At 62.5% G+C, this 57,435-nt stretch carries 53 protein-coding genes (2 of these 53 cut by a window edge); 28 read left to right on the forward strand and 25 right to left on the reverse strand.

Going from position 1 to position 57,435, the window contains the following annotated elements:
• Both ACSQ19_RS16375 and ACSQ19_RS16380 read left to right on the forward strand, forming a co-directional pair.
• A protein-coding gene (locus ACSQ19_RS16375; protein ID WP_046935219.1) for an efflux RND transporter permease subunit crosses the window boundary here: on the forward strand, positions 1-2,325 show its 3' portion. The gene continues 864 nt to the left of window position 1, outside the view; 2,325 of the gene's 3,189 nt are visible here — the last part of the coding sequence; the start codon falls outside the window, past its left edge; it ends in the stop codon at positions 2,323-2,325.
• A 9-nt stretch (positions 2,326-2,334) separates the two neighbouring features.
• On the forward strand, positions 2,335-2,610 hold the full coding sequence (locus ACSQ19_RS16380; RefSeq protein ID WP_046935218.1) for a hypothetical protein: 276 nt from the start codon (positions 2,335-2,337) through the stop codon (positions 2,608-2,610).
• Between the two features lie 281 nt (positions 2,611-2,891).
• On the opposite strand, the gene ACSQ19_RS16385 is transcribed toward ACSQ19_RS16380, so the two are convergent.
• The 3 genes from ACSQ19_RS16385 to ACSQ19_RS16395 are packed head-to-tail and all read right to left on the reverse strand — an operon-like array spanning position 2,892 to position 5,535.
• The gene (locus ACSQ19_RS16385; RefSeq protein WP_435998457.1) at positions 2,892-3,338 is read right to left on the reverse strand and encodes a hypothetical protein; all 447 of its coding nucleotides are present in this window, start codon (positions 3,336-3,338) and stop codon (positions 2,892-2,894) included.
• An 18-nt stretch (positions 3,339-3,356) separates the two neighbouring features.
• Positions 3,357-3,980: a UvrD-helicase domain-containing protein gene (locus tag ACSQ19_RS16390; RefSeq protein ID WP_435998459.1), complete on the reverse strand. Its 624-nt coding sequence runs from the start codon at positions 3,978-3,980 to the stop codon at positions 3,357-3,359.
• Complete coding sequence (locus ACSQ19_RS16395; RefSeq protein ID WP_046932181.1) at positions 3,958-5,535, reverse strand: ATP-dependent nuclease; 1,578 nt, start codon at positions 5,533-5,535, stop codon at positions 3,958-3,960. The genes ACSQ19_RS16390 and ACSQ19_RS16395 overlap by 23 nt, the downstream gene beginning before the upstream one ends.
• 262 nt (positions 5,536-5,797) lie before the next feature.
• On the opposite strand from ACSQ19_RS16395, the gene ACSQ19_RS16400 reads away from it, so the two are divergent.
• Entirely contained in the window at positions 5,798-6,850 is a 1,053-nt protein-coding gene (locus tag ACSQ19_RS16400) for a DNA-binding protein (RefSeq protein ID WP_054668669.1), read from the forward strand.
• Positions 6,851-6,870: 20 nt separating this feature from the next.
• On the opposite strand, the gene ACSQ19_RS16405 is transcribed toward ACSQ19_RS16400, so the two are convergent.
• The gene (locus tag ACSQ19_RS16405) at positions 6,871-7,629 is read right to left on the reverse strand and encodes a hypothetical protein (RefSeq protein ID WP_228903388.1); all 759 of its coding nucleotides are present in this window, start codon (positions 7,627-7,629) and stop codon (positions 6,871-6,873) included.
• Between the two features lie 120 nt (positions 7,630-7,749).
• On the opposite strand from ACSQ19_RS16405, the gene ACSQ19_RS16410 reads away from it, so the two are divergent.
• The 9 genes from ACSQ19_RS16410 (at position 7,750) to ACSQ19_RS16450 (ending at position 16,829) form a co-directional block, all read left to right on the forward strand.
• Positions 7,750-8,100: a helix-turn-helix domain-containing protein gene (locus ACSQ19_RS16410; protein WP_046934799.1), complete on the forward strand. Its 351-nt coding sequence runs from the start codon at positions 7,750-7,752 to the stop codon at positions 8,098-8,100.
• A 176-nt stretch (positions 8,101-8,276) separates the two neighbouring features.
• Positions 8,277-8,696, forward strand: coding sequence for a transcriptional regulator CopL (copL, locus tag ACSQ19_RS16415; RefSeq protein WP_046934798.1), 420 nt, complete (start codon positions 8,277-8,279; stop codon positions 8,694-8,696).
• Between the two features lie 113 nt (positions 8,697-8,809).
• On the forward strand, positions 8,810-10,678 hold the full coding sequence (locus tag ACSQ19_RS16420; RefSeq protein WP_046934797.1) for a copper resistance system multicopper oxidase: 1,869 nt from the start codon (positions 8,810-8,812) through the stop codon (positions 10,676-10,678).
• The gene (locus tag ACSQ19_RS16425; RefSeq protein ID WP_046934796.1) at positions 10,675-11,946 is read left to right on the forward strand and encodes a copper resistance protein B; all 1,272 of its coding nucleotides are present in this window, start codon (positions 10,675-10,677) and stop codon (positions 11,944-11,946) included. Before ACSQ19_RS16420 ends, ACSQ19_RS16425 begins: the two co-directional genes overlap by 4 nt.
• A gap of 12 nt (positions 11,947-11,958) precedes the next feature.
• The gene (locus ACSQ19_RS16430; RefSeq protein ID WP_228903386.1) at positions 11,959-12,807 is read left to right on the forward strand and encodes a c-type cytochrome; all 849 of its coding nucleotides are present in this window, start codon (positions 11,959-11,961) and stop codon (positions 12,805-12,807) included.
• A 70-nt stretch (positions 12,808-12,877) separates the two neighbouring features.
• The gene (locus ACSQ19_RS16435; protein ID WP_080955570.1) at positions 12,878-13,420 is read left to right on the forward strand and encodes a DUF411 domain-containing protein; all 543 of its coding nucleotides are present in this window, start codon (positions 12,878-12,880) and stop codon (positions 13,418-13,420) included.
• A 40-nt stretch (positions 13,421-13,460) separates the two neighbouring features.
• Positions 13,461-15,887 (forward strand): heavy metal translocating P-type ATPase, encoded by a 2,427-nt coding sequence (locus tag ACSQ19_RS16440; RefSeq protein WP_435998464.1) that lies wholly within the window; start codon positions 13,461-13,463, stop codon positions 15,885-15,887.
• A gap of 28 nt (positions 15,888-15,915) precedes the next feature.
• On the forward strand, positions 15,916-16,230 hold the full coding sequence (locus ACSQ19_RS16445) for a hypothetical protein (RefSeq protein WP_327482753.1): 315 nt from the start codon (positions 15,916-15,918) through the stop codon (positions 16,228-16,230).
• A gap of 74 nt (positions 16,231-16,304) precedes the next feature.
• Positions 16,305-16,829: a DUF305 domain-containing protein gene (locus ACSQ19_RS16450; RefSeq protein WP_046934793.1), complete on the forward strand. Its 525-nt coding sequence runs from the start codon at positions 16,305-16,307 to the stop codon at positions 16,827-16,829.
• Positions 16,830-16,904: 75 nt separating this feature from the next.
• Here the strand turns inward: ACSQ19_RS16450 and ACSQ19_RS16455 are convergent, their stop codons facing one another.
• Genes ACSQ19_RS16455 through ACSQ19_RS16465 form a run of 3 tightly spaced genes read right to left on the reverse strand, consistent with a single transcriptional unit; the run spans position 16,905 to position 17,785 of the window.
• Entirely contained in the window at positions 16,905-17,117 is a 213-nt protein-coding gene (locus ACSQ19_RS16455; RefSeq protein ID WP_080955569.1) for a GDCCVxC domain-containing (seleno)protein, read from the reverse strand.
• 1 nt (position 17,118) lies between these two features.
• A complete protein-coding gene (locus ACSQ19_RS16460; protein WP_046934792.1) occupies positions 17,119-17,412 on the reverse strand; it encodes a heavy-metal-associated domain-containing protein in 294 nt (97 codons plus the stop codon).
• A 10-nt stretch (positions 17,413-17,422) separates the two neighbouring features.
• Positions 17,423-17,785: a mercuric transporter MerT family protein gene (locus ACSQ19_RS16465; RefSeq protein ID WP_046934791.1), complete on the reverse strand. Its 363-nt coding sequence runs from the start codon at positions 17,783-17,785 to the stop codon at positions 17,423-17,425.
• Between the two features lie 47 nt (positions 17,786-17,832).
• Here ACSQ19_RS16465 and ACSQ19_RS16470 point away from each other — a divergent pair, with 47 nt between their 5' ends.
• Positions 17,833-18,231, forward strand: a complete 399-nt coding sequence (locus ACSQ19_RS16470; RefSeq protein WP_080955572.1) for a MerR family transcriptional regulator — start codon at positions 17,833-17,835, stop codon at positions 18,229-18,231.
• Positions 18,232-18,233: 2 nt separating this feature from the next.
• On the opposite strand, the gene hutG is transcribed toward ACSQ19_RS16470, so the two are convergent.
• The 4 genes from hutG to hutC are packed head-to-tail and all read right to left on the reverse strand — an operon-like array spanning position 18,234 to position 23,155.
• Positions 18,234-19,199: a formimidoylglutamase gene (hutG, locus tag ACSQ19_RS16475; protein ID WP_046934806.1), complete on the reverse strand. Its 966-nt coding sequence runs from the start codon at positions 19,197-19,199 to the stop codon at positions 18,234-18,236.
• Positions 19,196-20,734: a histidine ammonia-lyase gene (gene hutH, locus ACSQ19_RS16480; protein WP_202924162.1), complete on the reverse strand. Its 1,539-nt coding sequence runs from the start codon at positions 20,732-20,734 to the stop codon at positions 19,196-19,198. Before hutH ends, hutG begins: the two co-directional genes overlap by 4 nt.
• Entirely contained in the window at positions 20,731-22,422 is a 1,692-nt protein-coding gene (gene hutU, locus ACSQ19_RS16485; RefSeq protein WP_414710770.1) for a urocanate hydratase, read from the reverse strand. Before hutU ends, hutH begins: the two co-directional genes overlap by 4 nt.
• A 7-nt stretch (positions 22,423-22,429) precedes the next feature.
• Complete coding sequence (hutC, locus tag ACSQ19_RS16490) at positions 22,430-23,155, reverse strand: histidine utilization repressor (protein WP_046932594.1); 726 nt, start codon at positions 23,153-23,155, stop codon at positions 22,430-22,432.
• 157 nt (positions 23,156-23,312) lie between these two features.
• On the opposite strand from hutC, the gene ACSQ19_RS16495 reads away from it, so the two are divergent.
• The 8 genes from ACSQ19_RS16495 (at position 23,313) to ACSQ19_RS16530 (ending at position 34,735) form a co-directional block, all read left to right on the forward strand.
• Positions 23,313-23,705: a CopL family metal-binding regulatory protein gene (locus tag ACSQ19_RS16495; protein WP_074053011.1), complete on the forward strand. Its 393-nt coding sequence runs from the start codon at positions 23,313-23,315 to the stop codon at positions 23,703-23,705.
• Positions 23,706-23,822: 117 nt separating this feature from the next.
• Positions 23,823-26,543, forward strand: coding sequence for a TonB-dependent receptor (locus ACSQ19_RS16500; RefSeq protein WP_327482754.1), 2,721 nt, complete (start codon positions 23,823-23,825; stop codon positions 26,541-26,543).
• A gap of 50 nt (positions 26,544-26,593) precedes the next feature.
• Positions 26,594-27,301: a PepSY domain-containing protein gene (locus ACSQ19_RS16505; RefSeq protein WP_213605120.1), complete on the forward strand. Its 708-nt coding sequence runs from the start codon at positions 26,594-26,596 to the stop codon at positions 27,299-27,301.
• Entirely contained in the window at positions 27,298-29,124 is a 1,827-nt protein-coding gene (locus ACSQ19_RS16510) for a PepSY domain-containing protein (protein WP_435998472.1), read from the forward strand. The genes ACSQ19_RS16505 and ACSQ19_RS16510 overlap by 4 nt, the downstream gene beginning before the upstream one ends.
• Positions 29,125-29,206: 82 nt before the next feature.
• Entirely contained in the window at positions 29,207-29,803 is a 597-nt protein-coding gene (locus tag ACSQ19_RS16515; protein WP_200909222.1) for an RNA polymerase sigma factor, read from the forward strand.
• Complete coding sequence (locus ACSQ19_RS16520) at positions 29,800-30,741, forward strand: FecR family protein (protein ID WP_327482756.1); 942 nt, start codon at positions 29,800-29,802, stop codon at positions 30,739-30,741. The genes ACSQ19_RS16515 and ACSQ19_RS16520 overlap by 4 nt, the downstream gene beginning before the upstream one ends.
• Positions 30,742-30,839: 98 nt before the next feature.
• Positions 30,840-33,878: a TonB-dependent receptor gene (locus ACSQ19_RS16525; protein ID WP_327482757.1), complete on the forward strand. Its 3,039-nt coding sequence runs from the start codon at positions 30,840-30,842 to the stop codon at positions 33,876-33,878.
• Between the two features lie 26 nt (positions 33,879-33,904).
• Positions 33,905-34,735 carry a DUF4198 domain-containing protein gene (locus ACSQ19_RS16530; RefSeq protein ID WP_435998475.1) on the forward strand — a complete coding sequence of 277 codons (831 nt, stop codon included), beginning with the start codon at positions 33,905-33,907 and terminating at the stop codon, positions 34,733-34,735.
• A gap of 92 nt (positions 34,736-34,827) precedes the next feature.
• Here ACSQ19_RS16530 and ACSQ19_RS16535 read toward each other — a convergent pair whose 3' ends face one another.
• From ACSQ19_RS16535 to ACSQ19_RS16555, 5 genes are all read right to left on the reverse strand, one after another.
• Positions 34,828-37,980: an efflux RND transporter permease subunit gene (locus ACSQ19_RS16535; RefSeq protein ID WP_327482759.1), complete on the reverse strand. Its 3,153-nt coding sequence runs from the start codon at positions 37,978-37,980 to the stop codon at positions 34,828-34,830.
• A complete protein-coding gene (locus ACSQ19_RS16540) occupies positions 37,977-39,491 on the reverse strand; it encodes an efflux RND transporter periplasmic adaptor subunit (RefSeq protein WP_327482760.1) in 1,515 nt (504 codons plus the stop codon). The genes ACSQ19_RS16535 and ACSQ19_RS16540 overlap by 4 nt, the downstream gene beginning before the upstream one ends.
• Entirely contained in the window at positions 39,488-40,792 is a 1,305-nt protein-coding gene (locus tag ACSQ19_RS16545) for a TolC family protein (RefSeq protein WP_327482761.1), read from the reverse strand. Before ACSQ19_RS16545 ends, ACSQ19_RS16540 begins: the two co-directional genes overlap by 4 nt.
• Positions 40,793-40,866: 74 nt before the next feature.
• Positions 40,867-41,262, reverse strand: coding sequence for a hypothetical protein (locus ACSQ19_RS16550; RefSeq protein WP_327482762.1), 396 nt, complete (start codon positions 41,260-41,262; stop codon positions 40,867-40,869).
• A gap of 137 nt (positions 41,263-41,399) precedes the next feature.
• On the reverse strand, positions 41,400-41,660 hold the full coding sequence (locus tag ACSQ19_RS16555; protein WP_327482763.1) for a heavy-metal-associated domain-containing protein: 261 nt from the start codon (positions 41,658-41,660) through the stop codon (positions 41,400-41,402).
• Positions 41,661-41,829: 169 nt separating this feature from the next.
• On the opposite strand from ACSQ19_RS16555, the gene ACSQ19_RS16560 reads away from it, so the two are divergent.
• The 6 genes from ACSQ19_RS16560 to arsH all read left to right on the forward strand — a co-directional run bounded on the left by ACSQ19_RS16560 (position 41,830) and on the right by arsH (position 47,268).
• Complete coding sequence (locus tag ACSQ19_RS16560; protein ID WP_435998479.1) at positions 41,830-44,262, forward strand: heavy metal translocating P-type ATPase; 2,433 nt, start codon at positions 41,830-41,832, stop codon at positions 44,260-44,262.
• On the forward strand, positions 44,262-44,729 hold the full coding sequence (gene cueR / locus ACSQ19_RS16565; RefSeq protein ID WP_327482765.1) for a Cu(I)-responsive transcriptional regulator: 468 nt from the start codon (positions 44,262-44,264) through the stop codon (positions 44,727-44,729). The genes ACSQ19_RS16560 and cueR overlap by 1 nt, the downstream gene beginning before the upstream one ends.
• Positions 44,730-45,066: 337 nt before the next feature.
• Complete coding sequence (locus ACSQ19_RS16570; protein WP_435998482.1) at positions 45,067-45,387, forward strand: ArsR/SmtB family transcription factor; 321 nt, start codon at positions 45,067-45,069, stop codon at positions 45,385-45,387.
• 21 nt (positions 45,388-45,408) lie between these two features.
• Positions 45,409-45,912 (forward strand): arsenate reductase ArsC, encoded by a 504-nt coding sequence (locus ACSQ19_RS16575; protein ID WP_327482767.1) that lies wholly within the window; start codon positions 45,409-45,411, stop codon positions 45,910-45,912.
• Positions 45,909-46,556 (forward strand): MIP/aquaporin family protein, encoded by a 648-nt coding sequence (locus ACSQ19_RS16580; RefSeq protein WP_327482768.1) that lies wholly within the window; start codon positions 45,909-45,911, stop codon positions 46,554-46,556. Before ACSQ19_RS16575 ends, ACSQ19_RS16580 begins: the two co-directional genes overlap by 4 nt.
• A complete protein-coding gene (gene arsH / locus ACSQ19_RS16585; RefSeq protein WP_327482769.1) occupies positions 46,549-47,268 on the forward strand; it encodes an arsenical resistance protein ArsH in 720 nt (239 codons plus the stop codon). Before ACSQ19_RS16580 ends, arsH begins: the two co-directional genes overlap by 8 nt.
• A 78-nt stretch (positions 47,269-47,346) precedes the next feature.
• On the opposite strand, the gene ACSQ19_RS16590 is transcribed toward arsH, so the two are convergent.
• Entirely contained in the window at positions 47,347-47,754 is a 408-nt protein-coding gene (locus ACSQ19_RS16590) for a MerR family transcriptional regulator (protein ID WP_327482770.1), read from the reverse strand.
• A 100-nt stretch (positions 47,755-47,854) separates the two neighbouring features.
• On the opposite strand from ACSQ19_RS16590, the gene ACSQ19_RS16595 reads away from it, so the two are divergent.
• Positions 47,855-48,505, forward strand: coding sequence for a cation transporter (locus ACSQ19_RS16595; protein ID WP_436001008.1), 651 nt, complete (start codon positions 47,855-47,857; stop codon positions 48,503-48,505).
• Here ACSQ19_RS16595 and ACSQ19_RS16600 read toward each other — a convergent pair.
• From ACSQ19_RS16600 to ACSQ19_RS16635, 8 genes are all read right to left on the reverse strand, one after another.
• Positions 48,502-48,867, reverse strand: a complete 366-nt coding sequence (locus ACSQ19_RS16600) for a lipid-A-disaccharide synthase N-terminal domain-containing protein (protein WP_436040791.1) — start codon at positions 48,865-48,867, stop codon at positions 48,502-48,504. The two genes, ACSQ19_RS16595 and ACSQ19_RS16600, sit on opposite strands and share 4 nt — an antisense overlap.
• A gap of 5 nt (positions 48,868-48,872) precedes the next feature.
• Positions 48,873-49,607 carry a glycosyltransferase family 2 protein gene (locus ACSQ19_RS16605; RefSeq protein WP_327484607.1) on the reverse strand — a complete coding sequence of 245 codons (735 nt, stop codon included), beginning with the start codon at positions 49,605-49,607 and terminating at the stop codon, positions 48,873-48,875.
• A 68-nt stretch (positions 49,608-49,675) separates the two neighbouring features.
• Entirely contained in the window at positions 49,676-51,379 is a 1,704-nt protein-coding gene (locus tag ACSQ19_RS16610) for an ArnT family glycosyltransferase (RefSeq protein ID WP_327482772.1), read from the reverse strand.
• A gap of 66 nt (positions 51,380-51,445) precedes the next feature.
• Positions 51,446-52,192, reverse strand: a complete 747-nt coding sequence (locus ACSQ19_RS16615) for a hypothetical protein (RefSeq protein WP_327482773.1) — start codon at positions 52,190-52,192, stop codon at positions 51,446-51,448.
• Between the two features lie 22 nt (positions 52,193-52,214).
• On the reverse strand, positions 52,215-52,586 hold the full coding sequence (locus ACSQ19_RS16620) for a diacylglycerol kinase (protein WP_327482774.1): 372 nt from the start codon (positions 52,584-52,586) through the stop codon (positions 52,215-52,217).
• Positions 52,587-52,694: 108 nt separating this feature from the next.
• The gene (locus ACSQ19_RS16625) at positions 52,695-54,413 is read right to left on the reverse strand and encodes a phosphoethanolamine transferase (protein ID WP_327482775.1); all 1,719 of its coding nucleotides are present in this window, start codon (positions 54,411-54,413) and stop codon (positions 52,695-52,697) included.
• Complete coding sequence (locus ACSQ19_RS16630) at positions 54,406-55,302, reverse strand: cation diffusion facilitator family transporter (RefSeq protein WP_327482776.1); 897 nt, start codon at positions 55,300-55,302, stop codon at positions 54,406-54,408. Before ACSQ19_RS16630 ends, ACSQ19_RS16625 begins: the two co-directional genes overlap by 8 nt.
• Before the next feature lie 81 nt (positions 55,303-55,383).
• On the reverse strand, positions 55,384-57,435 hold the 3' portion of the coding sequence (locus tag ACSQ19_RS16635; RefSeq protein WP_327482777.1) for an efflux RND transporter permease subunit. 1,137 nt of this gene lie beyond the right edge of the window; only the last 2,052 of its 3,189 coding nucleotides appear in the window; its start codon lies off the right edge, out of view; it ends in the stop codon at positions 55,384-55,386.

Below are 57,435 nucleotides of genomic sequence, written 5' to 3' on the forward strand. Positions count from 1 at the left end.
GTGGTCGTCGGTACGGCCTTTATGCTGTTTGGCGCCAACAGTCGCGACGTTTCTCGGGCCGCTGTGGCCAAGCTGGAGGCTGCCAACGCCAGTCTGCCCGAAGGTGTGCACGCCAAGGCGGTGTATGACCGCACGGCGTTGGTAGATCGCACCATAGGGACCGTTGCCAAGAACCTGATCGAAGGCGCGCTTCTGGTGGTGGTGGTGTTGTTCCTGTTACTGGGCAATGTCCGGGCGTCGTTGATCACCGCAGCTGTGATCCCGCTGGCCATGCTGTTCACCATCATCGGCATGGTGCGAGGCAACGTATCGGGCAATCTGATGAGCCTGGGCGCGTTGGACTTCGGGCTTATCGTGGATGGTGCGGTCATCATCATCGAGAACTGCCTGCGTCGTTTCGGCGAGGCGCAGAATGCGCTGGGCAGGCAACTCAACGATCAAGAGCGATATGACCTGACGGCTTCGGCAACGGCGGAAGTCATTCGACCGAGCCTGTTCGGCCTGGGCATTATCGCGGCCGTCTATCTGCCGATCTTTGCCCTCTCCGGCGTCGAGGGGAAGATGTTCCACCCCATGGCCATTACCGTCGTCCTGGCGCTGACCGGCGCGATGATGCTGTCGCTGACGTTCGTGCCAGCGGCCATTGCAACCTTCCTGCGTGGACGCGTGGCCGAGCACGATAACCGACTGATGCGCTGGTCACGAGCTCGCTACACGCCGCTGCTGGATTGGGCGCTACGCCGTCGATTGGCCGTACTGGGCGGCGCCACGGTACTGGTGGTCGCGTGCGGCATCCTGGCCACGCGGCTGGGATCGGAGTTCGTGCCCAGCCTGGATGAGGGCGACATCACGCTGCAGCCGATGCGGATTCCAGGCACGAGTCTGGAGCAATCGGTGGCGATGCAGGAAACATTGGAGAAGCGATTGGCGCAGTTTCCCGAGGTGGCCAACATTTTCTCCAAGATCGGTACCGCCGAGGTAGCCACCGATCCGATGCCCCCCTCGATGGCCGACACGTTCCTCATGCTCAAGCCGCGGGATCAGTGGCCAGATCCCCGCAAGCCCAAGGCAGAGTTGATCGAAGAACTGGAGCAAGCCGCCAAGAAAATCCCCGGTAGCAACTATGAGTTCACCCAGCCCATCCAGATGCGCACGAACGAACTGATCTCCGGCGTCCGCTCGGACGTGGCGATCAAGGTCTATGGCGATGATCTGGATCAGCTCGCACGACTTGCTGGCCGCATCGAGCGGGCAATGCGTGAAGTGCCTGGTGCTGAGGACGTGAAGTCTGAGCAAGTGAGCGGACTGCCGTTGCTCACGGTAACCCCAGACCCGGTAGCGCTGGCACGGTATGGATTGAATCCAGGAGATGTGCAGGAGACGGTGGCCACCGCTATCGGTGGTCAGGTAGCGGGCCAGTTCATTGAAGGCGATCGTCGCTTCGCTCTCGTGGTCCGGCTACCCGAAACATTGCGCTCAGATCCGGCGGTGCTGGCAGACCTGCCGATTCCGTTGCCCGAGGACAATAGTCCCGATGAGTCCAGCCGTGAGGCGACATGGCGTGGCGGTAGCCCTCGGACCGTGCCGTTACGTGAGGTCGCTACCATCCAAGTCGAGCGTGGACCGAACCAGGTGAACCGCGAGAACGGCAAGCGACGCGTGGTCATCACGGCCAATGTGCGCGAACGCGATCTGGGAAGTTTCGTGGGAGATTTGCGCACCAAAATCGGCGAGGAAGTGAAGATGCCGGAAGGCTACTGGGTGGCCTATGGAGGCACGTTCGAGCAATTGATCTCCGCCAGCCAGCGCCTTTCCGTAGTCGTTCCGGTCACCTTGGCTCTCATATTTGCTCTGCTGTTCATGGCCTTTGGGTCGGCAAAGGACGCTGCGATCGTGTTCAGCGGGGTACCGCTGGCGCTGACCGGCGGCGTCATCGCGCTGGCGCTGCGCGGAATTCCGTTGTCCATCTCCGCCGGCGTGGGCTTCATCGCCCTATCGGGCGTGGCGGTGTTGAACGGCTTGGTCATGATTGCCTTCATCCGACGCCTGCGCGAACAAGGCGATCCGCTGGATGAGGCCGTGCGCGATGGTGCGCTCGGCAGGCTGCGTCCGGTGCTGATGACCGCGCTGGTGGCTTCTTTGGGCTTCTTGCCGATGGCTCTCAATGTCGGTGCGGGTTCGGAAGTCCAGCGGCCCCTGGCGACCGTGGTGATCGGTGGCATCTTGTCCTCGACCGCCTTGACCCTGTTTGTATTGCCCGTGCTGTACCGGTGGTTACACCGAGAGCGCGACCGGCCCGTTCTCCCGACCACGGCGCTCGCATGAGGCAGCATCATGCCCAAGCCTGACCTGGAAATTGTGCGTGCGGCGATGTTCGCCGATCCCGGGGTGAAGGCGGTCGACGATCTGCGGTGGATGCCTGCCGCATCCGGGCTGGGCATTCAGGCCACGGTGACAGTGGCCTCATCGGCGGTGGACCTGGCCACAGTGCAGGCCGTCGTGGGCCAGATTCTCGCCACTCAGTTCGGCGTAACAGAACTACACCTGACATTCAACGATCCCGGGCCGGCACCGGCGCAACCGACCCGTGGGCCTATCGAAAAGAGGTAAAGCGGAGGGCGGCATTGCCGCCCTCCGAACCCTCAACCAATCCAACCGAAGGCAAACACCGTTCCCAAGGTCGTGCTGAGCGCTGCTACGCCCCACAACCCAAACGCTGATCCGTCGCAATCGCGTGCAGGTGGCGGCCAGCCTGGGGTCGGCTGGGCACGGAGGAGCGCGTGCTCGCCATAGCAGTGCGCCAGAGAGCGCCAGCAGGCCAAAGGCCAGGCCGAACACCAACGCCTTGTGCAGCCCACCGGGCGCGCCGGCAGCGTGGGAGCAGCACCCGACTAGTCTCGGGACTCATAGACTTGGTGCCCTGGCCAGGCGCAGGCGCCTGCCAGGACAAAGGCCACGCTTTGCCGGGCCCGCGTGAACGCCACGTAGTACTTCGCCGGTGAGGTGATACGGGAGGCGTCAGCGGTGCGCAGGAACTGGGCCAGGGGGCCATTGGGATAGATCAGCACGCGGGAGTATGTCCGTCCCTTGGCTTGTCCAAAGTTGACCGCAGGATAGCCATCGCAGGCTTCCCGCCGGTCGTAACGCAGGACGGTGGGCGCGAACTGCAGTACATATTTTTGCACCAGAGTGGGTGCCACCACATAAATGCCCTCATGCCCGGTCAGCTCGCTATTTCCTGACTCGGTGCGCGGCATCTGCGGATACAGCGCATCGGCCAGATCACACAGCGACTGCGCACAGCGGTGGCTGATCACCCGATGCTGGATCTGACACAAGTTCCGCGCCTGCCAGGCTTAGAAAAGCCCCATCATGGCCACACCACGGTATTGCTGGTGACGCGGAGAATGGTTGGTGGCGTAGGTCGCCTGGCGGGTATCACCCACCAGCGTGATCTCGATGCCGCTGGAGAGCAGGCGCTCGACCAGGTCCAGGTCGTAGCCGGCCAAGTCCTGGACCTCATCGATGTAGAGCTCGTCGTACATGGCCGCCAAACGCTCGATGACACGGCCTTGGGTAATCTCATCGCAGCGCACGGCAAAGTCAGCGGCGCGATCGGAATATATTCGATCGCCGGCCAGATAGTGACGAGCCACCTGACTACGGGGAGCACGATTGTTGGTCCTGCCCTCAACGAAGAGGATGGACTCCACGCGGGGCTGGGCACACAGCGCCGCCTGATAGGGCCGAATGCACTCGCGCAGCAGAAAGCTGTACCAACTGTAGAGCGACACGTGCGCCGGCACGGCGCCAGCCTGCCGTTCAAACGCGCGCCTGATCTCTTCCAGGTTCTCAAGCGTGTAGGTCAGGATGGCGATCCGGCGTTGCGGGCGCGCCAGGGACTGGCGCACCAACATCGTCGTCTTGCCCGAACCGGCCGCCGAGAGCAGTACCTGATTAGGCGATGGCACGCTGGACATAGTCCGGAAACACGATCGAGTGGGGACTATTGAAGATGGCCAACGCTGTATCGGTCTTGTTGCCCTTCATGAACTTCAACAGCGCCGCCTCATCGGCGAACGTTTTATCCAACACCAGATTCAATTGCGCCAGCGTATTTGCCTTGATCAATTGTTGCTCCAGCGAGGGTGCGTCCTCATCGGAGTCATAGTAGATGTAGTTCAGGAAATCAGCGTAGCGTTCCTGCAGCAGGGCTACGTCGCCGTCGTTGTCGGTAACGACAGCGGTTGGGATATCCAGGCGTTGGGCGATCTGCAGAAATCGCTTGAAGGCCAGGGAGTTGACCGAGATCACGTCCACGCCACGGGCCAACGGCGACACGCCGTGGTGATCCTTGAAGGCTCGCTGGACGATCAACTCGTCCGAGGGGCCCTCGACAAGGATCGCCTGCTTGGCCAGGATCAACCGCAGGGTGTCATGACCCGGCAGCTTCATGAAGTAGTCGTGCGTATCGGTCGGCAGTTGGTCCAGTTTTATGTGTCCGCGTGCACTGAAGAGGATCACGTTGTCCACGCCGAGCTTGTTCAACACGAAGCTGCTATGCGTTGCAATGATGACTTGCTGGGCGGTGGACAGAGCTGCGATCTTGTCGATCAGTTGGGTCATACTGGAGAAGGACAGATGATTCTCGGGCTCTTCTACCAGCAGCACGTGCGCAGCACCGGCCGCGCGCATGGCCAGTTTCATTTTGACCGCACTCTGTTCGCCTTTGCCGGCGTGGGTGAAAGGAAGATCGTCCAGGTAGGGAGACAGACTGGCCTCCCACGTCGACCGCGCCGAGGTGTCCACACCCACGGTCAGCGTCTTATTGCTGACATCGCCCGCATTTTCGGCCAGGAACGTGTTGATGGCCGCCACGTCCGTTTCCTGGGAAAAGCTCTGCCGCATGCGGCGATAACTCAGCGACAAGGCCACGCGCTGAGCCGGAGAAAGCACCTGGTCGATGATGCTGCCGATGTAGCGATCCGTGCCTGAAAAGGTCTTGGCACTGGTGGTATCGATTATCGTGGAGTCGAATGGGATGCTGCGGGCGGTGACGCCATTGTTGGCGAAGGAATACCAGCGGACGGTGTAGTACTCCACCGGCAAGCTGCCCCCCTGGTGCTCGCGCAAATAGGCATCGAACTCGGGGCGATAGTCTTCGTTGAGTTCGATCAGCAGCCGAATGCCGGCCATGTCAGCGCCGAGGGAGTTGTTGGTACCCCGCAATGAAGCCAGGGTGGCATCCCGTCCGAGGTAAGCCTCGATCACGATCCGCGGAGGCGAACCAGGCTGTCCATCCCGCAGACGTGCCAGATACTCGTCGACAGCCGGTTGGTGGAACAGGTAGGGGGTGATTTCGTAGGCGATGCCTCGTCCGTGCAATTGGCCGGTCACGACAGCATGAATAGCTTCCAATAGCGTGGACTTGCCGACCTCGTTGTTGCCCACGATCAGGTTCATGTGGGGGTTGAGCGGCAAATCCAGGTGGCCAAACGCCTTGAAGTTCTCGATGACGACTCGTTCGATCGGCATGGTTCATCCCTGTACGACTGCAGCGCGAGCACGGCGCCCGGAGCCATCCGGACACGCCGGCATGGCGTTCATACTAAACCGGGCCAGTGGGGCGGATTTCGTACGGGTGAGACACCCCGGAGGCGGCTGGCGGCCGATCACGCGGGATAATTCAACATTATCCCGCCTGAGCAAAGCCGCCGCCGAACGGCCGCCTGCACTCTTTATTAGTATGTAATTACATGGTATGTAATACATTACGAAATAATTGGAGAACAGCATCATGGCGCGCGCAGGACTCTACAAAGGGGATGTCCAGAAAGCGCGTGACGCGCTGCTGGCCCAAGGCAAGAAGCCTTCCGTGGACGCGGTTCGGGTGGCTCTGGGCAACACGGGCTCCAAGACCACGATCCATCGCTACTTGCGTGAACTGGAAGAGGAGGAGGGCGGCGGTCCGTCACGTGCGGTGGCCGTGAGTGAGGCCTTGCAAGACTTGGTCGCGCGCCTGGCTGCGCGACTTCAAGAGGAGGCAGAAGCGATCCTCACCAGGGAGCGAGAACGCCATGGGGCCGAACTCCAGCGTCAGCAACAAGCGCTTTCCACCGCCCAACAGGAAGCCGCTGCCCTGGGCAGTCAGCTGCAGCGCACTGAGACCAGCTTGACGCAAGAGCAAGCCGCTCACGCCCTACTTCAGCAGAATCTGCGCGACAAGGTCGCGGAAATCGCCCAGTTGAATGAGCGCATCGCCGGCATGACGGTGCGGCTGGCTGATTACGAGGCGCATACGCGTTCTCTGGAGGACAAGCATGCCCACGCCCGGGAAGCGCTCGAGCACTACCGCGCTTCAACCAAAGAGCAGCGCGAGCAAGAGCTTCGCCGTCACGAGCATCAGATCCAAGAGCTGCAAGTAGCCTTACGTCAGGCCAATGAAGCCTTGGGCGCGAAGAATCAGGAGCTGTTGGTGCTTAACCGCGACAATGGCCAATGGCTGGAGCGCCATGGGCGGATTGAGCGTGAGCTTGTCCAGTTGAGGCAGGTCCACGAAGGCCAACACAGCGAGATCGTGGCGTTGCGCCAGACCGCAACGGACCACATGGCACTGCAGGAGCGCTGGAAGACTGACGTCAAGGCCTTGGATGCCCTGCGCAGCGAGCTAGCTCAAGTCCAAGACACCCTTGCGCAGGAGCGTGAGCGCCGCCAGAGCGCTGAAGCCGATGCGTTGCGTGCCAACGCGCGTCTTGAAGCGCTGGAGCCCCTGCTGAATCAACTGACGCCGGCACAAAATACGGTGAAGAGAACCCGGCGCAGCAGTACGCAGGGTGGGGGAGCGGACTAACGAGGCTACTCGTTTGCCTGCTAGCGGCCGGGATAGCGCTCCCCAGTCCAGTACGCCCATTCCATAGGTACGACCCAGTCTACGAACAGCTTGGCTACTGAGGACTCCGGTGCCAGATGGTAGGGCTTGAACATGCCTTGCTGGGGCGAACTGGTCATCAGGTAGCGCAAGCGCTTCTTGACCTCTTGAAAGATGGCCTCGCGCACATGGGCGCTGTCGTGCACGCCAAGACGCATTGCCACCGACGCGCCTTGGCGTACCGCCGCCCAGCAACAATAGCGCCACTGCGCGATCGGCAGACCCCGCGGTCCGGATTGAAACACGAACCCCACATCACGTGCCCAGCCTGGGTCGAAGTGATGTTTGAGCAATTGCTGCTCTAGAAACTGCTCGGTCTCCCAGAGTGCAAGTTCATCCCACAGCTCTAGTTTTGCGTCCGCCAGTTCTACATCGTGTGCCATATCACCGAGTTGGTCTTCCAGCACCGGGAGCAGGTGCCTGCGCTCGTGGGTAGACCAGGCGAAAGCCCATTGCAGATCTTCGATGGGCGTGACCTCGGCATCGGGTCGGATCTGCCATCGATCCGCTGGCCAGGGAACTTGGATCAGGGCCAAGTCTCGCAAGGCGTCCAGCACCAGCAAGGTGGAGCGGCGTGTGGGCGCCACCGGTATGCGTCGTAGCTGCGCGGCCAGCAGCGCGGCAAGGAAAAGGGTGCCACGAAGCCCCAACGCCTCGATGCTGGCGACCCCAGATGGCGTCATTGACGAGGTTCCGGGCATGCGGGTTCCGGGGGTGAGGGAGCGGCGTGGCTCCTGGCGATGGCAGCGCTACCGGGGTCGCCGGTTGCCTCAAAGCTAAGAATATCTTAGTATGCAAGGCAGGGTACATCCGCCATCCTTATGGGGTCTCCATGGGGTGCGCGCGTGACTTTGTCAGTCGACTCAACACCGACCTTCGCTCGACGCCTCAAACAAGCCCGCCTGCACACGGGCTTGTCGCAGAAGGAGTTGGGCATCCGGGCCGGTCTGGATCCTCACGTGGCCAGCCCCCGAATCAACCAGTACGAGCGTGGCAAGCACGAGCCGAAGCTGGAGACCGCTGAGCGGTTGGCTCAAGCGTTGGGGATCCCCGCCGCGTTGCTGTACACCGATGATGATCTGCTGGCCAAGTTGCTCCTACGCTGGGGCTCGCTCAGCAAGCAGCAGAAGCGCGAGCTGGTGAAGCTGATCGAGAGCACATCCGAGAAGTAGGCCGTACGGTCGCTCGCTTTATGGGCAGCACTTCGCTTCAACCCGGCCCTTTGGAGCGCCCCCGGATGGAACACCAGTGGGCGCGGCTAGCGCGACTAACGGGGCGCGGCATCTCAGGCCTGCCTGAGATTTTGTTCACGACCGATACACGCGCGCCTTGTCTAAAGTGATTTACCATGTCGCCCGTGTCAGCCTCCTCACTTCTACTGCGACTGATCCTGATCGCCATGCTCGTGCTTAACGGGGCGTGGTCGGCGTTTGCGTCGGTCAGTATGAATCCGGTGATGGAAGAGCAGGCCAGCGAAGTCGCTGCCGCGGTGCAAGTCGACGAAGACTGCGTCGCCCATCACAGTGCTGAGCATCATCCCGATGCCACATCGATTGAAAAGGCTGGCACTGGGCACGGCGATCATGCCGGCCCCGACTGTTGCAAGTCGTCTGCGTGCCGGTGCGCCTGCGTGCACGCGTGCGCGAGCGCATTGCCTGCGCGCCTGCATGTTTCGGTACAACTGGCCTTGGGCCTGGATGTCATGCCGCTGCCCTTGGGGCATCCGGCGCCTGCCTTGCCTCATCTGATCCGACCACCGATCGGCTAAGCGTCCCTAGGCGCCGCAATGGCGCCGTTGGTGTGGCTTGCATGCCTGTATAGGCCAGCCACCCGCTCTGTACCACCGCCTGCCGGTGGCAACACGACGCTTGGAGCATTTACATGTCGCATGATGATTTTCGTGGTCCACATGGTGGACCGCTGCTGCCTTCGCGGCGGCGATTTGTCCAAGGCTTGGCCTTGGGAGGCGCAGTCGCAGGATTGGGGTTCTGGCCCAAAGCCAGTTGGGCGCTCAAGGGCCCCGGACAAGCCAACGTATTGTCGGGCACCGAGTTTGACCTGACCATCGGCGAGACGCCGATGAACTTCACCGGCAAGACCCGCACCGCGATCACGGTCAACGGGTCCGTTCCGGCGCCGTTGCTGCGGTGGCGGGAAGGCACCACGGTCAACCTGCGTGTCTCCAATGCATTGCCGGCCAACTCCCTCCATGGCACGGATACTTCCATCCATTGGCACGGCATCATTCTGCCGGCCAACATGGACGGCGTGCCGGGCCTGAGCTTTGACGGCATCGGACGTGGTGAGACCTACCACTATAGGTTCACCCTGCATCAGGGCGGAACCTACTGGTACCACAGCCACTCAGGTTTCCAGGAACAAGCTGGGCTTTATGGACCGATCGTGATCGATCCACTGGAGCCAGAGCCTTTCAGCTTCGATCGCGACTACGTCGTGATGCTGAGCGATTGGACAGACCTGGACCCGACGGCCCTGTTCGATCGTTTGAAGAAGATGCCGGGCCATGACAACTACTACAAGCGCACGGTCGGCGATTTCGCGCGCGATGTGAAGCGCAATGGTCTGTCGGCCACGTTGGAAGATCGCAAGATGTGGGGCGTGATGCGAATGACGCCCACGGATCTGTCCGACGTCAACGCCAACACCTACACCTACCTGATGAACGGCACGACCTCTCTGGGCAACTGGACCGGGTTGTTCCGCAGTGGCGAGAAGGTGCGTCTGCGTTTCATCAATGGCTCTGCCATGACGTACTTCGATGTGCGTATTCCGGGGTTGAAGATGACCGTGGTCGCGGCGGATGGCTTGTACGTCCATCCGGTTTCGGTCGACGAGTTCCGCATTGCAGTAGCAGAAACCTTCGATGTGATCGTGGAGCCCTCCGGGCAGGACGCATTCACCATCTTTGCCCAGGACTCCGGTCGCACCGGCTACGTCAGCGGCACGCTCGCCGTGCGCGAAGGACTACGCGCGCCTCTTCCGTCTGTGGATCCCCGGCCGCTGCTGACGATGGCAGACATGGGCATGGATCATGGATCGATGGATATGTCTGGCGGCAGCAAGGGCATGGAAGGCGGCTGTGGTGCAGCCATGGGCATGCCCGGCATGACCCCACCTGCCAGCGGCAATGAGGCCTCGGCCCATGCGGGTCACGCGATGCCCGCCGCCGGCGATGGTGCCATGGCCGGCATGCAGCATGGGGGCATGCAATCACACCCTGCCAGCGAGACCAACAATCCCCTGTTGGACAACCAAGCCATGAGCGTGACTTCGCGCTTGGACGATCCGGGCAATGGCCTGCGCGATAACGGCCGTCATGTACTGACGTATTCCATGCTCAAGAGCACCTTTGAAGACCCTGACGGACGCGACCCCGGTCGCGAGATCGAGCTGCATCTGACCGGACACATGGAGAAATTCTCCTGGGGTTTCAATGGTCAGAAGTTTTCCGATGTCGAGCCGCTACGGCTGAACTACGGCGAGCGCATGCGCATCGTATTGGTCAACGACACGATGATGACCCACCCGATCCATTTGCACGGCATGTGGAGCGATGTGGAAGACGATAGCGGCAACTTCATGGTGCGCAAGCACACGGTGGACATGCCGCCAGGCAGCCGACGTACGTATCGCGTGCGTGCCGATGCGTTGGGCAGCTGGGCGTTCCATTGCCACCTGCTCTATCACATGGAAGCCGGAATGATGCGCACGGTGAGGGTCGACGAATGAACATCAATAGACGCAATACCACCCTGACTGCGCTGACCCTGGCTATCTCGCTGGCCCTGGCCAATGCGGCCAGCGCCCAATCCATGCAGCACGGCTCCATGCCGATGGAGCAGGGCGCGCAGACCCAGGCTCAGGATCACTCTGCACATCAGGCGCCGACATCAAAGCCTGCGCCAGCCCCCAAACCTACAACACCGGCCAAGACCAGCGAAGCGACTATCGATCATGCGGCGATGGGCCATGCCGCGCCGCCGGCTCAAGCAGCCGAGCCTGCCATGCAGGGCATGGACCACTCGCAGATGGGGCACAGCTCGCCCGCGAGTACACCTGCAGCGCCCAAAGCGCAGACGCAGCCGATGCAGGGCATGGATCACAGTCAGATGGCACAGCCCGCTGCGTCCGACGCCTCCAGCACGTCCACGCCTGCGATGCAGGGGATGGACCATTCGCAGATGGGCCACGGTTCGCCCGCATCCGCTACGCCAGAAGCTGGCATGCAATCGATGGAGGGCATGGACCACAGTCAGATGGGACATGGGCCTGTCGCACCAACGCAGCCGCGCACCCCGATTCCTGCGGTGACCGAGGCTGATCGTCAGGCGGCCATCGCGCCCGCACACGCGCATCCGGTGCATGACAATTCGATCAAGAGCTACGTACTGCTCAATCGCCTGGAAGCCTGGGATGCCGATCCGGGCACCGGGCTGGGTTGGGAGGGTCAGGGTTGGATCGGTACGGACCTCAATCGCGTCTGGTTCCGCAGTGAAGGCGAACGCACAGATGGTCAGACCGAGTCGGCTGATCTGGAAGTGCTCTACGGCCGCAGTATCTCCACGTGGTGGGATGTGGTAGCCGGTGTGCGCCATGACTTCAAGCCGGGGGCTTCGCAGAACTTCGCCGCTATCGGCGTACAGGGCTTGGCACCGATGAAGTTCGAAGTATCCGCCACAGCCTATCTCGGCGAAGGCGGCCAGACTGCTGCCAATGTCGAGGCCGAGTACGAACTGCTGCTGACCAATCGGCTGATCCTGCAGCCGCTGGTGGAGGTCACGGCGTATGGCAAGAACGATCCATTGCGCGGAATAGGTTCGGGTCTGAGTACCGCTGAGGCGGGCCTGCGACTTCGTTATGAGTTCACCCGAAAGTTCGCTCCCTACATCGGCGTGGTGTACGAGCGTGCGTTTGGCAATACCGCAGACATGCGACGCGAGCATGGCGAGTCTTTTGAAGACACGCGCTTGGTCATCGGCCTTCGTACCTGGTTCTAAGGGGAACTGACAATGAAATCCAACAAGAAGATGTGGGTATGGCTCGGCGCCGGCGTGGCATTGGTTGCGGTGGTCGCAACCGCCGCGGTCTCTCTGGGCGTGTACAACGTGGCCGCTGATGATCCGCATAGTCGCCCGGTGTATGCGCTACTTGAAACGGCGCGTGAGCGTTCCATTGAGGTGCGCGCCGCCAAGCTTCAGGTACCCACGAACCTGGATGATCCTGAGCGTATCCGCCAGGGTGCGGGCAACTACAACGCTATGTGTGTGACCTGTCATCTTTCGCCAGATGCGGCGGCCACCGAGATGAGCAAGGGTCTGTACCCCGCGCCACCAAACCTAAGCAAGCACCCGGTGGGTCCAGCTGAGGCGTTCTGGGTGATCAAGCACGGCATCAAGGCCAGCGGCATGCCTGCGTGGGGCGGCAGCATGGACGATGAGTTCATCTGGAACATGTCGGCCTTCCTGCAGAAGCTGCCCAAGCTGGACAAGGCCGGCTACCAGGCGTTGGTAGCCAGCAGTGATGGCCATTCACACGGTGGCGGTGAGACCGGCGGGCACTCGCATGGCGAGGAAGCGGGTGCAGATCACCATGGCGGCGGTGATAGCGAAGAGATGGGTGATGGCCATGGCCATGGCCAGGGGCATGAAGCAGGTGGCATGGGCATGGACATGAGCAAGCCTAAGGAAGGCACCACGCATGTGCATGCCGACGGCAAGACGCACGTGCATGCGGCCGAGCCGGCAAAGCAACCTGCGCAGGCCAAGTCCGAGGGCGAGCACGATCAGCACGGCTCCATGCCAGCCAAACCAGCCGAGCCAGCTCCCAAGGCCGATGACGGCCACGATCACCAGCATTGATCCCTTCATGGAGCTGCCCCGGCTCCACGCCCGAGCGCCTCGGCGCTCGGGCATCTCTTAAGGAAGCATGATGAACACTTCACGCAGCTGTCTCTTTCTGCTGGCCACGGCCTTGTCGCTGACCGCATGCGCGCGCCCCGAATCGGCTGTCAATTCAGAGGCGGCATCGGACGCCCAATCTCCGACATCGGCGGCTGCGCAGCAGGTCACTCAACCGCAGCGTCCGTTGCCGTTGGTCAAAGTACATAAGAGTGCGACCTGCGGTTGCTGCCAACTGTGGGTGGAGCATCTGGAGAAAGCAGGTTTTACGGTTGAGGTGCACAACAGCGAAGACCTCAACCCCATCAAGGCGCGCTTGGGCGTGCCCTATGGACGCGGCTCGTGCCATACCGCCGAGATCGATGGCTACATCGTCGAAGGTCATGTGCCGGTGCAGGACATCCTGCGCCTGCTGCGTGAGCGCCCGGTAGGCCGCGGATTAGTGCTACCGGGGATGCCTGCCGGTTCTCCTGGCATGGAGATGCCCGACGGACGTGTTCAACCCTATACGGTGGAATTTGTACTGCCCGATGGCACCACGCAGCCTTACGTCCTGCACGGTCAACGCAGCTGACAGTTTGCTCGCGATCCCTTCTTCCAGCCCAGAGTGATCCATGTCCCCTCATTCCCACGATGAAGCCGGCAAGGCGATGCCGCAGGGTGCCAGCGATGGTCCAGACTCGGTTCGTGATCCGGTATGCGGTATGCAGGTCTCCGCGGCTAGAACGCCGTACCACGCTCTGCATGGCGGAACGAAGTATCACTTCTGCTCAGCCAAATGCCGAGAGCGGTTCATCACCAATCCCGACCGGTATACGGACGATGCTCCCCAGCAAGTCGAAGTGACCGCCCCAGCCGCGGTGGCCCCACCCAGCGATACCCACGCCACGGTCTATACCTGCCCGATGCACCCGCAGATTCGTCAGTCAGGTCCCGGCACCTGTCCGATCTGCGGCATGGCGCTGGAGCCGGAGATGCCCTCGCTGGAGGAGGACGAAAACCCGGAGCTGCGCGATTTCGCCCGACGCTTCTGGTGGACATTGCCTTTGACGTTGATCGTCCTGGTCCTGGCCATGCTGGGACATCGTCTGCCCGGCTTGTCCACGCAGGCGCGCACTTGGATTGAGCTCGTGCTGAGCGCCCCGGTGGTGCTCTGGGCGGGGTGGCCTTTCTTTGAGCGCTGCCTACAGTCCATCGGCAATCGCAGCCCCAACATGTGGACGCTGATCGGCATCGGCGTGGCCGCTGCGTTTGGCTACAGCGTGGTGGCCACCCTGGCGCCGGGCCTGTTTCCGGACTCTTTCCGCGAGCATGGACGGGTAGGGGTCTACTTCGAGGCGGCGGCGGTCATCGTCTCGCTCACGCTGCTCGGCCAGCTGCTGGAACTGCGGGCGCGCTCCAAAACCTCCGCGGCCATCAAGTCCCTGCTGGGGTTGGCGCCCAAGACGGCTCGCCGCGTCAAACCCGATGGGGGCGAAGAGGACGTTGCGTTGGATCACGTGCACGTGGGTGATCTACTTCGCGTACGACCGGGCGAGAAGGTGCCGGTCGATGGGGAAGTCATCGAAGGTCGCACCAGTGTCGATGAGTCGATGCTGACCGGTGAACCCATTCCGGTGGAGAAGACTGTCGGTGATCACGTCATAGGCGCCACGCTCAACGGGACGGGCGCCCTGGTCATCCGGGCGGACAAAGTCGGATCCGGGACAGTACTGGCGCAGATTGTGCAGTTGGTGGCCCAAGCCCAGCGCTCTCGCGCGCCGATGCAGCGTATGGCGGACAAGGTGGCGTACTGGTTCGTCCTGGCCGTGCTGGCCACGGCGGTGCTCACGTTCTTCGGATGGGGCCTGTTTGGACCCGAACCGTCCTGGACCTTTGCCGTCCTCAACGCCGTATCCGTTCTGATCATTGCGTGCCCGTGTGCCTTGGGTTTGGCTACCCCCATGTCGATCATGGTCGCCACCGGCCGCGCTGCACAGGTTGGGGTCCTGTTCCGCGATGCTCAGGCGATCGAACAGCTACGTTTGATCGACACGTTGATTGTGGACAAGACCGGTACCTTGACCGAGGGGCGTCCAGCCTTTCGCGACACGCTCTCCTACGCCGGTTTCGACGCAGATCAGATCCTTCGTTTGGCCGGCAGTCTGGAGCAGGGCAGCGAGCACCCCTTGGCCGAGGCCATCGTGGCTGAAGCCCAGCGACGTGGCTTGAACCTGGTGGCTGCCCAGGATTTTGATTCGCTCACCGGCCAAGGCGTCCGCGGGCGCGTGTCCGATCAGGATGTCGTGCTCGGCAACCAAAGCCTAATGGCGTCGGTTGGCGCCGATGTAGCCCCTTTGCAAAGCAGCGCCGAGCGTCTTCGTAAAGAAGGCGCTAGCGTGATGTTCCTGGCGGTCAATGGGCGGTTGGCCGGCGCAATTGCGGTGGCTGATCCCATCAAAGCCACGACCTTGCCTGCCTTGAACCTGCTGCGTGCTGATGGCCTGCACGTGGTGATGGCCTCCGGTGACGCACAGGCGACGGCCGAGGCCGTGGGGCGCACGCTGGGCATCAACGATGTGCGTGGCGGCGTCAAACCTCAGGACAAGGCCGAACTGGTTCAGCAACTCAAAGCCCAAGGGCGTCGTGTAGCCATGGCCGGTGATGGCATCAACGATGCGCCGGCCCTGGCGGCGGCCGATGTGGGCATCGCGATGGGGACGGGTACGGATGTGGCCATGTCCAGCGCCCAGCTCACCCTGGTCAAGGGTGATTTGAGGCGCATCGTGCAAGCCCGTGCCATCTCGTCTTCGACGGTGGCCAACATGAAGCAGAACCTGGGCTTTGCCTTCGTCTACAACGCCATCGGCGTGCCTATCGCCGCCGGCCTGTTGTACCCCAGCTTCGGCCTTTTGCTCAGTCCGATGATGGCGGCCCTGGCCATGAGCCTGAGCTCGGTGTCGGTGGTCACCAATGCCTTGCGTTTGTCCGGCTCCACCGTTGTCGCCACCTCCCACCCTGACCGCGCCGATGAGCCTGCGCGCGGCCATTCTTGTCACTGATGGCTCATATCCCACAAGGAGTACTGCAATGAAACGTTATGCCTCCCTCTCGATGATGGCCCTGTTCCTGATCTCTGGCGCGGCCTTCGCCGGCGGCCAGACCACCACGCCCACCACCGACCACGGTCAGCACAAGCCGATGGATCACAAGAAGCAGGAGCATGGTCAGCACAAGCCGGCCGCGGCCGATGCCGATTTCACCAAGCTCGATGCCAACAAGGACGGCTCGCTGTCCAAGGAAGAGCTGGCCAAGCACAAGCTGGCGCCCCACTTTGGCATGCTCGATAGCAACAAGGACGGCAAGCTGAGCCCGCAGGAATTCGCTGCCGGCAAGGGTATGTAACTGCTATCTCCCCGGGGGCTGGGTCCTTGGCCCCCGGGATTCGGCGATGTTCTGCTATTCCCACGGAGATCGACATGTCTTCTTCGCACGGTAAGCACGAAAGCACGCACACGCAGCATCTAGGGCAACACGCCTCGCAAGGAAGTCCCGGTCAGACGCATCAGGGGCACTACGGTCGCCTGCTGCTGATGATGGCCCTGTCGTTCTTGGCTATGTACGCCCTGATGTATGCCATGGTCGATCAGTGGGCCAACGTCTATCACAACGTCAACCAGCTCTACATGGCAGGGCTAATGGCTGCGCCGATGCTGTTGATCGAGCTTTGGCTCATGTCCAGCATGTACCCCGATCGTCGGCGTAACCTGATCCTGGCCAGCGTGACCGTGGCGTTCATGCTGTTCTGTTGGTGGGGAATCCGTACGCAGGCCGCGGTGACTGATCGGCAGTTCATCCGCTCTATGATTCCCCATCATGCCGGCGCCATCCTGATGTGCGAAGAAAACCGCCTGAAGGATCCCGAGCTGACCAGACTCTGCCTGGACATCATCACCTCGCAGAAGCAAGAGATCGCCCAGATGAAGCAACTTCTCGCCAATTGATCGCGGTGACGTCTGCTGTCTACTTGCGCCGCTCAAAGACTAGGTAAAACGGTGTCCCCGCCCAGGAGGGGTTAGCTAGGCTGCGCCAGAACAGCAGGAGCTGTGCCGTTGAATAGGCGGGCACGGCACCGTGCCGTAAGAACAGAAAACGCAGCAATCGCCTGTTTTGGGCTGAATCAACTTATTGCAGTTCACGCATTCATAGAAGAACTGACATGAGTCTGTGGACATGGTCTCTGTTGCCCGATGACCGCATACAGGGCAAGTCAAGGTGCTGGCCAGTTGCATGTCAGCCACTTTCCGATCCTGTCTTGATGGTCGCTGGAAAACCGGCGTCAGTGATCGCCTTTGCTATTCTCGCTGAATCCACGATTTTCGCATCAAAAATAACGGTCACTGTTCCAGCCCGTGTGTCTACCTGAGTGGACGTTACCCCAGGCACCTTGTCCAAGGCCTTCTCGATGGTAATGCTGCATGCCGGACACGTCATGTTCTCCACATGCAACATGACCCGTTGAGGTGTGATGGCCCAAGCCGCCGACATCCAGATCGTCATGATCAGACCAAGAAGCATTGCGCGCATAAAGTGCTCCTTACAAGAACCAGCTAATGTAATAGGGAAAGAGTAGCAACAGCACGATCCCGCTGGCGGCCATCCAGAGCCAACGACGGCGGCGCCTTAGTGATGGGGTATCCGTGCAGCCACCGTCATTGCTGCACCGCTGCGCGCCTGAGCGATACTGGGTCCAAAACGCCCAAGCCAAGCAAAGTATGGTGAGCGCGCTCAACCAAGGGCGCCAGACGTCAAAGGCCGTGAGGTTAGCGATCCATGCTCCGCTGATTCCCATTAAGACCAGCACCAGCGGCACCACGCAGCATATTGACGCGCCAACAGCGGCAACCGCCGCGCCCCAAAGAGGTGGCAAAAAGGACTTGGGAGGACGATGCTGACTCATGGCAGTATGTTATTCTCCGTACCATGGTACGGAGTCAAGCAGTGATCATGAGTGCCATGACCATCGGTCGGCTGGCAAAGGCCGCGGATGTACATATCGAGACGATTCGCTATTACCAGCGGCGGGGCTTGCTTCCTGAGCCCGAACGTCCACAACGCGGTGTACGGCGCTATGGTGAGGCTGATGTTAGCCGGCTTAGATTTATCCGACGAGCTCAGGCGGCCGGGTTCCGTCTTGATGAGATAGCTAGTTTGTTGCAGATCGAGGGCAGGGGCGCGTGTGAGCAAACCCGATTGCTGACGGAACAGAAGTTGAGCGAAGTCCGCCAGCGCATTGAAGATTTGCGTTTGTTGGAGACCGGGCTGAAACAATTGGTAGACGAATGCCAAGCCTCCGCGGGTGATGCTTGCCCCGCGCTAGATCGGTTGGCAAGGACAAGTCGGTAGCCTCAAGCCATAGAGTTCAGCTGCCCGCTCCTGTTGAGCGCCGGTCGTACCGCGCTACAGGCGCGGTGGATTAGGCGAGCGGCTATGCGCGCAGTAGCTTGATCTAAGTCCAAGGGCGGACACAGCTCAGCCACATCCATCAACCGCACCTTTCCTGAAGCCAGGATCAAGTCCATCAATGCTTCCACGACCTCTAGGCTCACGCCTCTTGGATTAGGCGCGCTCACACCCGGAGCAGTGGCTTGCGGCAATACATCCAGGCACAGGGTCAGGTAGATTACGTCCACCGCATCACACCAGCGATTCACCACTTCCGCTTGTGCGTGCCAATTCCACGCGTTTAGGGCGTCATCGGTGATGTAGTGGGCGCCCTCACGTTCGGCCGTAGCGAACAAGCGCGGTGTATTGCTGGAGCGACTGACGCCAATGCAGTGGTACTGGAGCGGCGTGGCACTCCTGTGGGCGTGCTCCAATGCTTGAAGGAAGGGCGTGCCGGAACTCGCACACCCCTGCTCGCGTAAATCGAAATGAGCATCGAAGTTGAAAATGCCGATTCGCGATGGTGATGGTCCGAGGTGGCCGCACAGGGCCGCATAGCTGGCATAGCCAATTTCGTGACCTCCGCCTAAGCCGACGACCCAATGCCCGCTATCCAAGAGTTGTTGGGCGCGCTGGGAGTAGTGGGCCTGTGCCAGCTCCAGGGCACGATCCTCGCAGACGATATTGCCTGCGTCGTAAAGAGGGCAGGGTTGTAGCACGGGCAGGTTGGCCAACGTCCTGCGAAGTGCATCGGGCCCTTGTGCAGCACCTGGCCGTCCGGCATTGCGACGAATGCCTTCATCGCTGGCAAAGCCCAGCAGGGCAATGCCAGGAGCGCCAAGATCCGGGTCCGACGCCACCACCTGATGCCAGCGCTGGGTATCGGCCGACAACGGCAGATCCACGCGCCCCGCCCATGCAGGATTCACCTGCCCGTCTCCTGCAATGGCCACTCCAGGAACGGTTGCAGCCCCCCTCGTTGGATGAAGGCCTCGATGGCCTGCATCTCGGGGGCCAGATAGCGGTCCTCGTCGTAGCGGGGTACCAGGGCGCGTACCTGCGCGTGCACCGCTTCCAAAGCCTGCGAAGACTGCAGCGGCCGTCGGAACTCGATGCCTTGGCAGGCGGCAAGCATTTCGATGGCCACGATGCGACGCACGTTATCGGCCACCTCGCGAGACTTGCGCGCGGCGAAGGTCGCCATGCTGACATGGTCCTCCTGGTTGGCCGAGGTCGGCAAAGAATCCACGCTGGCGGGATGGGAGAGGGTTTTGTTTTCGCTGGCCAGTGCAGCGGCGGTCACGTGGGCGATCATGAAACCTGAATTGACGCCCGGGTTGGCCACCAGGAATGCGGGCAGACCTGACAAAGTCGAATCGATCAACAAGGCAATCCGGCGCTCGGCTAAGGCACCGATCTCCGACACTGCCATGGTCAGTTGATCCGCAGCAAAGGCCACGGGCTCGGCGTGGAAGTTGCCACCCGAGATCACTTCGCTGGTATCGGTGAAGACCAGTGGGTTATCAGAGACCGCGTTGGCCTCTGTCCACAACACTTGTGCCACATGTTGCATCACGTCGCGTATGGCCCCCATCACCTGAGGCTGGCACCTGAGACTGTAAGGATCCTGCACACGCGTGTCGTTCTGACGATGCGACTCACGGATCGCGCTACCGGCCAGCAGGCGAAGGTAGTGCTTGGCCACGACAATCTGGCCCGGCTGGCCACGCACGGCATGGATGCGCGGATCGAAGGGCGAGTCAGAGCCGCAGGCGGCATCGACGCTCATCGCGCCGCTCAACACGGCAGCTGAGTAGATCTGCTCTGCCGCGAACAGCGCCATCAATGCAATGCCGGTGGATACCTGCGTGCCGTTGAGCAGGGCCAGCCCCTCCTTGGCCGCCAGCCGGATCGGGGTGATGCCCGCGTGTTCCAGCGCCTGGCTGGCGGGCAGCACCTGTCCGTCAACCCGCACGTGGCCTTCGCCCATGGCTGCCAACGTCAGGTGCGCCAACGGTGCCAGATCGCCGGAGGCGCCTACTGAGCCTTGGGCAGGAATGCAGGGCCAGATCTGTGCGTTGTAGATCGCCACTAGCGTAGCCAGCGTCTGCTCGCGTACGCCCGAGTAGCCTCGGGCCAGAGACGCGATCTTGGTGGCGAAGATCAGTCGTACGCAGGCGTCATCGAGCAGCGGGCCCATGCCAACGGCATGGGAGCGCACCAGGTTGGTCTGCAGTTGCTCCAATTGCTCGCGCGCTATGTGGACCTTGGCCAGCTTGCCAAAGCCGGTGTTGATGCCATAGGCAGGCTCACCGGCCACCACGATGGCCTGGACGGCTTGGGAAGAGGCGCGCACCTGATCCCAACAGGCGGGGTCCAGTGCGATGGGGGCGGCACCTTCGGCGATCTGCCGCAGCTGCGCCAAGGTCACTTGGCCAGGCGTCAAGTTCAGCATGATGCTCACTCCAGGATGGCCGGCAAGATCAACTCATGCTCACGCGCGCACGCCAATGCTTGCTCGTAGCCGGCATCAGCATGGCGCATGACCCCGGTGGCCGGATCGTTCCATAGCACGCGCGCCAGCCGCCGGTCGGCTTGTTCAGTGCCATCGCAGACGATGACTACACCCGAATGCTGCGAAAACCCCATGCCCACGCCGCCTCCGTGATGCAGGCTTACCCACGTGGCGCCGCCACTGGTGGCCAGCAGGGCATTGAGCAGCGGCCAATCCGATACCGCATCGGAACCATCACGCATGCCTTCGGTTTCGCGGTTGGGGCTGGCGACCGAGCCACAATCCAGATGATCACGCCCAATCACGATGGGCGCCTTCAATTCGCCGTTACGCACCATTTCATTGAATGCCAAAGCCGCTTTGTGTCGCTCGCCCAGACCCAGCCAGCAAATGCGGGCAGGCAGGCCTTGGAACGCGATGCGCTCCCGCGCCTGATCCAGCCACTGGTGAAGATGCGTGTTATCCGGAAACAGCTCTTTGACCTTGGCATCGGTCTTGTAGATATCTTCCGGGTCGCCGCTGAGGGCCACCCATCGGAAAGGCCCCATGCCCCGGCAGAAGAGCGGACGGATACAGGCGGGCACGAAGCCAGGGAAGGCGAAGGCATTGTCCACGCCTTGATCCAGGGCCACTTGCCGGATGTTGTTGCCGTAGTCGATCGTCGGCACGCCCAGCGCGTGGAAATCAAGCATGGCGCGTACGTGCGTGGCGCACGAGGCGGCCGCGGCCTGCGCCAATTCACGGCGTTGGCCGTCGCTGCCCGCCCGGGCCTGCTCCCACTGCGACACCGTCCATCCCGACGGCAGATACCCGTTGATCAGGTCATGCGCCGAGGTCTGATCGGTCACCGCATGGGGGCGGGCGCCGCCATTGCGTGCAAGAGCGACGAACTGCGGGAGTAATTCGGCCGCATTGCCCAGCAATCCCACCGACACGGGGACTGGACTGCTTTCAATGATCTGCAGGGCCTGCTCGATGGAGGTGGCCTTGTGATCGACATAGCGTGTGCGAATGCGAAAATCGATTCGCGACTCCTGACACTCGATCACGATGCTGCTGGCGCCGGCTAGCGTTGCGGCCAATGCTTGCGCGCCGCCCATACCGCCCAAGCCTGCGGTGAGGATCCACTTGTTCTGCCAGTTGCCACCGTAGTGCTGGCGACCCAGCTCAACGAACGTCTCGTAGGTTCCCTGCACGATGCCCTGGCTACCGATGTAGATCCAGCTGCCGGCGGTCATCTGCCCGTACATCATCAAGCCCTTCTTATCGAGCTCGTTGAAATGCTCCCAAGTCGCCCAGTGGGGCACCAGGTTGGAGTTGGCGATCAGTACGCGCGGTGCATCCTTATGCGTGCGGAACACGCCTACCGGTTTTCCCGATTGCACCAACAAGGATTCATCATCCTCAAGCGATCGCAACGTTTCCAAGATACGGTCAAAGCTTTTCCAGTCGCGCGCAGCACGACCGATGCCGCCGTAGACCACCAGGTCTTCCGGGCGCTCGGCAACATCGGGGTCCAGATTGTTCTGGATCATGCGGTAGGCCGCTTCAGTCAGCCAGCTCTTGCAGTGCAGCTGGGTGCCGATCGGAGCGCGAACGGTGCGCGCAGGGGAAGCGGAGCGTTCCAAGGTATCCATCAAATCCTCAAGGGGTCAGGGGGGCGCCAACCTGGAAGGTGCCCACAAAGCGGTAACGAGATGCCGGGTGAATCAACCGCACAAAGCTGGCCACCTGTCCGCGCGACCACGTACGTCGGGTCAGCACCAGCAACGGATCGCCTTCGTTGATCTTCAGTTGCGCAGCCAGACGCTTGCTGGCCGTCTCGGCTTCAATCACATGTTCGGCGCGCTCCAGCGGCGCAACGCGCATCAAGTACTGATGCGGAATCTCGGTGTGGAAATCGATGTCCAGGTAATCCGGCGCCACGCTGGGTTGCACAAAGCGATCCTCCAACTGCACGGGCTTGTCATCGCTGTGGTGGAGCAGGCGGCTGTGGAACAGCTCCGTGCCCGGTGTCAGGCCGAAGTTGGTCGTCACACTGGAGCGCGCCTCGACCGTCTCGCAGATCAGCACCTGGACCGAGTGTGTCTGGCCGCGGGACTGAATCTCTTCGCGAATGTTGCGCACCTCAAACATCGCCGATTCGGCCTTGGGCCCCGCGACGAACGTGCCCACGCCTTGCACTCGGGTCAGCACGCCGGCGTCGGTTAACTCGCGCAGCGCTCGATTCACTGTCATGCGAGACAAGCCGAACTTGGCCGTCAGTTCGTTCTCGCTGGGGACGCGACTGCGCGCGGGCCAGTCGCCGTTGGTGATGTGACGCAGGATGAAGTGCTTGAGCTTCTGGTAGTGCGGCTTGGGTTCGTCCATGGCCCAAGCATTACATGTCTATACAACCAGTCCAACCACTTTCGATGCTGTGCTGCACAAGCAGTTGACACTAAGAATTTCCTCGTGCTATTGCTGTGGTATAGACAACCTACGGGTTCGCCACACGCTCATGCCGTCGCTTCGCGTGCTACTGCGTATGTTCCTGATCCTCGTGCTCTGCGCGGATGGGATCCTGAGCGCGCAGGCCACCACGCGGATGGCCGTGCGGCATATTCCTCCCCCAGGTGCGGTGAATGGCACCCACTCGGTGCACGGCGGCGCGCGTGTCAATGAACGCGCCAAGATTAGTAACGATTGCAACAAAATTCGTCCCGGTGGCAAGCAAGCCGGGCAGGGTGATCAGAACGATCATCAGTGCGACTGCAGCACCACCTCCTGCGACTGCAGCTGTGTGCTCACCTTCTTCGCCGGGCGTGTGCCGGTCATCTTTGCCGCCCAGCACGCCCTGACGAGCACCTACCTACCTACGCCTGAGTTGCCGCCGCTGCGACGACAGGTATCCCGGCTGTTCCGACCTCCCATCGGCTAATGCTGCTTGGTCGCCATTGATTGGCGACGTCTACGCACGCCCTGATGTCGCATAGGCCCCCACGTCTGGGGCACCAGGGTCATACGCATGCATTGCCCTTCGGGGGAGAGAGAACCCATGTACTTCAAGCGCAATCCTTTGGCGGTATCCGTCGGTGCCCTTCTGTGCGCCGGTTTTTCCACGGTGGCTCTGGCTCAGCAGGCTGAACAGGGCGCCACGAGCGAGTCGGCCAAGACGCTGGACACCGTCCAGGTCACCGGCAGCCATATCAAGCGACTGCAGCTGTCCGGTGTTGGTCCGGTCACCGTGGTTGATGCCGAAGCCATCGAGCGCTCCGGTGCCACTTCAGTGGAGACGCTGCTGCAGCGCCTGCCGGCCTCGGCCGGTTTTGCCGGCAGCCAGTCCAATGCCTACTGGGCCGAGAACGGCTACGGCACTACCCAGGTCAATCTGCGCGGCTTGGGCATTAACCGCACGCTGGTTCTGCTCAATGGTCGTCGTGTGGTCAATGGTGGCACCGGTGCCAACAGCTCGGTGGACCTGAACATCATCCCGGTAGCGCTGATCGAGCGGATCGAGGTCCTCAAGGACGGTGCCTCAGCCATCTACGGTGCCGATGCCGTGGCGGGTGTGGTGAACATCATCACCAAGAAGAACTACGACGGTGCCGAGGCGGCAGTGCGTTATGGACAGACCTTCGAAAGCGATGGCGAAGAAAAGTCGTTCGATTTCGCTTGGGGTATTACGTCAGACCGCGGTTCGTTGATGGCCGGCATCAACTACTCGGAGACCGGCACGGTCAACATGGCCTCACGCGCACCGTGCGGCTTGGGTGAGGTCGACGGGCAACTCGAATGTGTGGGCAGCTCGGCCACCATCGGTGGGCGCGCCTTGCTAGCCGACGGCTCGCGCGTGAACTTCAACCAGGATCCCAATGGTGACGGGGATTTCTATGAACCGTATTCGGCGGCCAAGCATAACTACAACGGCAATCCCTATCTCAATGCCGTCAATCCGATCAAGCGTTTGAGCTTCAGCCTGTTCGGCGACAGCACGGTGAATGAAACCACGCGCGTGTTCACCGAGCTGATGTTCACCAACCGCCAGTCCGATCAGCTGGCCACGCCCGGCAGCCTGGGTGTCTATCGCCCGATCAACATCGCGGCCAGCCACCCGACCAACCCGACCGGCCAAGACCTGCTGCTGCAGCGCCGCCGCCTGGAAGAGGCCGGCCCGCGCGAGTTCTTCCAGGAAACCAATACCTTCCGCGTGGTCGCGGGCATTGAAGGCCAGTTGGGCATGAACTGGGACTGGTCGGCCGCGCTGAACTGGGGCCGCAACACCGGTGTGGATGGCTCGACCAATGTGGCGAACCTGGACCGGGTGGATGACACGCTCAACACCGCGCTGTGCAGCAACACGCCCGGCGCGGCGATCCCTTGCGGTGACTATCTCGGCTACGGCGACCTGACCCCCGAGGTGCTCAACTACATCCTGTTCAGGACGCGCGACAACGGCGGCAACGACCAGAAAAGCTTCACCGCCAACATCAGCGGCCAGCTATTCGAGATGCCGGCCGGTTGGGTGGGCTTTGCCTCCGGCATTGAGGTTCGCAAGGAGCGTGGTTGGCGCGATCCCGATCCGCTGACGGTACTGGGCATTGCCAACACGAACCAACAGGATCCGATCGCCGGTGAGTACACGGCCAAGGAAGCCTTCGCCGAGTTTGCCGTGCCGCTGTTGCAGGACAGCGTGATCGCCGAGAGCCTGACGCTCAATGCCGCGGTGCGTTACTCCGACTACGATCTGTTCGGCGAAGACGTGAACTACAAGGTGGGGCTGGATTGGCAGATCGTGCCGTCCTTGAAGGTGCGCGCCAACTACGCCACGGCTTTCCGCATCCCTAACATTCCCGAACTGTTTGGTGGCGTGGCCGAGGGCAACCTGACCACGACCGATCCCTGTAGCGGCTGGAGCAGCTTGCCGGCTGATTCGGTAGTGCGTCAGAACTGCCAGGCGTACGGCGTACCGACAGGCTACGTGCAGCCGGGCAACACGATCCTGACCACCTCCGGCGGCAATCCTGACCTGGAGCCGGAAGATGCCAAGTCCTTGACCGTGGGCGCGGTCTGGACCCCGAGCTTCCTGCCAGGGCTGACGCTGACGGTGGACTACTTCAACATCAAGATCGACAACGCGATCCAGCGTATCGATGGCTCAACCAAGCTGTCGATCTGCTACAACACCCCGGGCTTGGCGCATCCGTTCTGCGGCAATGACAACTTCACCCGCAATCCGATCACCGGTGAAGTGGACTTCCTGTCGTCCCAGCCGGTCAATGCGGCCAACGAGCGTGTTCGCGGCATCGATCTGGGAGGCCTGTATGAGTTCGCAGTCGCAGGCTTCGACTCCACTCTGAGCGTGGATGTGTCCTACCTGGATCAGTACGACGTGCGGCCGTTCCCAGGGGCGGATGTGATCGAGTACGCCGGCAAGATCACCGGTGGCCGTGGCAGCTTTACTCACTGGCGCGCCTTGACCTCGCTGACGATGGAACGCGAAGCCTGGTCCGGTTCTTACAGCTTGCAGTACATCGGCAAGGCGGATGACATCAACGCCAGCCCAGGCGACATTGGCGATCATGCCCCCAGCGTGACCTACCACAATGTCCAGCTCAAGTACGCACCGAACAAGACCTTCGATGTGTCCTTCGGCATCGACAACCTGTACGACAAGAAAGCCCCGTTCATCCAGAGCTACACCGACGCCAATACCGACACGATGACGTATGACCTGCTGGGTCGTCGTTGGTATGCACGCGTGGGTTACCACTGGTAAGGCCTGCTTGGCCTGCTCCCGTCCTGGTGACGGGAGCAGGCGTTGTCCTCTTGTCGAACGAGATCACTATGAAATCGGCTTTCTGGGCACGCAAGGCCCACAAATGGATTGGCCTGATCATCGGCGTGCAAGCGCTGCTTTGGATGATCAGTGGCGTGTACATGACGGTCATCTCCTTGGACATCATCCACGGCGATCACCTGGCCCATGCCCATCAGCAGCCGCTGGTGGCACCCACCCACTTGTCCGGTGAGGAACTGCAGCGGCGCTATCCGGGCATGACGCAGGTCAAGCTCAAGCGGCTGCTTGAGCGGGATGTCTACGAGATTCACGCCCGCGATCAGGTGTACCTGCTGGACGCCACGACGGGGGAGGTGCTCTCCCCAGGTGATCAGCAGATGGCGATCGCCTTGGCAAAAGACGTCTATCAGGGCCAGGCACCCGTAGCTCGGGTCGAGTGGGTTACCCAGGCGCCGCAAGAAGTGGCCACCCGCCCGGTTCCCATGTGGGCGGTGCACTACGCCGATGCCGGTGAAACCACCCTGTATTTCTCGCCCTACAGCGGCGAGTTACTGGCGCGGCGGCACAGCCTGTGGCGCTGGTTTGATTTCCTGTGGATGTTCCACATCATGGACTACGAGGCCCGTTCGGACGTCAACAACACCTTGTTGCGCGTGGCCTCGGCGGTTGGCTTGGTGTTCGTACTCAGCGGTGCCTGGTTGCTGTTCTACAGCTTTCGCAGGAGGGCCGCAGCATGACGCCCTGGATGAGAACGCTGCACAAATGGGTCGGCTTGATCATCGGCCTGCAGTTGCTGCTTTGGATGGCCAGCGGCGTGATGATGAGCTGGCTGGACCACGATCAGGTGCAGGGCCATGAGTTCCAAGCTCACGAGCATGCGGCCCATGAGTGGCCTGCCAACGCCCGCTCGCCGGCCAGTTTCCTGGGTGGAAACAAGAAGATCAGTCGCGTCAGTTCGGGCTGGTTGCTGGATACCCCGGTCTATCAGTTGGCCGATACCCAGGGCATTACCTTGGCCAACGCCGTGTCCGGTCAACACATTGCCTTGGACGCGGCCTGGGCCACACGCCTGGCGCAAGCCTCCTATACCGGCCCTGGCACGTTGAAAGCGCCGCGCCTGTTGGAGTGGAGTGGTGAGGTACGCGATCACGAAGGCCGACTGTGGCGCGTGGATACCGACGATGGCCAGGACACTACGGTGTACCTGTCTGCCCAGACGGGCGAGGTGCTTTACCACCGCAACAAGACCTGGCGCCTGTTCGATGTGTTCTGGATGCTGCACATCATGGATTACACCGGGCGCAAGAACTTCAACAACCCGCTGGTGGTCACCGCTGCAATCGGCGGTCTGTGGTTGGCGCTGACCGGCATCTGGCTGCTGTTTGCCAGCTTCCATTGGAGCGAGTTCGTGCCGCGCCGCTGGCGTCCGGCACGCGAGTTGTCGGTATTCGGTCCGGATGGGACACGGCTGCGCACCGTACGAGCGTCGGCAGGCGACAACGTCTACGTCTCGCTGGCACGCGAAGGCGTGCAATTGCCGTCCAACTGCGGAGGAGGGCAGAGCTGCGGCCTGTGCGAAGTGCGCTTCCGCGGCGCGGCGCCCAAAGCCACCGCGGCCGATCGCGCCCACCTGGGGGCCAGCAAGGTCAAGATGGGCTATCGCCTGGCCTGCAACCTGGCTGTGACGGAAGACACCGATGTCGAGGTGGCTGGCGGGGCCAGCCTGTGGACCGAGTATGGCGCCACCGTGGAGCAGGTAAATGCGGTGACGCCTTTCCTGCGCGAGATCGTGCTCAAGCCCGATGAGGACCCCGGGCCGGAATATCAACCTGGCGCTTACTTGCAGGTGCATGTGCCCAACTACGAGGTACCGGTCCACAAGCTGGTGAGGCCCGAGCACCACCATCAGGAGTGGGCGGGCGTGGACCTGCCCGAGAAGTTGGTCAACCGCGAACCGGTCCGTCGGGCGTACTCGCTCGCCTTGCCTGTCGATCAGGCACAGGGGCGACTGACCTTGCTGGCCCGCTTCAGTCCCGGACGATCGGACAAGAAGCGCCATCCTCCTGGCAGGGGCTCGACCTACCTGTATACGCTCTCGCCCGGGGATCGGGTCTGCTTCAGCGGCCCCTTCGGCGACTTTGCGCTCAAGCCTCACGGACGGGAGAAAGTCTTCATCGGCGGCGGCGCGGGCATGGCCCCGCTGCGCGCGATGATTCGGACGCTGTTGGCGGGGCAGGGCGGTGAGCGGATCCACTTCTGGTATGGGGCGCGCAGTCTCAAGGAAGCGCCCTACATCGAGGAGATGGAGGGCCTGGCCCAGCAGCACGACAACTTCAGCTGGCACTTGGTGCTGTCGGATGAAGCGCAGAACGACGATGCGCTATTGCGGGGCCTGGTGCATGAGGTAGCGCATGACCGCCTGCTCAAGGCTCATCAGGCTTTGGCCGATTGCGAGTTCTATCTGTGCGGACCGCCAGCCATGCTTAAGGCCACACGCGAGCTGCTGACTCGGCTGGGTGTACCCGACAGCCAGGTAGCCTTCGACGACTTCAAGATCTGAGGCAGTCCCGCCGGCCGAACGTGCCGGCGGGGTGAGGCGTACCGGATTTTTCCCATGCACTCGTCCCAGTGAGTGGACGTGCTTGAGCCTGCCTGATGAATCAGCGAGTACCCCGGTGACCACGGCGCTGGATGAGTGGTTCATATCCCATGTCCTGCCCCTGGAAGGCTTGATCCATGCCTTCCTGCGCCGGCATGGACATGAGGACAGCGAGATTCCTGATCTTAGGCAGGAGGCTTACGCACGCATCTACGAAGCCGCGCGACGGGGCTTGCCCGCGCAGACCAAGCCCTTTGTCATGACCACCGTACGCAACCTGCTCATCGATCGCATTCGCCGCTCTCGCATTGTGTCCATTGAAGCGATGGCCGATGTGGAGCAGGCGGTCATGCAAAGCGATGAGGTCACGCCGGAGCGACACTTAGGCGCCCGTGATGAACTGCGCCGCTTGCAGCAAGGCTTGCAGAAACTGCCCCACAAATGTCGACAGATCGTGGAGCTTCGCAAGATCTACGGTCTATCCCAGCGCGAAGTGGCCGGACGATTGGGGATCGCCGAAGATACGGTGGAGCGTCAGACCCTGTTGGGTATGCGTGCCTTGGCCGACTTCATGCTCGGCGGTACCGGCAAGATCCAGCGTCCGTCACGGCGCTTCAACAAGGAACGTTCGCAGCCATGAGCCCACACAAGGACATCGAACAGGTCGCGGCGCAATGGATCAACCGGGCCGAGTCCCCGCAATGGACTGCCCAAGACCAGATGCAGCTGCAAGCCTGGCTGGAACAGGACACCGCCCATCGTGTGGCCTGGCTTCGTCTGAAGTCGGTGTGGACGCGTGCGGACCGGTTGGCGGCCGTGCGCGGCGTGCAGCTGCCGCGCACACGTCATTGGCGTGCACCGACGCGCTGGGCCATTGCCGCCAGTGTTGCCATGCTGGCGGTGCTGTTCACCCTCACGGAGTGGGGCCCTGGCACGCGCTACAGCACCGAGGTTGGCGGCCGGGAAGTGATCGCCCTCTCGGACGGTTCCCGCCTGGAGCTCAACACGCACACGCAGGTGCGGGCGCAGGTGGACCCCTCGCTGCGCCATGTATGGTTGGACAAGGGCGAGGCATTTTTTGATGTAAAGCCCGATCCGGCGCACCCGTTCGTCATCCATGCCGGTGACTATCGTGTCGTGGTGCTGGGAACGAAGTTCTCCGTCAGGCAGGAACGCGAGCGCCTGGAAGTGGCGGTGCTGGAAGGCAAGGTGCGCGTTGAGCCGCTAGTGGCCAAACCCGGCCGGCCGCCGGTGATCGTGCAGGGCGGGGGACTGCTATACAGCAAGCCGGCGGGAACGCTGGTGGCGGTAAACGCTCAGGACAAGGTGCGCCGGTCCTTGAGCTGGCGCCATGGAACCCTGGAGTTCGATCAAACCACGCTGGCGGATGTGGCGGCCCAGTTCAATCGCTACAACGATAAGCAGTTGGTACTGATGGATCCGGAAACGGCCCACATGCGTGTGGGCGGCAGTTTCGATGCCACAGGTGTGGATGCCTTCGCACGTCTGTTGGCCACCGGCTTCAACCTGCGCGTGGAGACGCAGGGTGATCAGATTCGCGTGTCCCAACCGCACTGAGACGCCACCAGACATCAATCTGAAATATTTCATACCGGAAGCGTGCCGTCCTCTCGTCACAGATATCAGGCCGATTCGCGCCGACCTGGGGAAAATGCATGGCACGTACGAAAGTGGCGAGGACAGCGTTGGCTGTCATGTGTGGTCTGGTCATCGCGGCCTCCGCCGCTGCACAAACGAGCAGTTTTGATATTCCCGAAGGGGATCTGAAAGTCGCGCTGGAAGCCTATGCCCGGCAATCGGGCGTTCGCCTGGTCTACTTGAGCGAAGACGTTCGTGATCGACGCACCGCAGGCGCGCGTGGGGACATGTCCCAGGATGCAGCGCTGAACCGCCTGCTCGCCGGAACCGGACTGACGGTCAAGCGCGATCAAAGCGGCGCGCTGGCAATCGTGCGAGAAGGTGCCAACACGCCGACGCCTACGCGCAACGCACCGACCTCCGGTGTAGGGCAAGCCGGTCCCGATGCCTCGTACAGCGCCTCCCTCTCCGGCGGCGCCGACGCCTCAACGCCGTCGGCCGCTTCACCCACCACCTTTGATGCGGTCCAGGTGACCGGCAGTCACATCAAACGCGCCCAGATGTCCGGAGTGGGCCCCACCACGGTCATTGATGCCGAGACCATCCAGAGCTCCGGTGCCGTCTCGGTCGAGACACTGCTGCAGCGCTTGCCTGCATCGGCCGGTGCAGCCGGCTCGCAATCCAACAACTTCTGGACGGGTAACGGTAACGGCACCACCCAGATCAACCTGCGTGGCTTGGGCGTCAACCGCACCTTGGTACTGCTCAACGGCCGACGCGTGGTCAACGGTGGTACCGGCGCCAACAATTCGGTGGATCTGAACGTGGTGCCCTTGGCCCTGGTTGATCGCATCGAGATCCTGAAGGACGGCGCATCGGCGATCTACGGCGCCGATGCCGTGGCCGGTGTGGTGAACATCATCACGCGCAAGGAAATGGATGGCATGGAGCTATCCACCCGCTATGGTCAGACTTTCCAGGGCGATGGCGAGATCGGCTCCTTCAACCTCGCCTTCGGTACCACCGGCGAGCGCAGCTCAATGTCGGGTGCCCTGACCTATGCCGAAAGCGGCACCATCACCATGGCTTCGCGGGCACCGTGTCCGTTGGGTGTGGTGGCCGGCACCCTGCAGTGCGTGGGCAACTCGTCCACCATCGGTGGGCGAGCCCGGCTGGCCGATGGTCGCGTGGTCAACTTCAACCAGGACCCCAACGGGGATCCACGCTCCTACGAGCTCTATGATCCGGCCAAGCACAATTACAACTACAACTTGTTGCTCAATGCGGTCAGCCCGATCAAGCGAGTGGGCTTGAGTGGCTTTGGTCAATTCGACCTGACCGAGAACACCCGTCTGTTCACGGAACTGATGGCGACCAATCGCCAGTCCAATCAGCGCGCTTCGCCCAACACCTTGGGGGTGTATCGCACCATCCGGATCGCCGCCACCAATCCCACCAATCCCACCGGCCAGAACCTGACCCTGGAACGTCGGCGTCTGGAAGAAGCCGGGGCGCGCATCACCGAGCAGGAGGTCGATACGTTCCGTACCGTGCTTGGTTTGGAGGGGCAGTGGGGCGATAACTGGGCGTGGAATATCGCGATGAACTGGGGCCGCAACTCAGCCACGGACAGCTCGACCAACATCGCCAACCTTGATCGGGTCGAGAACACGCTCAACACCAGCCTGTGCAGCAACACACCAGGGGCGGCGGTTCCGTGCGGCAACTACCTGGGCTACGGAAACCTGACGCCCGAAGTGCTGGATTACATCCTGTTTACCCAGCGTGGATCCGGTGGCAATAGCCAGCAAGGGGTCAGCGGTACGATCTCCGGCGCCTTGTTCGATTTGCCTGCCGGTAGCGTTGCGTTCGCCTCGGGCGTGGAGTTTCGCAAGGAACGCGGATGGCTGTACCCAGATCCGCTGGTAGTCAACGGCAGCGCCAACATCGTGCGTCAGGATCCGATCGAAGGTGAGTACTCGGCCAAGGAAGCCTTTGTCGAGTTTGCCGTCCCGCTGCTGCAGGACGTCCCGTTGGTGGACTACGCAACCCTGAACCTGGCCGGCCGCTACTCCGACTACGACCTGTTCGGCAGTGACACTAACTACAAGGTAGGGCTGGATTGGCAGGTGGCCGAACCCCTCAAGATTCGTCTCAACTACGCAACGGCTTTTCGTATCCCCAGTATTCCGGAGTTGTTCGGTGGCATCGGTCAAGGCAGCCTGACCACGCTGGACCCGTGCAGCAACTGGAGCACGTTGCCGGCCGACTCGGTCATTCGGGCCAACTGCCAAGCCGCGGGCGTGCCGACCAACTTTCGTCAGTTGGGCAACACCATCCTCACCACGACCGGCGGCAATCCCGACCTCAAGCCTGAAGATGCGCGGACCTTCACGGCAGGCTTTGTGTGGACCCCAGGCTTTGCGCCGGGGCTGACGCTCACGGCCGACTACTACCGTATCCGCATCGAGAATGCGATCCGTAGCATTGAAGGTTCGGTCAAGTTGCGTGCGTGCTACACCACACCGAACTTGGCCCATCCGTTCTGCTCACCGGCCAACTTCACCCGTGATCCGATCACCGGTGAGGTCAACTACCTCTCGTCCCAGCAGGTCAATGCGGCCAGCGAGGAATCCGAAGGTGTTGATATCGGTGTGCTGTATCAATTCGATGTGGCCGGCTGGCAGGCCAGCGCGAGTCTGGACGCCTCGTATCTGGAGCGTTACGACGTCACTCCCTTCGCCGGTGCCACCACCATTGAGTACGCCGGCAAGATCACCAGCGGCTTGGGTAGCTACACCCAGTGGCGTGGCTTGGGCTCACTGCGCATGGGCAAGAACCGTTGGACTGGCGTCTATTCGGCGCAGTACATCGGCAGCGCGGACGACATCATCGCCGTGCCCGGCACGATCGGCTCGCATGTGTCCAGCGTGGTGTACCACAACCTGCAATTGAGCTACGGCATCAAAAAGAAATGGGACATCTCGGCCGGCGTTGAAAACGTGCTCGATAAGAAGGCGCCGTTCGTGCAGAACAACCCCAACGCCAACACCGACACCATGACGTACGACTTGCTGGGTCGTCGCTGGAACGTCCGCTTTGGTTACCACTGGTAAGTCACGACCCCAAGGAGCTACACATCATGAGAAACACGCAACTATCCGCCGCACTACTGCTATTCGCGGTGGCCGGCAGCGCCGGCGCGCACGACCTGTTTGTCGCTTTCTCCAAGCCCGGCACCGCAGCGGGTGAGGCGAACACCGCCTTGGTGAACAACGGCACCTTCGATGAAAGTGCTGGCGCAGTCACCCGGGCGCGTCTACAGGACGTTTCGCTGAGCCAGGGTGGTGCCAAGGCGGTCCCGGATTTGGCCAGTTGGAAAGAGGTCGGCAAGCAAAGCCAGCTCGCCGTGCATCCGGCGGGCGAGGGCACCTATCTGCTGGGCGTCTCGACGATGGCTTCCACCAGCACCCGTACGGCCAGCGAGTTCGGCAAGTACCTGGAGTTGGAAGACTTGCCCGATACGCTGGCCACCTACGATGCGAGCAAGTTCCCCAACGGGGTCACCTATAGCTACACCAAGCATGCCCGTGCCATTGGTCAGGTGGGCACGAAACTGACCGACGACTTCGCCGCCTCGCTGGGCTATCCGTTGGAGATCCGCCTGGCCCGCAATCCTGGAAGCGTGAAGGTCGGCGAACAGCTGTCGTTCCAGATACTGCAGCAGGGCAGGCCAGTGCCCAACCTGCGCGTGTACGTCGGCCATCGCGCTGACGCACCGCTCAAGGGCGGGCACGGTAGCGCCACGCTGCTGCGTACCGATGCCCAAGGCCAAGCCAGTTTCCAGGTGAACGCCGCCAAGACCTGGTACATCCACACCAATCACATGGTGCCCTCTACACAAAAGGGGTTGGATTTTGTGTCGGATCGGGCGTCGCTGAGCTTTGAGATCTCCCCTCACGCCCGGCACTGATAAGTAAGCACGTAGGCTGTACTCTCCCCTTTGACGCCAGTCATGACTTCTTCCATGACTGGCGTCTTTTTGTGGGGACGCACCTCAAGTGCTCAGTCTGTCTCGCATTGGTCGCCTCGCGCCGCGCGCAATCCACGTCGCCGCACCAGATAGAACGCTGCGGGAATCACCACCATGGAGAGAACCGGTGCGGTGAGCATGCCACCCAGCATCGGCGCGGCGATACGTTGCATGACCTCCGAGCCGGCACCGGCACCGATGAACAGCGGAAACAAGCCGGCCAGGATGACGGCTACCGTCATCGCCTTGGGGCGTACGCGCTGCACGGCACCTTCGTAGATAGCCTCTTGCAGGGTAGACTCATCTTCCGGCGCACCGCTGGCCAAGCGCTGCTCCCAGGCATGGCGCAGGTACAGCAGCATGATGACGCCGAACTCAGCCGCTACGCCGCCCAGGGCGATGAATCCGATCATGCTGGCCACCGAAATCGCATGGCCCAGCCCCCAGATCAACCAGAAACCGCCCACCAATGCCAAGGGCAAGCTGAGCAGGATGATGGATACATCACTGAGCCGGCGGAACACCATCCAGATGACCAGGAAGATGATCGCCAACGCCGCGGGCACCACCCACTGCAGGCGTGCCAATGCCCGTTGCAGGTACTCGTACTGCCCTGACCAGGCCACCCCATAGCCGGCAGGCAAGCTCACCTGGGACTGCACCGCGGCTTGCAGGTCCTGGACCACCGATCCCAGGTCGCGATCGGCCACATCCACGTAGATATAGCCCACCAACCGGCCGTTATCGCTCTTGAGCATCGGCGGGCCTGGGCTGACCGACAGCTCCGCCACCTGGCTCAAGGTCAGTTGCACACCGCCTGGCGCGATCAGCGGCAGATCCTGCAAGGCCTGCAACGAGTCACGCTGGCCACGGGGGTAGCGTAAGACGATGGGATAGCGCTCGCGCCCCTCGATCGTTTCCCCGATTGGATCACCGCCAACGACCGTGGCAATCAGTTGCTGGAGTTGGCCTTGAGTGAATCCATAACGTGCAGCGATCTCCGGGCGCACCTGTACATCGACATAGCGCCCGCCGGTGACGCGTTCGGCCAGTGCCGAACTCACGCCGGGCACAGTCTTGGCCACCTGCTCGATCTGCTGGCTCAGGCGCTCGATCTGCTCCACATCCGGTCCGGAGACCTTGATCCCAATCGGGCTCTTGATGCCGGTCGCCAACATATCGATACGATTGCGAATGGGCGGTACCCATAGATTGGTCAGACCGGGAATCTTGACCGCGGCGTCCAACTCCTGGCGTAGCTTCTGAGGGGTCATGCCCGGGCGCCATTGATCCCGCGGCTTGAAGGTCACGGTGGTCTCAAACATTTCGATAGGCGCCGGATCGGTCGCACTCTCGGCACGGCCGGCCTTGCCGAACACGTGTTCGACTTCCGGTACGGTCTTGATCATCCGGCCCGAGAGCTGAAGCAACTGGCGCGCCTTGTCGGCGGACAGGCCTGGCAGGGCCGTGGGCATGTACAACAGGCTGCCTTCTTCCAAGGGCGGCATGAACTCACTGCCCAGCCGGCTGAAGGGGATCAAGGTGAGCACCAGCAGCAGGCCGCTGAGCAGCAAGGTGACACCGGGATGTTTGAGGACCCACAGCAGGATGGGCCGGTAGCCGGCGATCAGGATGCGATTGATGGGGTTCTGCTGTTCCGGGCGAATGCGGCCGCGGATCAGGTAGCCCATCAAGACGGGGATCAAAGTCACCGACAGGCCTGCTGCGGCGGCCATCGCGTAGGTCTTGGTGTAGGCCAGGGGCGAGAACAATCGCCCTTCCTGCGCCTGCAGGGCAAAGACCGGCACGAAGGATAGGGTGATGACCAGCAAGCTGGCGAACAGGGCCGGTCCGACCTCGGCAGCCGAGCGGGCCATCAACTGCCAGCGCTCCTCACCTTGGGGTTCCCGGCCGTGCGCTTCGCGCCAGTGCTCCAGGTGCTTGTGTGCATTTTCGATCATCACCACCGCTGCATCGACCATCGCACCAATGGCGATGGCGATGCCACCTAGCGATAGCAAGTTGGCGGATATCCCCTGGGCGTGCATCACGATGAAGGCCGCCAGGATGCCCAAGGGCAGGGTGATGACGGCCACCAGCGCCGAGCGTAAATGCCACAGGAACAGCAGGCATACCATCGCTACGACCAGGAACTCCTCGCCAAGCTTATGGGTGAGGTTGCGCACTGCATCCTGGATCAGCTCGGAGCGGTCGTATACCGGGACCACTTCCACGCCCTCGGGCAAGCTGGATTGCAACGCCTGTAGTCGCGCTTTGACGTTCCGGATGGCCCCCAAGGCATCCTTACCGGTGCGCAGGACGATCACGCCGCCGGCCACCTCACCTTGACCATCCAACTCTGCGATACCACGACGGAAGGTCGGGCCGCGACTGATCGTGGCCACCTCGCCAAGCAAGACGGGGATGCCATCGTTGCCGGTCACCGGCACCTGTTCGAACGCCTCCTGTGTGCGCAGGTAGCCTTCGCTGCGCACCATCAGTTCGGCTTCGCCTTGTTCGATCACCGAGCCACCGGTAGCGCCGTTGGCCGCATCCACCGCCTCGATGAGCTCGGCCACCGTCAGTCCACGGGCCGCCAACGCCTGCGGATCGGGCTGGATCTGCCAGGCGCGCACCGCACCGCCCACACTGGCTACTTCAGCCACGTCCGGCACAGTCTTGAGCTCATAGCGAAGAAACCAGTCCTGCAACGCACGCAGTTGCCCCACATCGCGTTGACCGGTCCTATCCACCAGGGCGTACTGGTAGATCCAGCCCAGTCCGGTCGCATCAGGACCCAGCGCTGGATTCACGTTAGGCGGAAGTCGATCGCGCACCTGGCTCAAGTACTCCAATACCCGAGAGCGAGCCCAGTACAGATCAGTGGCATCGTCAAACAGGATGTAGACGAAGGAATCACCGAAGAAGGAAAAGCCGCGTACCGCCTTCACACCGGGCACGGACAACATTGTGGTGGCCAGCGGGTAGGTGACCTGGTCTTCGATGATGCGCGGGGTTTGCCCCGCCCATTGCGTGCGGATGATGACTTGGGTATCCGACAGGTCCGGCAGCGCATCCAGCGGCGTGTTCTTTACCGACCAGATGCCGACCACGGCCAACAGCGCGGCGGCAACCAGCACCAGCACGCGATTGGCGATGCAAGCATGGATCAGGCGCGCGATCATGGCGTGCCCTCCATCGCTTCGGGCATGACGTCGCTTGCCTGGCAATCAGCGGCCGCGGCGGGGCCAAACTTGGGTACCAACAGCATATCCATGAACGGTGACTTGCCCGGCTTGTCGAAATGCTTCTCCGGCACCATCGGGTCATACCAGTACTGCACCGGGCAGCGCGGCGGGGTGGAGGTAGAGGTTTCTGGCGCGACAGGCGCAGGCTGTCTGGACGGTGACGGCACGACAGTGCGTGCGTCGTGCCCGGCGTCATGGCGCTCGTGTACACCTGATGCGCTGGCAGGGCTTGTCGGTTGTGCAGCGCCCAGGCGTTCCAACGCACCGGAGAGACTGGCTTCGGAGTCGAGCAGGAACTGACCGGAGACCACCACGCGTTCACCACCGGCCAAGCCTGCCACGATCTGCGTGCGCCCTTGCACGCTACGACCGACACTCACCCGCACTGGCCGGAAGCTCCCGTCCGGATCCTGCACGATGACCCGGCTGTCCCGCCCAGTGGCGATCAGCGCCTCCGTGGGAACGACTGGCAGGGCCTGCTCGGCATCGGGCTGCACCAGAACCTCGGCGAACATGCCCGGCACCAGCCGACGCTGCGGGTTGCGCAACACAATTCGCGCCCGCTGCGTGCGACTAGCCATGTCGACCTGGGGAAGCAACGCCTGGATCTGTCCGGCAAAGCGCTCTGCCGGCCATGCGCTGACCGTGGCCTGCACTGAGGTTCCTGGTCGCAAGGTGCCCAGCGCTGCCTGGGGCACCGAGGCCTCCAGCCACAGCGTGTCCAGCCCATTGATCTTGAACAGAGGCGTACCGGGCATCACCGTCTGCCCCTCGCGTGCCAGGATCTCGGTCACGACACCACTGTGGTCTGCGCCAAGCACGACGCCACTTCTGACCGAGGCGCCAGAAGGAACGCCCAACGAACGCAACCGTTGTTGCGCGGCACCCTGTAGCTCACGCGCGCTCGCGGACTGAGCTTGGCTCAGGGCATGTGCTTCGGCGATGGCGGCGTTCCATGCCGGGGCCTGCACGGTGGCCAGCGCTTGACCACGACGAACCTCGGTAAACGGCGCCTTTACCTGCACGTGGGTGATCAAGCCTTCCATGCGCGCACTGACCACGGTTTCCTGGGTCAGATCCCACGTCAGCGTGCCCGGCACACGTACGGCACTCCCTAGTGACTCTACCGTCACTTCTTGAGTGCGTATGCCCACGTTCTGCTGTAGGCGCGGATCGATCTGCGTTCCGCCCCCCATGGCCTCATCTGCGTATTTGGGCAGCAACTCCATATCCATGAACGGAGATTTGCCCGGCTTGTCGAATCGCTGCTCCGGCGCCATGGGGTCGTACCAGTACAGCACCTTGCGCGCTTGATCCGCGCTGCTCGTGCCGGTGGGCGGGGTGTTACCAGAGGATCGGGTCATCCAGGCGTAGCCGCCGGCAAAGCCGAGCACCAGCAACCCGAGGGCCACGGCGAGCTGTGTGAGACGCGTTTTGGTCGGGCTCATGGCGTGTTCTCCTCATGGGGCAGCAGATAGGCCAGTGCCGCCCAGGCACGGCCCTGTTCGCCCAGCAGGCGGGCGTTCTCCAGTTGCAATTCGATTTCATCGCGCCGCGCTTCCAGCCACGGCTGCAGGTCGGCACCGGCGCCGTAGGCAGCCAACGCCGTGCGTGCGCGATCGCGCGCCAAAGGCAGGCTCTGCGTGTTCTGACGCTCCAACTGGCCGGTTAACCCGCGCCATCGCGCCATCGCGCGTTGTACCGACTCGGCTTGGATGCGCCGGGCCTCATCGCGCTCTGCAGACACCGCCTCCAGCTCGGCCCGTCGTGCCGCGATACCTCGTGCTTGGCGGTTCTTCTGGAACAGCGGCAGGCCCACGCCCACTTCCACCATGAGCATGTCGCTGCGCGGCATCCCGTCGGGTGCACGCTCGCGACGTCCGTAGGTGAGCTCCACACTCCAATCCGGGCGGGTTTCGGCCACGGCCGCATCCACCTGGGCCTGGGCTAAGCTCTGGCGTGCCTCCCAGCCCAGTAGTGGCGTGTGCTGGTCCAGTTTGGCCAGCAGTTGAGTGGGCTCCAATGGCAACTGCGCAAAATCCGGCGCCGTACCACTGGCCAAGATCGCCTCTGGTGCAATACCCAACCACCGCACCAGGCCGGCCTGCGCCGCGGCGTGCTCCGCATGTACCTGGTCCAGGCGATTTTCCAACTGCAGTAGGGCGGCCTGGGCGGCAAGCACGTCACTAGCCCCGGCCGTGCCGCCTGCCAAGCGAGCACGCGCCACACGCTCGGCTATGCGCGCCGGCTCGCGCAAACCTTCCAACGCATCTACGGCTTGCTGCGTACTCCACAGCTCAATCCAGGCCTGCGCGGCCGCTTGGACCACCATCTGCTGTTCGGCTATCGACAGTGAGCGGGCTTGCGCCAGCGTCGCTTGCGCCAGCGCTTGCTCGGCACGTCGTTTCGCACGCGCAGGAAACTCCTGCATCAGACCGACTTGCTGGGTGGTCATCTCATCGGCCCGCAGGCTGAAGGCATCGGGTCCGCTGACGGGCCAGTTCGCCAGCCCCACGATCAAACGTGGGTCGGGCAGCGCGCCAGCACGCGCGGCTTCTTCGGTACTGGCATCGATCTGGGATCGGCGCACCTGCAGGGTAGGGGCGTTAGCAAGCGCCCGTTGTAGGGCTTCGGTGTAGCTGATCGGGATAGCGGGCGGTGCTGCCACCACGGGACCACTAAGGGCCAGGGCAAACACGAATCCACACGCCATCCTGCGCCTTGCACGCAAGAAGAAAGACATCTCCATAAGACCTCCGGACAAACGACAACGAACGCGCTGCAACGCATGCAGCACGAGCACGGGTCAATCCAGGAGGGGGCTTAAATCAGCAGGCTACAGAAGCGCTGCAGGGGAGGCGGATCGGACACGCACACCGGAACATCCCGATAGAACTGCGCGTGTACCGGTGGCAACAGAGCCTGCACCAGCGCGAAGGCGACCAGCGCCGGCTGGTAAGGCACTTGAGGGGCCTTCGCATCGGCCGTGGCGATGTGATCGCGCTGGCAATGCTGGTCGCACAACGCCGGAGCATCCGGATCCGGCGCGGACATCTCTTCGCAACCGACCATCAGGGTCGCTTGTCCGGCTTCCACTGATTCCAACGGACAGGCGTAGGCCACCAGTGCCAGCTGCTGCAACAGCAGCGCCCACAGTCCCAGCCATGCCAGTCGGGCACGAGGACGGGGGCGCCGCCATCGCCTCAGCAGCTTCACCATGACAGCTCCCGAACGCTCGAAGCAGCGCCTGCGGACGCTGGGCGGGTCAGGGCAGGGGACGTGCGAGCTCTCATGATGGCCAGTCTAACCCTCTTGGGGCCGACGGGCATTGATCAGGATCAAGCCGTCGCGTGGCCTCAGCGGTGGCATCCGCCGCAGCAAGAGGATGCAGCCGGGGTGGGTGGCGTATCGGCCTCAGAAGGGAGCACGGCGGCGATCACATAGCCTTGCCGCTGGATGGCCTCCATCGCCTGTTCTACGGCAAGCAGGCCCTCGATCTTGACCACGCCACTGCCCAGATCGACGTCCACCTGGGCCTGGGGCTCAACGGCCTGAATGGCTTGGGTGACCGTCCGGACGCAATGACCACAGGTCATACCTTCAACAACGAGATTCATGGACAACCCTCCAAAAGCATCGGCGGTTTGCCGACGGTGTCACGATGGGCCTTCCCACGGTGGGAAGGTCAAACGACAGGCAAGTTCAGTGGTGCCCCGTCCCGCGTTGTTGACCTTCCCATCATGGGAGGGCTCAGGCTACCTGCTCGTTCCTATTGGTCCTTACTCCATGGACATAACGCTCACTTCGCCGCCGCCGGCGTCTACGGACACGCATCGCTTCGGCGTCGCCGGCATGACATGCGCCTCGTGTGTAGGCCGGGTAGAGCGCAGCTTGCGCTCCGTTGCCGGCGTGAGCGATGCGTCGATCAATCTAGCAACAGAAGTGGCCGAAGTCACCGCGCCGGCAGCCGCGTTTCCTGCCTTGATCGCGGCGGTGAAGCAGGCTGGTTATGAGGTTGCCAGCAAAGAGTGGGATCTGATCATCCAAGGGATGACCTGCGCTTCATGTGTGGCACGGGTAGAGCGTGCGCTGCGCGCTGTGCCGGGCGTGATGGAGGTGTCGGTCAATCTGGCCACCGAGCGCGCGCGCATACGCGCCACGTCACTGGCGGAGGTCGCATCCCTGGTTGCCGCTGTCAGCGCAGCGGGTTACCGCGCGATCGAACCGCAGACCGCGGAAGGCAACACCGATACAGCATCGGCGCGCAAGACGCTCAATGGTGACACCCTCAAACTGTTGATCGCTGCGGTCCTCTCCCTGCCGTTGGTCGTCCCGATGCTGGGATGGGTCGCAGGGCAGCATTTGATGCTACCTGGCTGGCTGCAGTTCTTGCTCGCAACGCCGGTGCAGTTCTGGATCGGTGCGCGCTTTTATCGCGCTGGATGGCACGCCCTGCGCGCCGGCACGGGCAACATGGATCTGCTGGTCGCTTTGGGGACCAGTGCCGGTTATGGACTGAGTGTCTATCACTTGTTCAACGATGCCGGACACCACGGCGATGCCGCGCTGTACTTCGAGACCTCGGCGGTCATCATTACCTTGATCCTGCTGGGCAAGTGGTTAGAGGCCCGCGCCAAGCAACAGACCACGCAAGCGATCCGGGCATTGCAGGCACTGCGGCCAGCCACCGCACGCATGTATCAGGACGGACAAGAACGCGAGGTTGCCATTCACGAGGTTGCCCTCTCGGACATCGTCAGTGTGCGGCCAGGCGAGCGCATCCCCGTGGATGGCGTGATCGCCGAGGGCCGCACGCACGTGGATGAATCCCTGATCACCGGGGAGTCCATGCCCGTGGCGCGCGGGGAGGGCGATCGCGTCACCGGTGGGGCTATCAATGGCGAAGGCCGCATCTTGGTACGCACACTGGCCATCGGCGCCGAGACCGCGTTGTCTCGGATCATTCGCCTCGTGGAGGATGCACAGGCCAAGAAGGCACCTATTCAGCGAACCGTGGATCGGGTGAGCGCGATCTTCGTGCCGGTGGTGATCGGCCTGGCTTTGCTCACGCTGCTCGGGTGGGGTTTGGGAACGGGTGATTGGAACCAGGCGATCCTGAGCGCGGTAGCGGTGCTGGTCATCGCATGCCCATGCGCGCTGGGGTTGGCGACTCCGACCGCGATCATGGCCGGCACCGGCGTGGCCGCCCGAGCGGGCATTCTGGTCAAGGATGCCGAGGCGCTGGAAGTGGCACGTACCGTAAGGGTGGTGGCCTTCGACAAGACAGGCACGTTGACCCAAGGACGTCCTGTACTGACCGAAGAGATTGCCACCCGTGGCCACGCGGCCGATCTGTTGCCATTGGCGGCGGCCCTGCAGCAAGGCAGCGAGCACCCCTTGGCTAGGGCCGTATTGAGCGTGATGGGCCAGCGCGCCATTCCGCTCGCACGCGACGTGCAGGCGGTGCCTGGCCGCGGCATCACTGGCACAGTGGATGGCAGGAACCTGTTGCTGGGCAGTACTCGCATGATGCTTGAGCATGGCGTGGCGCTCACGGCATTGCAGACCCGGGCCGAACTACTCAGCCAGACCGGCCACACGGTGTCCTGGCTGGCAGAGCAGGGCACCGATCATCCGCAGTTGCTCGGCATACTGGCCTTTGAGGATCCGCCGCGTCTGGATGCGGCCGCGGCTGTTCAACGGCTGCACACGCTGGGTTTGCGCACCGTCATGATTTCTGGCGACAACCCCGGCGCCGCCGCCTCGGTGGCAAAGGTGCTGGGCATCCAAGAGGTGCGCGCCAATGTATTGCCTGAGCAGAAAGCTGCGTTGGTCGCTGAATTGGCTCAGTCGGCACCGGTGGCCATGGTCGGCGATGGTGTCAACGATGCGCCAGCGCTGGCTGCCGCCAACCTGGGGGTGGCCATGGGAACCGGTACCGATGTGGCGATGCATGCCGCTGGGGTTACCCTAATGCGCGCTGAGCCGGGTCTGATCGCCGATGCCATCGACATTTCCCGCCGCACGACCCGCAAGATCCATCAGAACCTGTTCTGGGCCTTCGGTTACAACGTGGTCGGGATTCCTCTGGCGGCCCTGGGCTTGCTTGATCCGGTCATCGCCGGCGCAGCGATGGCCTTGTCCAGTGTGAGCGTGATTGCCAACACGCTGCTGTTGCGCCGTTGGCAGCCAACCAAGATCGATGTGGGAGAGGCATGATGGCAACCAGACGCAGTTCCAGGGCACTGCGGCCCGAACTGGCCGACGCGCGCGAAGCCGGATTGCATAACATCGGCGAGGCCGCCGCGCTCAGCGAGGTCAGCGCCAAGATGATTCGCCACTATGAAGAGATCGATCTGATCCCTCCGGCCGGTCGCACCTTTGCGGGCTATCGCCTTTACACCGATGCCGATGTGCACAGGCTTCGGTTCATTCGTCGTGCCCGCAACCTGGGATTTTCCATCAAACAAATCCAATCGCTCCTAGGCTTGTGGAGCGATGACCGGCGAGCCAGCGCCCAGGTCAAGAAACTGGCCCAGGGCCACATCGACGATCTACAGATCAAGATTACCGAGATGCAGGCCATGCAGCGAACGCTGCGCAACCTTGCCAGTCGATGCCATGGCGATAATCGCCCGGAATGTCCGATTCTGGATGATCTGGCGAGTCCAACGAACGGGCATTGACGTTGCCACGATAGGAAGCCTGACGCTGACCATTCCTGTTGGTTGGAGCGGCAAAGCATGCATCGACTACATATCCCCGCCATGGTCTGCAGCGCATGTGTGGCGCCCATTCGACGCGCCTTGATGAGCGTAGACCCCTCGATGCGGGCTCAGTTCATGCCGGACCTACGCCGTATTAGCCTCGAAACACGCCGTCCGGTTGAGCTGATAAGGCAAGCGCTCAGCTCGATCAGCTATCCGGCCCATATTGTTCGTTAGGCGTCTGGTACGACCCCAAGCGGTCATCTATCTGCAATGATGGGTTGCAATACTTCCTATATTCCGGAAATATAGAAGTATGGATACGCCCCAGACCGTTCAAGCGCTTCGTGCGCTCGCGCACGACCACCGGCTTGCCGCCTATCGCGCGCTTGTACAGGCCGGCCCAGGCGGAATGGCCGTTGGCGAGCTACGCGATCAGCTCGATCTGCCGCCTGCCACCCTTACGGCCCATCTGAACCAGTTACGTGCCGCAGGGCTTGTCACTGACGAGCGGGAAGGACGGGTCATCCGGATACGTGCCGACTACGACCGCATGAACGGTCTGATTGGCTTCCTGACGGAGAACTGTTGCGGCGGGAAGTCCTGCGCGCCGGCAGTCAAGCAGAAGCTCCGTTGATCCGCATTCCAGAGATACGACATGACCGACAAGACCTACAACGTACTGTTCCTGTGCACCGGCAACTCCGCACGCAGCATCATGGCCGAGGCGATCCTCAACGTGCTGGGCCACGGCCGATTCAAGGCTTATAGCGCCGGCAGCCATCCCAGCGGCCACGTCCAGCCGATGGCGCGGGAGCTTGCCGCGGCCATCGGCTATGACGCCAGCCAGGTGCGCAGCAAGAACTGGGACGAGTTCGCCGTGGAAGGTGCGCCCGAGATGGACATCGTCATCACGGTTTGCGACAACGCTGCGGGAGAGGCGTGCCCCGTATGGCTGGGCCATCCTGCACTCGCGCACTGGGGTGTGCCCGACCCGGTAGCCGCCACGGGCGATGAAGAAGACCGTCGTCGAGCCTATACCGCAGCGTTCGCCACACTGCGCCGCCGTATCGAGCTGTTGCTATCACTGCCGCTGCAAAGCCTCGACCGTCTGGCCGCACAGGCAAAGCTGGGCGAGATCGGGCGTGTCGGTGCGGAATGATCCGCCAGCGCCTCTTTGCAGAGTTCTTGGCCACGGGCCTGCTGCTGGTGACGGTGGTGGGCTCGGGGATCATGGCCGAGCGCCTTGCAGGTGGAAACGACGCCGTCGCACTGCTAGCAAATGCGCTGGCAACGGTCGGCGGGCTCTACGTCCTCATTGAGGTGTTCGGTTCGATCAGTGGTGCGCACATGAACCCCGCGGTCAGTGCCGTGATGGCGGCGCGTGGCGAACTGCCCAAGACCCTTTTGCCGGCATACATCCTGGTTCAGCTCGCGGGCGCGGTATGCGGTGCTTTGTTGGCGAATGCCATGTTCGATCTTCCGGTGCTGGAGTTCTCCACGAAGGTGCGAACCGGCATGGGCCAATGGCTGGGCGAGATCGTTGCAACAGCAGGTTTGCTGTTGGTTGTGCTCCGGGCACCTGCGTCCCGTGTGGCCGTGATGGTGGCTGCGTACATCGGTGCGGCCTATTGGTTCACCTCGTCGACTTCATTCGCGAATCCTGCAGCAGCCTTCGGCCGCATGTTCAGTGACAGCTTCGCCGGCATTTCGCCTGGCGACGTGCCTGCCTTCGTTGTGGCGCAGGTCATTGGGGCAGCCCTGGGCGCAACGATCCACAAGCTACTTGGAAAGCCTCATGTCTAATCCTGGCGATCTGCCCAACATCTCGGCCGAGCTGTTCCATTTGCCCGAGATTGACCGCCTATCCCCGACCGTACTTGCTGCGCATGCCCCGCGGATCCTTCTGCTTTACGGATCGCTGAGGAAGAGGTCATACAGCAAGTTGCTCGCGCTGGAGGCGGCTCGACTACTTCAGGCAATGGGCGCTGAGACCCGGCTCTTCGATCCGACAGGCCTGCCCCTTCCAGATGCTGAGCCCGACACGCATCCGAAGGTGCAGGAATTGCGGCAACTGGTGCATTGGTCGGAGGGCATGGTCTGGAGCTCACCCGAGCGACACGGTTCTATGAGCGGCATCATGAAGGCGCAGATCGACTGGATTCCGCTCTCTCAAGGCTCCGTGCGACCAACTCAGGGCAAGACGCTGGCCGTCATGCAAGTCTCCGGCGGTTCGCAGTCCTTCAATGCGGTGAATCAGCTCCGTGTGCTTGGACGTTGGATGCGCATGATCACCATCCCCAACCAGTCCTCTGTCGCAAAGGCGTTCAACGAATTCGATGAAGATGGGCGCATGAAGCCCTCCGCGTTCTATGACCGCGTCGTGGACGTCATGGAAGAGCTAATGAAGTTTACGCTACTGACCCGGGATGTCTCGCCCTACCTGGTCGATCGCTATAGCGAGCGGAAGGAGAGCGCGGAAGAGCTTGCCAAGCGGGTCAGCCTCCGCGCCATCTAGGTGTGGAAGTGATCCGTCCATCTTTCTGGCCAGCTCCCTACGTCCGCTTCCGGTCGAGAGTAGAAATCCGCTACAAAGTCAGACTTTGGAACGTTGCATTGGCTGGCGTAGCGTCGAAAGAATCGTGCACTCGGCCCGCTGTCCCCCGTGGCAACTGATGATGACACGCTCAAGTTCATCGGCCATCCGGCGAAGATCTTCCTGGCGCGCACGAATATCGGTCAGATGTGTACGCGCCAGGCGATCGACGTCGTCGCAGGACAAACGCTCATCGCTGGCCAGTTGCAGGAGGCTGCGGATCTCTTCCAGACTGAAGCCCAGATCCCGCCCTCGCGCGATGAACCGCAGGCGCTCGATATCGGCGCTCGTATAAACCCTATAACCACTGTCCGTGCGGGTGGGGTGGGGCAGCAGCCCGATCTTCTCGTAGTAGCGGATGGTTTCAAGGTGGCATCCGCTGGCTTCGGCAGCCTGACTGATCTTCATGGAAGGATCGCTTGACTCTGTAGTTACTACAGACTTTACGCTAGCCGAGCCCAAACTGTGATTTTCCGGTTGCAGGAGTGGCCCCTCAATGGAGCGCGTGATGCCTGAATGCTGTGGCTGCGGCAAGGTAGTCGATGTAGCGGGTATGCAAGCCAAGCAGCGCAAGGTGCTGGTGATCGTGCTGGTGATCGTGCTGCTGATCAACCTGGCGACCTTCGTCATGATGGCCGTCGCCGCGTGGCACTCCCACTCTTCGTCCCTGTTGTCCGGAAGCCTGGACAACCTCGGGGATGCGCTGACCTATGCGGTGAGCCTGGCGGTGGTGGGCGCATCGGCACACCTGAAGGGCCGGGTGGCCCTGCTCAAAGGCTTCTTGATCCTAGGGGCCGCGTTCGCGGTAGGCGTACAGATCGTCTGGCGCTTGGCCCATCCGGGTGTTCCGATCTTTGAGAGCATGGGGGTGGCTGCGTTGCTTAACTTGGCGGCCAATGCGGTCTGCCTGTGGTTGCTGACCCCCTATCGCGCCGGCGATATCAACATGGCCTCGGCGTGGGAGTGCTCGCGCAATGACATCTACGAGGGGGCTGCCGTCATCCTGGCCGCGGCGCTGGTGTTGGCCTTCGGCGCGGGTTGGCCCGATCTGTTGATTGCCGCAGCGTTGCTGGTTCTGTTCCTGCGCTCGGCGGTGCGCGTGTTGCGGGCTGCGTGGCGCGAAAGTCGACCAAACGCGCAGCCCAGTGCCACGATCTAGCAGGAGTGATCGTCCTCGGAAGGGGACGAGGCGTGTTTGGCTAAGGCGCTCGTACCAATGCTACGGTGATGGCGTATGTCCAGATAAAGGCTATACGCGGCGGTAAAGGCCGGCAGCAGGTTCTGCACGACGCCCACGGCATCCTGCTTGGACGAGAACAGGAAGTAGCTCAAGGCCATCAGGCTACCGCACAAGCTCATGTACCAGAACAGGCGCGGGATCACCGGCCGGCCGGCGCGTTTGGACGCCATGAACTGGACCAGCCAGCGCACGCCGAACAAGGCCGCGCCGGTCAGACCAATGAGCTTCCACGGCGTGGTGTGCAAGCCCGTCCAGCTCAGCCACAGGATTTCCTGGTCCATGACGTTCATGACTTGGGGCCGGCGCTAAGCTCGCTGGTGGCAGTTACATGGTTGCGCTGGATCAGCCAGGCCACGCCCATCAGGTCGCGGATGCCCACCAGGGCACGGCCCAGGTTGGTGTACTTGGACTGGCCCGATCCCCGCGGTCGGTGAGTGACCGGCACACTGAGCGTCTTCCAGCCGGCGCGCTGCATCAGTGCTGGCAGATAGCGGTGCATGTGATCGAAGTACGGCAGGTCCAGGAAGGCAGCGCGGTCGAACAGCTTGATGCCACAGCCGGTATCGGGCGTGTCATCCCGCAGCAGTGATTGCCGGATGCGATTGGCCCAGCGCGAAGCCCAGCGCTTGCTGGCCGTGTCCTTGCGCTCGGTGCGCCAGCCGGCAAACAGCCGCACCTGCGGTGACGCGGCCTGGCGAGCCGCTATCAGTTTGAGGATATCGGCTGGATCGTTCTGGCCATCGCCATCGAGCGTGGCTATCCAGGGCGAGAACGCGTGCTTGACGCCATTGCGGATGGCGGTGCTTTGCCCACTGCGTTGATGGTGCAGCAACACCCGCAGTTCGGGCACCTCGGCTTTGAGCCAGCCGAGCACCTCGCGTGTGTCATCGTCGGAGCGATCATCCACACAGATGATGTCGAAGGCGATCTTGCCGCGCAGGTGGTGCGCCACCTCCTGCACGAGCGGCCCGATGTTGCCGCGTTCGTTGAAGACGGGAATGACGACCGACAGACTGGGCATCCGGGGCAGTGACGGGCTTTGCATGGCGAAGGACTCAGCAGTGAGGCGTGCGGGAAAGGAAGGAGAAGTCAGTCTTCGCTGACATCGGCTGACCACGTGGCCGGGACTTCGCAGTCCGCGATCCAGGCCGTGCCCGGTGCAAGAATCCAGGCGCGTCGATTGGAGGCGCCGATGTCGATGACCTGCGTTGGATCCAGGCAAGGCCCAATGGCTTCCTTGCGCAGGAACAGCCAGCGTCGCGTGGGGTCCTGCAGCAGCCAGGTGTGTGCCTGCTGCCATTGCTCTACCCAGGGCTTCTTGAAACCGAACTCGGTAACCGGTCGGTCGGCCTGGAGCAGGTGCTGTTCGCGCCAGCCGAGCATGGCCAGCTCCGCATCCAGATCAATGGTGGCCTCCACGCGCTGCATCAGCGCTTTGGCAGAACTGTCAGGACTGAGCGCCGGCATGAATCCCACGCCATAGGCGATCCACAGCGAGGCGGTGACCGCCACCAGCGCAAACACCACCCGTCGGCGTGCGACGGCCATCACGACCAGGCTCACGACGGTGAAGGCCAGCAGCCAGCCACTGACCTGCTTGACGGTGCTCATGTCCATGCCGCGTCCGTCGAGCAGGCCTTGCACGCGCTCGGGCGAGGCGGTCAGCAACCACAGCCCCAAGGCGCCCGTCAGGGTGACCACCACCGACAGGTACGACCACAGCACCGCGCGTACGCCACGCCGGCGCAGCAAGCCGGCCAACAACGGCGATGCGGCGAGCGCCAGGGCAGGCAGCATCGGGAAGATGTAGACCTCGCGCTTGCCCGGGCTGGCACTGAAGAAGACCAGCACCAGCAGCGCCCAACCGAGCAGCAGCGCGTAACGCGGGTCCACGCGCCGCACGCGCCGCCACCACGCCGGTAGCAACCACGGCGCGAGCAGCACGCCCGGCAGCCACAGCGTGAGCATGGTCTGCAGGTAGTACCAGGCGGGTTTTACGTGGTGCCAGGCATTGGCATAGCGGGTGCCGGTCTGCTTGAACAGCATTTCCCGCGCGTAGTTGTGCAGGGCCGGATCCGATGAGGCCGCCACCGTGGCCAGCATCGGTACCAGCCACACACCCGCGCCCAGCACAAAACCCGCAATGCCGGCCAGCACATGCACCCCTCGGTGCGAGGGCAGGGGGTGGGGCGACTTCCACCGCACCCACAGCCAAGGCAGGAACACCAACAACGGCAGAAAGCCCACGCCCTTGGTGACCGAGCCCAAGCCGGCGGCGAAGGTGCCCACCATCAGCAGCCAGGGGCTGGGCTTTTCCAGCAGGTAGCGCACCAGCGCCCATAGCGAGAGCGTGGTCATGCCCACCAGCACCATGTCGATCTGCGCGCGCTTGGCTTGCAGCACGAACTGCAGGCAGACGAACAGGCCCAACACGGCGTAGTCGGCCGTGCGCTTTCCCCACAGGCGCCGGGCAAGATCGCCGGTCAGCCACAGCGTCAGCAGCGCGGCCAGCAAGGACGGCAGCAGGAATGCCACATCCCAACTGCGCACCAGCACATAACTGGCCGCCAGCAGCCACATGAAGGTGGGCGGTTTCTCGGCGTAGAGCTCTATCCCGCGCTGCGGGAACAGCCATTGGCCGGTCTCCACCATAGTCTTGGCCGCCAGTACGAAGCGCGGCTCGTCTGCGGGCATCGGCTCGCGTAAGCCCAGGCCGGCTAGTAGCGCCGCGATGACCAGCACGGTCAGCAGCCATGTCTGGCCAGGGGAGAGGTCGCTAAGGGAATGACGCATCGGCGTATCGCTCGTGCAAACAGAGGAAAAAATGAACGGGAAACCTTGGGTGCGGGATCGCGCGATCTAGAAGCGGCGTCGACGCTTTCGTCCGCCGTGCGGCGGCGGCCCGAACGGGCCTTTGCGCGAACGCGGCGACGTCCCGTCCGGCGGGGACGGCCGGTTCTGACGGCGGGGAAAGGGATTGCCGAAGCTCTCGATCACCGGTGATGACAGGGCGCGTGCCTGCTCGATCGAAGCTCTGAATTTGGCGGCCGACACCCAGGCCGCGATCGCTGCCAGGGCCGACGTCACCCCCAGCCACGGCGCGGCGCCCTGCATGCCCGTGCGGGTGGCGACAGCCGACTGCAGGATCGCGGTGATGGCGAACAGGGCGCCGTAGATCACGCTCAGCACAAGGCCCGTGCGCCGCCGCCGCACCTGCGTGGCCTGCAGGGGTCTGGCCATCAGCGCTGCCGCGATGGCCAGCGCATAGAACGGCGCCTCCAGGGCGGCGACCACGGTGCCGGCGGTGCCCACGGATCGATAGGCGATGAGCAAGCCCAGCACCATTACCGGGGCGGCCACCAGCAACTCACGCAGGCGTGGCCGCATCGCGACCGCGAACTCGGACAGATACCGGCGATCGTCGCGCTTGAACGCCACCAGCAGATCCAGCGCGTGCAGGGTAGCCACCACCCAGAACAGTGCGCCGGTCAGCACCACCGTGCTGCTGAGGATGACGGTCAGGCCATCGGGGTGGGGAATCGACATTGCCGATTTCAGGCCCCAGCCCACCGCAAAGATCAGTGCTGCTAACAGGATGTACGCCATATAAACCTCCAGCCCGACGCCATCAGCTGGCCAAGATGGCCAGCCATGTCAGGGCGGTAACCGCCAACGTCATGAAAACCGCAGCCGAACCCATGTCTTTGGCACGACCGGCCAGCTCGTGATGCTCGGGGCCGTAGCGCTCAATGACCGCCTCGATCGCCGAGTTGAGTAGCTCGGCCGGCAGCACCAGCAAGACCGTGGTGGCCAGCAGTGCACGCTCCACACCGGTCTCGCCCAGCAGCAGGCCCAAAGGTGCGAGCACCAGGGCGAGCGCAACCTCGAGCCGAAACGACGACTCATGCAGCCAGGCCGCACGCAGTCCTTGAGCAGACCAACGCGCTGCCATCATCAAACGCTTGGGACCACGCGGCAGGTGGCCGTAACCGTCAGCCATGGGAAATTCCTTGAGAAGAAGTGAGTGCCTGCTTCAAGCGCGTGGCGCGAAGCGGCCGAAGGCCCGGCAACAGATGCCGGGCAAGAGGTGAGGGGCAACACGGGAGCCTCATGGCGAGGCTCCTGCCGTGCTCTGGCATCCCGAGAAAACATCCAGCTTCGGGTCGTAAGCCGTGGTGCTGACCTGCATCAGACCAAGCACCGAATGGAACAGGTTGTCGTGACTGATCGGCTGGCTTGCCCGACTGCGCACGCACGCAGTGTTGACGCCTTCACCGCCGGCCATGCCCGGTGAGAGCCACGCCACCATCGGCACCTTGATCTGGGTGTCCGGTGCAATGGAGTAGGGCAAGCCGTGCAAATAGACGTTGCCTTCGCCCAGCGACTCGCCGTGATCGGAGACATAGATCATCGCCGTGTCGTGCGTGGTGTCCTGCGAGAGCATCTGGATCGTCTTGGACAGGAAGTCATCCGTTTCCAGGATGGCGTTGTCGTAGGCGTTGACGATCTCCTGCCGCGTGCAGTTGCCCAGATCAGAGGAGCGACAGTCGGGCCGGAACTTGCGCAGCCCTTCCGGATAGCGCTTGAAGTACGCCGGTCCGTGGTTGCCCAGTTGATGCAGGACCACCACAGTGTCACCGGGATTGTCATCGATCACATCGTGCAAGCCCTGCAGCATCACCGCATCACGGCAGGCCTGGTCATCGCACAGCGAGTTGTCCGGCGGCTTGCGGTAGGACTCGAAGGACAAGCCATCGCAGACGCCCTTGCAGCCGGTTTGGTTGTCCCGCCACAACGTCTTGACGCCGGCCCGCTCCAGCACGTGCAGCAGCGACTCGGAGCCCACGATGTTCTCGCGGTCGTAGTTGCGCCGGCCCGCAAGGGAGAACATGCAGGGCACGGAGACTTCCGTGTTGGACCCGCACGCGGTGACGTCGCTGAAATTGATGACATTCAACTTGGACAGCTGTGGCGTGGTCTGCCGCGTGTAGCCACTGAGTCCCCAGTTCTGTGCGCGTACGGTTTCGCCAACCACCACGACCAGCAGGTGGGGTTTGGTCGACGGTGCGTGCGCCTGCTGCTTGGCATCGGCCGCCACGATCTGGCGTGGCCCCTTCGGACTCCTAGCCTCCTGACTGAGCACGCGCGTGATGGACGCCAGGTAGTTGCCCGGAGCGATCAGGTAGCGCAGCGCCTTGTCATTGCGCATCAGCGAGGAGATGTCCTGGAAGGTGGCCATCACCCCCGCGCACGTGAGCAGCAACATCGCGCCCAGAAACAGCGTCCGGCGTAGTAGGGCCTGCTTGAGCGTGAAGCGGGGGAAGTGCAGTAGCCACAACGCGGTCGCCGGCAGCACGCCCATCAGCACGACCGTGCCCACCATGTCCCAGGTCAACAGCTCGCGAGCCTCGGCCACATCGGTCTGGATCACGTTGCGGACCATGCTCGGGTCCAGATATACCGCGTACATGCTGGCGAAGTACGCCGCTGAAGCGGTGGCCACCAGCAGGACCGCCAGAACTGGTCGGGCAATCCAGCGGTTGATCACCAAGCCGAACAGCAACGCATGCAAGCCGACCAGGGCGGCGGTCACCCCGATGTAGAAACGCAGTTCTCTCGCCCCGCTCAGGACGCCTGACTCTTTGACACTGGCCCAGAAGGCGCCGTTTGCGGTGAACGCAAAGAAGATGGCAACCAACAGGATGACCAGCTCCAGGCTCAGCGCTACCCGCCAACGCAGACGGTGTGCGCTTGTTGAACCTCGGAGCGATGTGTCTTGGAATCGGGCGAAAACCTTGCGGAAACTCGCTCGATTCCGGTCAGGCATGGCCCACCTCGCTTTTGCACGAAGTGCGTTCCACCTGCAATGTCACGTCGTGGATATCGAACTGCTGCTCGATCACCCGGGTGAGCTCGACTTGGATCGTGTCCGGGTCGGGTACACCCGCGGCTAGGACGATGTGAGCCGTCAGCACGACCTGCCCGGTCCCCAGCGACCACACGTGAAGATCATGGACCTCTTGCACAGCCGGCATCTCGATCAGCCGCTTGCGGATGGCCGCCACATCCATGCCTTCCGGCACACCCTGCATCAGGATATGGCCGGCCTGCTTGAGCAGGGTCCAGGTACGGGGTAGCACCCACAGGCCGATCAACACTGCAATGATCGGATCGACCAGCGTCCAACCCGTGACCTTGATGACGATCGCGCCCACGATCACGCCCACCGATCCGAGCATGTCACTCCAAACCTCCAGGTAGGCGCCCTTCACATTCAGGCTGGTGCCACTACCGGCGCGTAGCAGACGCATGGAGATCAGGTTGACGATCAAACCCATGATGGCGATAACCAGCATGCCCGTGGACGCAACTTCCGGCGGTTCACGAAAACGTCCCACCGCTTCCCACAGGATGTAACCGGCGACCACGAACAACAGACCGCCGTTGATGATCGCGCCGATGGCTTCCATACGGGCATAGCCATAGGTGCGGCGAGCATCGGCCGGACGTCGACTCATACGCACCGCGATCAACGACACGGTGAGGGCGATGACATCCGTCATCATGTGCGCCGCATCGGATAGCAGCGCCAAACTATTTGTTACCAGACCGCCGATGATTTCGGCGATGAGGAACGTGGAAGTCAGGCCGAGCGCCCACCATAGGGGCTTCTCGTACCGGATTTCGGACATTCCATGATCATGCCCTGTGCTCATGCGTGTTCTCCTAAGAACAGATGCAAAAGAGCGGCTAGGAACGGGGTAGGGCGGCGGTGCGTACACCGCCGCCGTGCCCTGTCACGATTTCATGTGCGCCGGGGTGCGATTGAAGCGGGTGTGCACCCACCGGTAGAACACCGGCAGTACCACCAGCGTCAGCAACGTGGAGGAGATGATTCCGCCGATGACCACGGTGGCCAGCGGACGCTGCACTTCCGAGCCCGCACCGACATTCAGGGCCATCGGCACGAAGCCTAGCGAGGCCACCAACGCCGTCATCAGCACCGGTCGAAGACGCGTGAGCGCACCTTCCCGAATGGCTTCGGCCATCGGCTGGCCGCTCTCGCGCAGGCTTCGGATGAAGCTGATCATCACCAGGCCGTTGAGCACCGCCACACCCGAGAGCGCGATAAAGCCCACGCCCGCCGAGATCGACAGAGGGATCCCGCGCAGCGCCAACGCCAGCACGCCACCGGTCAAGGCCAGCGGGACACCGCTGAAGACGATGAGCGCGTCCTTGGCCGATCCAAAGGCCATGAATAGCAGGGCAAAGATCAGCACCAGGGTCACCGGCACCACGATGGAAAGACGCTTACTGGCCGAGATCAGCTGCTCGAAGCTGCCGCCGTATTCGATCCAGTAGCCGGTAGGCACCGTCACCTGTTGATCGATGGTGGACTGCAGTTCGGAGACGAAGCTACCCAGATCGCGGTCACGGACATTGGCGGTCACGATGATGCGCCGCTTGCCGTTCTCACGATTGATCTGGTTGGCCCCTTCGGAGATCTCCACGCGCGCCACCGAACTCAGCGGTACGATCTGTGCCTGAGCGGCGTTGGCCTGCGTACCCACCGACTCATCAGCCTGGTTGGCCGCGATGGCCGCCGTCAGCGAGATGGGCAACGCGGAGAGCGCCGTGGGATCCAGTCGCTGCTGTTCCGGCAAACGAACCACGATGTCGAAGCGTCGATCGCCCTCGAACAGCTGGCCGGCGACTTCACCCCCGATGGCGGTGGCCACGTTGCGCTGCACGTCAGCCGGATTCAGGCCATAGCGCGCCAAGGCATCCCGATCGGGCAGCACCGAGAGCATGGGCAGGCCAGCGGCCTGTTCCAGACGCACGTCGGCCGCACCCGGTACGGTCCGTGCCGCCGCCTCCAGCTTCTGGCCCACTTCCAACAACGTGTCTAGGTCATCGCCGTACAGATTGATCGCCACGTCCGCACGCACGCCCGAGATCAGCTCGTTGGTGCGCATCTGGATCGGCTGGGTGAACTCGTAGTTGTTGCCGGGGATCTTCTTCATCTCCGCCTCAACTTCGGCCACCAGATCCGCCTTGAGCTTGCGCGGGTTGGGCCACTGATCACGCGGCTTGACCATCACGAAGGTGTCCGCCACCGAGGGCGGCATCGGGTCGGAGGCCACTTCTGCCGTACCGATCTTTGACCACACTCGCTCCACTTCCGGGAACTGCAGCAGGCGTTCTTCCACGATGCGTTGCATGCCCAAGGACTGGGTCATGCTGGTACCGGGAATACGCATGGCCTGAAGCGCGAAGTCGCCCTCATCCAGGCTGGGAACAAACTCGCTACCCATGCGAGAGGCGAGCAGGCCACTGCCGACCAGCAGGGCGATCGCGCCGACGGCCACCAGCTTGCCGCTACGCAGGCTCAGATCCAGCAAAGGCTCATAGCGCCCGCGGAACCAACGCATCAGCCAGTTTTCCTTCTCTTCGACCTTGCCACCGAGCAACATCGCCACGGCAGCCGGTACGAAGGTCAGGGACAGGATCATCGCGCCCGTCAGCGCCAGCACCACGGTGATGGCCATCGGGTGGAACATCTTTCCTTCCACACCGGTTAGGGCAAAGATCGGCAGGTAGACGGCGGTGATGATGCCCAGACCGAACAAGCTCGGACGGATCACTTCAGCCGAGGCGCTGGAGGCCACTTCAAAGCGCTCTTCCAGCGTCATCTCACGCCCGAGTTCATGCTGACGTTCGCCAAAGCGACGCAGGCAGTTCTCGATGATGATGACGGCACCGTCCACGATCAGACCGAAGTCCAAGGCGCCCAGGCTCATCAGGTTGGCCGACACGCCGCCACGCGCCATACCGGTCAGGGTGAAGAG

Origin of the sequence: Pseudoxanthomonas sp. LjRoot127, assembly GCF_964253495.1 — a bacterium.
Lineage (GTDB): Bacteria > Pseudomonadota > Gammaproteobacteria > Xanthomonadales > Xanthomonadaceae > Pseudoxanthomonas_A.

Coding starts and splice junctions, on each gene's coding strand:
- ACSQ19_RS16575 (WP_327482767.1), top strand. CDS start 45,409: ATGACCGACAAGACCTACAACGTACTGTTCCTGTGCACCGGCAACTCC.
- ACSQ19_RS16450 (WP_046934793.1), top strand. CDS start 16,305: ATGTCTTCTTCGCACGGTAAGCACGAAAGCACGCACACGCAGCATCTA.
- ACSQ19_RS16465 (WP_046934791.1), bottom strand. CDS start 17,785: ATGAGTCAGCATCGTCCTCCCAAGTCCTTTTTGCCACCTCTTTGGGGC.
- ACSQ19_RS16630 (WP_327482776.1), bottom strand. CDS start 55,302: ATGAGCACAGGGCATGATCATGGAATGTCCGAAATCCGGTACGAGAAG.
- ACSQ19_RS16560 (WP_435998479.1), top strand. CDS start 41,830: ATGGACATAACGCTCACTTCGCCGCCGCCGGCGTCTACGGACACGCAT.
- ACSQ19_RS16405 (WP_228903388.1), bottom strand. CDS start 7,629: ATGCCCGGAACCTCGTCAATGACGCCATCTGGGGTCGCCAGCATCGAG.
- ACSQ19_RS16580 (WP_327482768.1), top strand. CDS start 45,909: ATGATCCGCCAGCGCCTCTTTGCAGAGTTCTTGGCCACGGGCCTGCTG.
- ACSQ19_RS16495 (WP_074053011.1), top strand. CDS start 23,313: ATGTTCCTGATCCTCGTGCTCTGCGCGGATGGGATCCTGAGCGCGCAG.
- hutC (WP_046932594.1), bottom strand. CDS start 23,155: ATGGACGAACCCAAGCCGCACTACCAGAAGCTCAAGCACTTCATCCTG.
- ACSQ19_RS16625 (WP_327482775.1), bottom strand. CDS start 54,413: ATGCCTGACCGGAATCGAGCGAGTTTCCGCAAGGTTTTCGCCCGATTC.
- ACSQ19_RS16455 (WP_080955569.1), bottom strand. CDS start 17,117: ATGCAACTGGCCAGCACCTTGACTTGCCCTGTATGCGGTCATCGGGCA.
- arsH (WP_327482769.1), top strand. CDS start 46,549: ATGTCTAATCCTGGCGATCTGCCCAACATCTCGGCCGAGCTGTTCCAT.
- ACSQ19_RS16530 (WP_435998475.1), top strand. CDS start 33,905: ATGAGAAACACGCAACTATCCGCCGCACTACTGCTATTCGCGGTGGCC.
- ACSQ19_RS16440 (WP_435998464.1), top strand. CDS start 13,461: ATGTCCCCTCATTCCCACGATGAAGCCGGCAAGGCGATGCCGCAGGGT.
- ACSQ19_RS16605 (WP_327484607.1), bottom strand. CDS start 49,607: ATGCCCAGTCTGTCGGTCGTCATTCCCGTCTTCAACGAACGCGGCAAC.
- ACSQ19_RS16460 (WP_046934792.1), bottom strand. CDS start 17,412: ATGCGCGCAATGCTTCTTGGTCTGATCATGACGATCTGGATGTCGGCG.
- copL (WP_046934798.1), top strand. CDS start 8,277: ATGTCGCCCGTGTCAGCCTCCTCACTTCTACTGCGACTGATCCTGATC.
- ACSQ19_RS16500 (WP_327482754.1), top strand. CDS start 23,823: ATGTACTTCAAGCGCAATCCTTTGGCGGTATCCGTCGGTGCCCTTCTG.
- ACSQ19_RS16535 (WP_327482759.1), bottom strand. CDS start 37,980: ATGATCGCGCGCCTGATCCATGCTTGCATCGCCAATCGCGTGCTGGTG.
- ACSQ19_RS16590 (WP_327482770.1), bottom strand. CDS start 47,754: ATGAAGATCAGTCAGGCTGCCGAAGCCAGCGGATGCCACCTTGAAACC.
- ACSQ19_RS16395 (WP_046932181.1), bottom strand. CDS start 5,535: ATGCCGATCGAACGAGTCGTCATCGAGAACTTCAAGGCGTTTGGCCAC.
- ACSQ19_RS16400 (WP_054668669.1), top strand. CDS start 5,798: ATGGCGCGCGCAGGACTCTACAAAGGGGATGTCCAGAAAGCGCGTGAC.
- ACSQ19_RS16430 (WP_228903386.1), top strand. CDS start 11,959: ATGAAATCCAACAAGAAGATGTGGGTATGGCTCGGCGCCGGCGTGGCA.
- ACSQ19_RS16600 (WP_436040791.1), bottom strand. CDS start 48,867: ATGGACCAGGAAATCCTGTGGCTGAGCTGGACGGGCTTGCACACCACG.
- ACSQ19_RS16520 (WP_327482756.1), top strand. CDS start 29,800: ATGAGCCCACACAAGGACATCGAACAGGTCGCGGCGCAATGGATCAAC.
- ACSQ19_RS16435 (WP_080955570.1), top strand. CDS start 12,878: ATGAACACTTCACGCAGCTGTCTCTTTCTGCTGGCCACGGCCTTGTCG.
- ACSQ19_RS16445 (WP_327482753.1), top strand. CDS start 15,916: ATGAAACGTTATGCCTCCCTCTCGATGATGGCCCTGTTCCTGATCTCT.
- ACSQ19_RS16525 (WP_327482757.1), top strand. CDS start 30,840: ATGGCACGTACGAAAGTGGCGAGGACAGCGTTGGCTGTCATGTGTGGT.
- ACSQ19_RS16380 (WP_046935218.1), top strand. CDS start 2,335: ATGCCCAAGCCTGACCTGGAAATTGTGCGTGCGGCGATGTTCGCCGAT.
- ACSQ19_RS16390 (WP_435998459.1), bottom strand. CDS start 3,980: ATGTCCAGCGTGCCATCGCCTAATCAGGTACTGCTCTCGGCGGCCGGT.
- cueR (WP_327482765.1), top strand. CDS start 44,262: ATGGCAACCAGACGCAGTTCCAGGGCACTGCGGCCCGAACTGGCCGAC.
- ACSQ19_RS16615 (WP_327482773.1), bottom strand. CDS start 52,192: ATGGCGTACATCCTGTTAGCAGCACTGATCTTTGCGGTGGGCTGGGGC.
- ACSQ19_RS16595 (WP_436001008.1), top strand. CDS start 47,855: ATGCCTGAATGCTGTGGCTGCGGCAAGGTAGTCGATGTAGCGGGTATG.
- ACSQ19_RS16470 (WP_080955572.1), top strand. CDS start 17,833: ATGAGTGCCATGACCATCGGTCGGCTGGCAAAGGCCGCGGATGTACAT.
- hutU (WP_414710770.1), bottom strand. CDS start 22,422: ATGGATACCTTGGAACGCTCCGCTTCCCCTGCGCGCACCGTTCGCGCT.
- ACSQ19_RS16425 (WP_046934796.1), top strand. CDS start 10,675: ATGAACATCAATAGACGCAATACCACCCTGACTGCGCTGACCCTGGCT.
- ACSQ19_RS16510 (WP_435998472.1), top strand. CDS start 27,298: ATGACGCCCTGGATGAGAACGCTGCACAAATGGGTCGGCTTGATCATC.
- ACSQ19_RS16570 (WP_435998482.1), top strand. CDS start 45,067: ATGGATACGCCCCAGACCGTTCAAGCGCTTCGTGCGCTCGCGCACGAC.
- ACSQ19_RS16420 (WP_046934797.1), top strand. CDS start 8,810: ATGTCGCATGATGATTTTCGTGGTCCACATGGTGGACCGCTGCTGCCT.
- ACSQ19_RS16550 (WP_327482762.1), bottom strand. CDS start 41,262: ATGGTGAAGCTGCTGAGGCGATGGCGGCGCCCCCGTCCTCGTGCCCGA.
- ACSQ19_RS16620 (WP_327482774.1), bottom strand. CDS start 52,586: ATGGCTGACGGTTACGGCCACCTGCCGCGTGGTCCCAAGCGTTTGATG.
- ACSQ19_RS16610 (WP_327482772.1), bottom strand. CDS start 51,379: ATGCGTCATTCCCTTAGCGACCTCTCCCCTGGCCAGACATGGCTGCTG.
- ACSQ19_RS16545 (WP_327482761.1), bottom strand. CDS start 40,792: ATGGAGATGTCTTTCTTCTTGCGTGCAAGGCGCAGGATGGCGTGTGGA.
- ACSQ19_RS16555 (WP_327482763.1), bottom strand. CDS start 41,660: ATGAATCTCGTTGTTGAAGGTATGACCTGTGGTCATTGCGTCCGGACG.
- ACSQ19_RS16410 (WP_046934799.1), top strand. CDS start 7,750: ATGGGGTCTCCATGGGGTGCGCGCGTGACTTTGTCAGTCGACTCAACA.
- ACSQ19_RS16540 (WP_327482760.1), bottom strand. CDS start 39,491: ATGAGCCCGACCAAAACGCGTCTCACACAGCTCGCCGTGGCCCTCGGG.